This is a genomic window from Pedobacter gandavensis (assembly GCF_014172405.1).
Classification (GTDB): Bacteria; Bacteroidota; Bacteroidia; order Sphingobacteriales; family Sphingobacteriaceae; genus Pedobacter; species Pedobacter gandavensis.
On record NZ_WNXC01000008.1, the window covers coordinates 173,015 to 230,685 of the forward strand.

Annotated in this window: 47 protein-coding genes (2 of these 47 running past the window's edge); 32 read left to right on the plus strand and 15 right to left on the minus strand. The window is 40.6% G+C overall.

The features are described 5' to 3' along the window. From GM920_RS19470 to GM920_RS19510, 9 genes are all read right to left on the minus strand, one after another. Positions 1-359, minus strand: the beginning of a protein-coding gene (locus tag GM920_RS19470) for a phytase (protein WP_182960599.1). The gene continues 706 nt to the left of window position 1, outside the view; only the first 359 of its 1,065 coding nucleotides appear in the window; it begins with the start codon at positions 357-359; the stop codon falls past the left edge of the window. 40 nt (positions 360-399) lie between these two features. Then, positions 400-1,653: a right-handed parallel beta-helix repeat-containing protein gene (locus tag GM920_RS19475; RefSeq protein ID WP_182960600.1), complete on the minus strand. Its 1,254-nt coding sequence runs from the start codon at positions 1,651-1,653 to the stop codon at positions 400-402. Positions 1,654-1,701: 48 nt separating this feature from the next. Beyond that, positions 1,702-4,476 (minus strand): TonB-dependent receptor, encoded by a 2,775-nt coding sequence (locus GM920_RS19480; protein WP_182960601.1) that lies wholly within the window; start codon positions 4,474-4,476, stop codon positions 1,702-1,704. Between the two features lie 268 nt (positions 4,477-4,744). After that, positions 4,745-6,355, minus strand: coding sequence for a tetratricopeptide repeat protein (locus GM920_RS19485; protein ID WP_182960603.1), 1,611 nt, complete (start codon positions 6,353-6,355; stop codon positions 4,745-4,747). A 182-nt stretch (positions 6,356-6,537) separates the two neighbouring features. Continuing rightward, complete coding sequence (locus GM920_RS19490) at positions 6,538-8,658, minus strand: S9 family peptidase (protein ID WP_182960605.1); 2,121 nt, start codon at positions 8,656-8,658, stop codon at positions 6,538-6,540. A 103-nt stretch (positions 8,659-8,761) separates the two neighbouring features. Beyond that, positions 8,762-9,826, minus strand: a complete 1,065-nt coding sequence (locus tag GM920_RS19495; RefSeq protein WP_182960607.1) for a branched-chain amino acid aminotransferase — start codon at positions 9,824-9,826, stop codon at positions 8,762-8,764. A gap of 114 nt (positions 9,827-9,940) precedes the next feature. Beyond that, positions 9,941-10,909, minus strand: a complete 969-nt coding sequence (locus GM920_RS19500) for a tryptophan 2,3-dioxygenase family protein (protein ID WP_182960609.1) — start codon at positions 10,907-10,909, stop codon at positions 9,941-9,943. A gap of 64 nt (positions 10,910-10,973) precedes the next feature. Continuing rightward, positions 10,974-12,272 (minus strand): HAD-IB family phosphatase, encoded by a 1,299-nt coding sequence (locus tag GM920_RS19505; RefSeq protein WP_182960611.1) that lies wholly within the window; start codon positions 12,270-12,272, stop codon positions 10,974-10,976. A gap of 4 nt (positions 12,273-12,276) precedes the next feature. Continuing rightward, positions 12,277-13,293, minus strand: a complete 1,017-nt coding sequence (locus tag GM920_RS19510) for an NAD-dependent epimerase/dehydratase family protein (RefSeq protein ID WP_317171573.1) — start codon at positions 13,291-13,293, stop codon at positions 12,277-12,279. Between the two features lie 35 nt (positions 13,294-13,328). Between GM920_RS19510 and GM920_RS19515 the strand changes: the two genes are divergently transcribed. From GM920_RS19515 to GM920_RS19535, 5 genes are all read left to right on the plus strand, one after another. Continuing rightward, positions 13,329-14,510: a formimidoylglutamase gene (locus tag GM920_RS19515; RefSeq protein WP_182960613.1), complete on the plus strand. Its 1,182-nt coding sequence runs from the start codon at positions 13,329-13,331 to the stop codon at positions 14,508-14,510. 169 nt (positions 14,511-14,679) lie between these two features. Beyond that, positions 14,680-15,828: a TlpA disulfide reductase family protein gene (locus GM920_RS19520; protein ID WP_182960615.1), complete on the plus strand. Its 1,149-nt coding sequence runs from the start codon at positions 14,680-14,682 to the stop codon at positions 15,826-15,828. Positions 15,829-16,166: 338 nt separating this feature from the next. Beyond that, a complete protein-coding gene (locus GM920_RS19525; RefSeq protein WP_182960617.1) occupies positions 16,167-16,664 on the plus strand; it encodes a DUF6266 family protein in 498 nt (165 codons plus the stop codon). A 13-nt stretch (positions 16,665-16,677) separates the two neighbouring features. Further along, a complete protein-coding gene (locus GM920_RS19530; RefSeq protein WP_182960619.1) occupies positions 16,678-17,022 on the plus strand; it encodes a hypothetical protein in 345 nt (114 codons plus the stop codon). Positions 17,023-17,111: 89 nt separating this feature from the next. Continuing rightward, positions 17,112-18,122 (plus strand): hypothetical protein, encoded by a 1,011-nt coding sequence (locus tag GM920_RS19535; protein ID WP_182960621.1) that lies wholly within the window; start codon positions 17,112-17,114, stop codon positions 18,120-18,122. 118 nt (positions 18,123-18,240) lie between these two features. Here the strand turns inward: GM920_RS19535 and purD are convergent, their stop codons facing one another. Next, complete coding sequence (gene purD / locus GM920_RS19540) at positions 18,241-19,512, minus strand: phosphoribosylamine--glycine ligase (RefSeq protein ID WP_182960623.1); 1,272 nt, start codon at positions 19,510-19,512, stop codon at positions 18,241-18,243. Positions 19,513-20,008: 496 nt separating this feature from the next. Between purD and secA the strand changes: the two genes are divergently transcribed. The 9 genes from secA (at position 20,009) to GM920_RS19585 (ending at position 31,770) form a co-directional block, all read left to right on the plus strand. Then, on the plus strand, positions 20,009-23,320 hold the full coding sequence (gene secA / locus GM920_RS19545) for a preprotein translocase subunit SecA (RefSeq protein WP_182960624.1): 3,312 nt from the start codon (positions 20,009-20,011) through the stop codon (positions 23,318-23,320). 70 nt (positions 23,321-23,390) lie between these two features. Then, positions 23,391-23,849, plus strand: a complete 459-nt coding sequence (locus tag GM920_RS19550) for an SPOR domain-containing protein (RefSeq protein WP_235964586.1) — start codon at positions 23,391-23,393, stop codon at positions 23,847-23,849. Continuing rightward, positions 23,833-25,020: a M20 metallopeptidase family protein gene (locus GM920_RS19555; protein ID WP_182960628.1), complete on the plus strand. Its 1,188-nt coding sequence runs from the start codon at positions 23,833-23,835 to the stop codon at positions 25,018-25,020. The genes GM920_RS19550 and GM920_RS19555 overlap by 17 nt, the downstream gene beginning before the upstream one ends. 7 nt (positions 25,021-25,027) lie before the next feature. Further along, the gene (locus tag GM920_RS19560) at positions 25,028-25,975 is read left to right on the plus strand and encodes a hypothetical protein (RefSeq protein WP_182960630.1); all 948 of its coding nucleotides are present in this window, start codon (positions 25,028-25,030) and stop codon (positions 25,973-25,975) included. A gap of 71 nt (positions 25,976-26,046) precedes the next feature. Continuing rightward, positions 26,047-27,597 carry a serine hydrolase gene (locus GM920_RS19565; protein ID WP_182960632.1) on the plus strand — a complete coding sequence of 517 codons (1,551 nt, stop codon included), beginning with the start codon at positions 26,047-26,049 and terminating at the stop codon, positions 27,595-27,597. A gap of 5 nt (positions 27,598-27,602) precedes the next feature. Then, positions 27,603-28,268 carry an SGNH/GDSL hydrolase family protein gene (locus tag GM920_RS19570; protein ID WP_182960634.1) on the plus strand — a complete coding sequence of 222 codons (666 nt, stop codon included), beginning with the start codon at positions 27,603-27,605 and terminating at the stop codon, positions 28,266-28,268. A gap of 54 nt (positions 28,269-28,322) precedes the next feature. Continuing rightward, entirely contained in the window at positions 28,323-30,323 is a 2,001-nt protein-coding gene (gene dnaG / locus GM920_RS19575; protein ID WP_182960636.1) for a DNA primase, read from the plus strand. Further along, positions 30,324-30,686 carry a YraN family protein gene (locus GM920_RS19580; RefSeq protein ID WP_182960638.1) on the plus strand — a complete coding sequence of 121 codons (363 nt, stop codon included), beginning with the start codon at positions 30,324-30,326 and terminating at the stop codon, positions 30,684-30,686. A gap of 7 nt (positions 30,687-30,693) precedes the next feature. After that, positions 30,694-31,770, plus strand: coding sequence for a glutaminyl-peptide cyclotransferase (locus tag GM920_RS19585; RefSeq protein ID WP_235964587.1), 1,077 nt, complete (start codon positions 30,694-30,696; stop codon positions 31,768-31,770). 57 nt (positions 31,771-31,827) lie between these two features. Here GM920_RS19585 and GM920_RS19590 read toward each other — a convergent pair whose 3' ends face one another. From GM920_RS19590 to pgi, 3 genes are all read right to left on the minus strand, one after another. Beyond that, positions 31,828-32,364: a DUF4251 domain-containing protein gene (locus GM920_RS19590; protein WP_182960642.1), complete on the minus strand. Its 537-nt coding sequence runs from the start codon at positions 32,362-32,364 to the stop codon at positions 31,828-31,830. Between the two features lie 136 nt (positions 32,365-32,500). Continuing rightward, positions 32,501-33,028: a DUF4251 domain-containing protein gene (locus GM920_RS19595; protein WP_182960644.1), complete on the minus strand. Its 528-nt coding sequence runs from the start codon at positions 33,026-33,028 to the stop codon at positions 32,501-32,503. Between the two features lie 73 nt (positions 33,029-33,101). Continuing rightward, positions 33,102-34,748, minus strand: coding sequence for a glucose-6-phosphate isomerase (gene pgi, locus GM920_RS19600; RefSeq protein WP_182960646.1), 1,647 nt, complete (start codon positions 34,746-34,748; stop codon positions 33,102-33,104). Between the two features lie 120 nt (positions 34,749-34,868). Here pgi and GM920_RS19605 point away from each other — a divergent pair, with 120 nt between their 5' ends. The 4 genes from GM920_RS19605 to GM920_RS19620 all read left to right on the plus strand — a co-directional run bounded on the left by GM920_RS19605 (position 34,869) and on the right by GM920_RS19620 (position 38,838). Next, positions 34,869-36,173, plus strand: coding sequence for an amidohydrolase (locus GM920_RS19605; RefSeq protein ID WP_182960648.1), 1,305 nt, complete (start codon positions 34,869-34,871; stop codon positions 36,171-36,173). 83 nt (positions 36,174-36,256) lie between these two features. Next, the gene (locus GM920_RS19610) at positions 36,257-36,757 is read left to right on the plus strand and encodes a hypothetical protein (protein ID WP_182960650.1); all 501 of its coding nucleotides are present in this window, start codon (positions 36,257-36,259) and stop codon (positions 36,755-36,757) included. 83 nt (positions 36,758-36,840) lie between these two features. Continuing rightward, positions 36,841-37,918 (plus strand): peptide chain release factor 2 gene (gene prfB, locus GM920_RS19615; RefSeq protein WP_182960652.1). Its coding sequence is split into 2 segments (ribosomal slippage): positions 36,841-36,900 and positions 36,902-37,918, totalling 1,077 coding nucleotides; the frame shifts between segments, so codons are not numbered across the junction. A 2-nt stretch (positions 37,919-37,920) separates the two neighbouring features. Continuing rightward, a complete protein-coding gene (locus GM920_RS19620; RefSeq protein WP_182960654.1) occupies positions 37,921-38,838 on the plus strand; it encodes an alpha/beta hydrolase in 918 nt (305 codons plus the stop codon). Here GM920_RS19620 and GM920_RS19625 read toward each other — a convergent pair. Further along, the gene (locus tag GM920_RS19625) at positions 38,835-39,704 is read right to left on the minus strand and encodes a transglutaminase-like domain-containing protein (RefSeq protein WP_182960656.1); all 870 of its coding nucleotides are present in this window, start codon (positions 39,702-39,704) and stop codon (positions 38,835-38,837) included. The genes GM920_RS19620 and GM920_RS19625 overlap by 4 nt on opposite strands. Positions 39,705-39,748: 44 nt before the next feature. Here GM920_RS19625 and GM920_RS19630 point away from each other — a divergent pair, with 44 nt between their 5' ends. Next, positions 39,749-40,531, plus strand: a complete 783-nt coding sequence (locus GM920_RS19630) for an O-methyltransferase (RefSeq protein ID WP_182960658.1) — start codon at positions 39,749-39,751, stop codon at positions 40,529-40,531. On the opposite strand, the gene GM920_RS19635 is transcribed toward GM920_RS19630, so the two are convergent. Continuing rightward, positions 40,528-41,661, minus strand: a complete 1,134-nt coding sequence (locus GM920_RS19635) for a BamA/TamA family outer membrane protein (protein WP_182960660.1) — start codon at positions 41,659-41,661, stop codon at positions 40,528-40,530. The genes GM920_RS19630 and GM920_RS19635 overlap by 4 nt on opposite strands. 161 nt (positions 41,662-41,822) lie before the next feature. Here GM920_RS19635 and GM920_RS19640 point away from each other — a divergent pair, with 161 nt between their 5' ends. From GM920_RS19640 to GM920_RS19700, 13 genes are all read left to right on the plus strand, one after another. Further along, positions 41,823-42,803: a deoxyhypusine synthase family protein gene (locus tag GM920_RS19640; RefSeq protein WP_182960662.1), complete on the plus strand. Its 981-nt coding sequence runs from the start codon at positions 41,823-41,825 to the stop codon at positions 42,801-42,803. Positions 42,804-43,055: 252 nt separating this feature from the next. Beyond that, positions 43,056-44,351: a cytochrome c3 family protein gene (locus GM920_RS19645; protein WP_235964588.1), complete on the plus strand. Its 1,296-nt coding sequence runs from the start codon at positions 43,056-43,058 to the stop codon at positions 44,349-44,351. Positions 44,352-44,395: 44 nt separating this feature from the next. Next, positions 44,396-47,467: a TAT-variant-translocated molybdopterin oxidoreductase gene (locus tag GM920_RS19650; protein ID WP_182960664.1), complete on the plus strand. Its 3,072-nt coding sequence runs from the start codon at positions 44,396-44,398 to the stop codon at positions 47,465-47,467. A gap of 23 nt (positions 47,468-47,490) precedes the next feature. Next, positions 47,491-48,963 carry an NrfD/PsrC family molybdoenzyme membrane anchor subunit gene (nrfD, locus tag GM920_RS19655; RefSeq protein WP_182960666.1) on the plus strand — a complete coding sequence of 491 codons (1,473 nt, stop codon included), beginning with the start codon at positions 47,491-47,493 and terminating at the stop codon, positions 48,961-48,963. Positions 48,964-48,965: 2 nt separating this feature from the next. Continuing rightward, the gene (locus GM920_RS19660) at positions 48,966-49,502 is read left to right on the plus strand and encodes a DUF3341 domain-containing protein (protein WP_182960668.1); all 537 of its coding nucleotides are present in this window, start codon (positions 48,966-48,968) and stop codon (positions 49,500-49,502) included. Further along, complete coding sequence (locus GM920_RS19665; RefSeq protein WP_235964589.1) at positions 49,495-50,082, plus strand: c-type cytochrome; 588 nt, start codon at positions 49,495-49,497, stop codon at positions 50,080-50,082. Before GM920_RS19660 ends, GM920_RS19665 begins: the two co-directional genes overlap by 8 nt. A 14-nt stretch (positions 50,083-50,096) precedes the next feature. Next, complete coding sequence (locus tag GM920_RS19670) at positions 50,097-51,311, plus strand: quinol:cytochrome C oxidoreductase (protein WP_182960672.1); 1,215 nt, start codon at positions 50,097-50,099, stop codon at positions 51,309-51,311. Between the two features lie 68 nt (positions 51,312-51,379). Beyond that, positions 51,380-52,618 (plus strand): cytochrome c oxidase subunit II, encoded by a 1,239-nt coding sequence (locus GM920_RS19675; protein ID WP_182960674.1) that lies wholly within the window; start codon positions 51,380-51,382, stop codon positions 52,616-52,618. A gap of 20 nt (positions 52,619-52,638) precedes the next feature. Next, positions 52,639-54,519, plus strand: a complete 1,881-nt coding sequence (locus tag GM920_RS19680) for a cytochrome c oxidase subunit I (protein WP_182960676.1) — start codon at positions 52,639-52,641, stop codon at positions 54,517-54,519. A gap of 92 nt (positions 54,520-54,611) precedes the next feature. Further along, positions 54,612-55,670 (plus strand): COX15/CtaA family protein, encoded by a 1,059-nt coding sequence (locus GM920_RS19685; RefSeq protein WP_182960678.1) that lies wholly within the window; start codon positions 54,612-54,614, stop codon positions 55,668-55,670. Positions 55,671-55,684: 14 nt separating this feature from the next. Then, on the plus strand, positions 55,685-56,560 hold the full coding sequence (gene cyoE, locus GM920_RS19690; RefSeq protein WP_182960680.1) for a heme o synthase: 876 nt from the start codon (positions 55,685-55,687) through the stop codon (positions 56,558-56,560). A 10-nt stretch (positions 56,561-56,570) separates the two neighbouring features. Next, positions 56,571-57,161: a cytochrome c oxidase subunit 3 gene (locus tag GM920_RS19695; protein WP_182960682.1), complete on the plus strand. Its 591-nt coding sequence runs from the start codon at positions 56,571-56,573 to the stop codon at positions 57,159-57,161. 30 nt (positions 57,162-57,191) lie between these two features. Further along, positions 57,192-57,671, plus strand: the 5' portion of a protein-coding gene (locus tag GM920_RS19700; RefSeq protein ID WP_182960684.1) for a cytochrome c oxidase subunit 3. It continues 228 nt past the right edge of the window; only the first 480 of its 708 coding nucleotides appear in the window; its start codon is at positions 57,192-57,194; the stop codon falls past the right edge of the window.

Below are 57,671 nucleotides of genomic sequence, written 5' to 3' on the forward strand. Positions count from 1 at the left end.
TGTGTCATTCTCTCTGTAGTCACCGCGATGTCTACTTTTTTGCCCCCCAGATTTAATCCATACGCAATATCGACATTGTTCGGTCTTTTCAGTCCTTTTACGACCTTGTCTTTGATCACTTTTCCTTGTAAATCGTATACATACAGGCCACCATTTTCGTCTTTATCGGTACCAATTACCAAAGATTGTGAGGGGTCGGTTGGGTTTACCCAAATGGCCGGATCATCAGAGTCATATTGTACCGGATCAGAAGTGTACAGTGGTTTTATTGCTGTAGGATCTTTCTTCACCGAAGAACAGGAAACATGGAGGGTTAGGAGTAAGGCGGAAATAGAAAGGATGAAATTCGGTTTATTCATTATTTTAAGGTCAATTCGTATTTATAAATAGAGGGTTTGATTAATTGCTGGCATATGCACCAATGTAGCTGGCAGGAGCTGGTGAGCTGTATAGGTTTCCATTAAGGATTAATCCTGCGGCATGGTGACGGAAAAAATCGGTCTTCCCTTTGCCAATTGCTGGGGAGCCTGCAGTCAAATGGAAATTCCATGCAGTATTGAAAACCGGGTTGTCAACCGGGTTGCTAACTGGATAATTCAAAAACTTTGGATCGTTTGATCCAGCTGTTTTTCCAATGATATCATTAACACCAGCAATGACGTCGGCTGAAGGTTGAAACTGATTTGTGGTGGTCTGACTCTCGCCATAATACAGGTTGTTTCCAATTAAAGACCGCGCATCTTCCGGGTTCTTCGTATCTCGTTTGATACCAAAACGCGTATTCGCAAAAAGGTTGTTAAACAGGTTTACCCTTACCGTCGCTTCTACCCAGATAGAACCGCCTTTAGCAGTTGGTCTACGCCAGCCAGTATTGATGAAAGTGTTGTTGTAGGCTACAACAAAGGTCTGAGGGTTTCTGTCGCCACTGTTGGAAAGTTTCAATGCATTGGTATTGGTGCTGTACACAAGGTTATAAGCGACGTCTGCCAAGCATCCTGATTTCAGGTTGATGGCCTCTCCGCCAGTTAATCCCGTAGTATAGAATAGATTGTTGGAGAAAATGATCTTTCCACCTTCAATATAAGTACAGTCTTCCTGTAGATTTCTGAAAGTACTATTCGTGATTACCAGCTTTCCGTTAACATTAGAAAACCAGATGGCCGGTAAATTTTCGCCACTTTTCGCTTTATAAAGGCTCATCTTTACGGAAGTAGAAGCTGCGGTAGTCGTAGACCCTGCATATTCAATAATCGTGTGGTTCAACAGGAGCTCTGCGCAACTTGGCGCGGCTAATATCCCGCCCCATAACCTGCCAAATTTGTTCTTTTCTGTCCTGGAATCTTCAGGAATTGTAAACCGGATTGGAAATTCTGCAGTACCTTCCGCATATAGGTTTCCTTTCACAATGATTTCTGGCTTTGCCAGGGTATCCATAACGACAGTCACGCCTTCTTCAATGGTCAGAGACTGCCCCTCAGGAATAATAATATCTCCTTTGATCACTTGGGTACTTCCTCTTTTCCAGATGCCGGAAACTTCGCCTATGGCAGAGCCGTTTCCTGTATCCGGATCTACATCACTATTTGCTTTTTTGCAGCTGCTGAATCCGACTAATAATACGGTCAGGCCCATCAATATTTTTGTTGCTTTCATCTTGGTCTGTCTTTTTATGAAATGGTCAAATGAGGATATGAAATGAGGTTATAATTTATAGCGTACACCCAATAAATAGGTCTGCTTGTATTGGTCGTTTCGGATCAACGTTTTACCGTCATATTCCGTTCCGGTGCTTCCATTGGCTTCCGTATTGGTGCCTTTGATGAATAATTTCATTGGCGTATTCAATAGGTTTCCAGCCTTTACGAATACACTCAGGTTGTTTTTAAACTTTTTTTCCGCAGAAGCATCCATCTGGATAAAACCTTGCTGCCATAGATCGTTGTCTAAGAATTGGGAGATGGTGTTGATTCTTGGGCCAGTATAGGAAGCTGCCAATTGTCCATCCCAACCGCTTTTACTGTCCTTGTAGAGTAAGGAAAGATTGGCAATATGAGCCGACTGCCCAAATAGAGGCCTGCTTTGGTTCACTAAAATTGGTTGTAAGTCGCCTTGCTCATCACGCATTCTGGAGGTTTTAGGCGTCGTAATTTTAGAATGGGTATAAGTGTAGTTGGCTTTAAACCCAAATTTGTGGATAAACTTGATGTAGTCGATCTCTAATCCATAGTTTTTGGCATTACCAAAGTTTCCTGGCATGTAGTAGGTATCCTGCGGACGAATAGGATCCGGCTGGAAACTATATTCTATTGGATTTTCGATGTTTTTATAGAATGCACCTACCAATAGCTGGTCTGTACCATTAGGAAACAATTCGTAACGAAGGTCAAAGTTATCGGCCATAGCACGTTTCAGATCTGGATTTCCTCTCTCTTTATAGTCGTCCTGAACCACACCGATTCCTGGAACCAATTCATAAAAACCCGGTCGGTTTAAAGAGCGGAAATAAGAAGCACGAAGCGCTTGATGACTAGTCAGCTTATATTTTAAGTTCATGCTCGGCAGCAGGTCAGTATAGACTTGTTTACCATTCGGGCGAGGTTGAGCACCCGGAAATAACATCATATAGCTTTGGTCCGTATGTTCCATACGCAAACCAGCAATTACCTGTAAGTCCTGCACCGTAAAGTTGAACATTCCATAAGCTGCTGCCAGTTTTTCTGCGGCATCATAGGTTAGGGCATTATCAACCGATCCTGTTGGGTTTTTTACGATCCATGCAATTTCTGTATAGTTGTTGAAATCTTTGCCAAAAAGAGCAGTTGGATTTGCGTTGGTTAAGGTGTATTGGTTGAAAAAACTGCTGCGTTGTTTATCGCGGTACATCCCTCCAACAGTAAATAATACATCGATTCCTCCGATAGGTTGCGTATAATCGATGTCCAGGTAACCGGCTTTATCTTCTTCCGTGCTGCGTTCCCAACGGCGGGTAAGTGCATCGCCAATAGCAGGAACAAAAGTGCGGCGGTCTACAAAGTTTTCACGAACGCCCAATACATTGATGGTACTCTGGTCGGGAACCTCATTTTTTGCTGCAGAATATACTGCCGACCAGCGTACTTTTAGCCTTTCAGGGATCAGCTGATGGTCACCCTGTAAAGTCGTATTGTAGATTTGCTGTTCCGTAAAACGGGAGCGGGTCGAATAGTTCAGCTTCGCATTTCCCTTTTCCGGGACATACTCACTGCTAAAATCTGTTAATTTAGCATCACGAAGTTGGTAACTATTTAAGTCAACATAAGCATTGTATAAACTCAATTTATGGTTTGGATTAAAGGTATAGTCCAATTTTGCATGAGCACCATAGCGTTTCTGCTGTTCAGAGTATTGTCTTTCCTCTTTACTCATGATGGTACCAACCTTATTTGCGGCAGCTACCACACTAGAATTGTAAAAAGTACTATTGCTACCTCTGTAGGTGTTTTGGTAACTTCCTGCTAGTAAAACACCAAGCTTATTGTTCATAAAACGCTGCCCAATAGATAAACCACCAACTACATTTGGCGCCGGATGTTTGGTTTTATAATCCAGGGTTCCTGTTGGGAAATCCAGTGGCGTTGCCTGGTAATTTTTTCCATGTTGTTCATAAGGAGATTTACTGTTGATTCCGCTATGGTCAAAAGAAGTAAAGCCACGGTCTATAAACATCTGGCTATAGCCCGTCGCCAGATTGGCATTGATTTTTAATTTATCTGGAGCATCTTTCATTACCATATTGATCACACCACCTATAGCATCTCCCTCCATATTTGGCGTCAGGGTTTTAGAAACTTCTAGTCTTTCCAGTAATTCGGAAGGGAAAATATCTAAGGGTACATATCGGTATTTGTTATCCGGGCTAGGGATTTTGATGCCATTTACCAGGGTATAGTTGTAGCGTTTATCCATACCACGAAGGATTGCATATTGGCCATCACCACTATTGCTTCTTTCTACAGATACACCGGATACGCGTTGTATTACATTGGCTACGGTCAGATCCGGAGAAATTTCCATAGCTCTGCCGGACACCACATTGACAAGCTGTATAGATTTTTGCTCAATCCTTCTGGCTGATTTTTCTGAAGCGCCATCTCCCTTGACTGAGATCGAAACCTCACTTAAGGCATTGGCGCTGGTTTCTGCGAGGAATATTTTCAATATCGGATTGTCTTCTTTTAAGATGACCACCTGCTGAACTAAGGTCTTGTACATGAGGTAGGATACCTTTAAGGAATAAGTACCTGCAGCGGGATGTTTGATCTCAAATGATCCGTCAAGACCGGTTAAAACAACAAGTTTTGTTTTTTCCAGTTGCACAGCCGCGCCAACCATTGCTTCACCTGTTTTCTGGTCGTAAACATAACCTTTCAGGCTGGTAGCATGTGCGACAGTAATGCTAAATAATAGGCAAAAAAGAACGGATAATAGTGTCTTCATTTTCTGATTAATTTGTTGTTGTTTTATTTTTTTTACTGTTGTGATTTCCTTTCTCCAAAAGTGAATACTGAGCGGCGAGCCTGGAAATTCTGACCGTAAACAAAATGTATACAGCGTTACCGAACAGGGAAACAAAACGCATACAGCGTGAACATGGATAGGTTAACTTGTTGATAGCTAGGTTGTTTTGTGTAACGAAAAACGCCATTACCATTTGATTAGCGTAATGTTAACAAATTGTTAATGAAGGGCTTATTTCTAAAATCCACTATAAAGTCTGAATAAAGGTGCTCAGGTTTTCTCCTTGAGGAAGGTTCAATTTCTTCCTCAAGCGGTACCTGGCCACGCGTAAACTGTCTTGGGAAATGCCAAAAAGAATGGCCATGTCTTTTGAACTCAGGTTCATTTTTATCAATGCCACCAGGCGAATGTCATTCGCGGTGAGGTCGTCACAATGTGCTTTCAGGTGGTCAAAAAAAGTTTGGTGAATCTGTTCAAACATCCGACTGAAATCTTTCCAGTGCTGGTCCTGATTGATGTTCTGATTGATGCGTTGCATCAGCTGTTGCAGGGCTTTTTTTTGGTCTCTTTTGTCATCTTTTAATAAGGTTTCAATGGTGCTACGCAGCTCTTCCAGGAACTGATTGCTTTGAATGGTGTGAAGCGTGGTGCTGGTGAGTTCCTTGCTTTTTAACTCCAGGGCATCTTTAATGGCCTCGTTTTGTGTCTCAAATAACCGTTGATTTTGTTCATTGAGCTGTTGCTCATTTCTGAGTTTCAGGCGCTGTCTGCTGATGACACTGGCGGCGAGGCAAAGGAGTAAGATGATGATGAGGATGGTCGCGATCAGTAAGATTCTATCCGCTGATTTCTCCTGTTCAAATTGCGCAATGGCATCGTCTTTCTGCTGAATTTCAAACAACGTTTGTACGAGCGCGAGTTGTTTGTTGTTGTCTTCCGTAAATATTTTAAGAAAGATATCCCGGCCCAATTCGCTATAGTGATAAGCACTGTCATACTGCTTCATCAGGTCAAAAGTTTTGGAAAGGTCACGGTAGGCACTGCTGAGCTGATATTGGTCATTCATGTCCTTGGCCATGCTTTCCGCCTTCCGGGTGTACTTTAAAGCCTCAGGATATCGGCCAGTTTTACGGTATACATCTCCAATGTTGTTGATGATCTCTATCTGTCCATGGTAGTTTTTTTCCTTCGCATTTCCATCCAGAGCGAGTGTATAGTATTTTAATGCGGAATCTAAATGGGGCTTATCCTCATAAATGCTCCCAATGTTTTCATAGATCTTTGCAATGCCCGTTTGATTCTTTTCTTTATGGTACGCAGCTAAGGCCAGCTGTTGGTATTTCATGGCACTGAGATAGTCGCGTGTTTTTTCATAAGTCTGTCCGATCAGGCCATAGGAAGCCGCTACTCCCTTGGTGTTTCCGGATTGCTGATATAGCTTTAATGCTTCTTGAAATTTTTCGAGCGCTATGCGGTATTGTCGCGCATAGTAATAAGTTTCGCCAATTTTATTGAGGTTGCCCGCAAGTTGGAGTCCCGCGTTTTCCTGGCGGAATACCTGATCTGCTTTGTAATAATAATTGATGGCTTGGGCATAGGCAGCCTGAGCATAAAATAGGCCGCCGATTTGTTGGTAACATAAGCCCACAGTCAGGAAATCTTCCTTTTTTAAGGCCTCCCTTAAGGTCTGTTTAAGCTGCAAGAAAGCGGTATTTGGTGCTTTATGAATTAGGGTGTCGACCAACAGGAAATTCGGTTTCTGACCCTTTATGGCAAAGGCAGGTTGGGCGTAAAGTAATACAAAAGATAAGGCGATGCCCATCAGGTTGCGGAATGCTAAGGTAGTATGTTGTTTCACACCCTAAAATTACCGGGCCTGATGTTAAGCTACTGTTAAATCAATTGAAATGAACCAGCAGAAATACGCTTGATTTTACCTTGTTTTGGGAAGCGCTGGTGTAGCATAAAAAAGCCCCTGAACGTTTTAAAGTTCAGGGGCTTTTTTTATAGATTTCCGCTTAAAAAGCGCAGCTGTAAAGCTTAGTTTAACAAATCTGCAGGAACTGGTTTCTCCAATAAATGATCATAGTAGAAACGAATTCTTTCTGCTTTATCATGAGGTGTTTTTACACCACCCCAACCATGACGACCACCAGGATAAATCATCAATTCAAAATGTTTATTTGCATTCTGTAATTTGTCTATCAGCTGAATCGTGTTTTGCATATGTACGTTATCATCCATGTCGCCATGCATGATGCGCAATAATCCTTTGTAGTTGTTCACATAGGTCAACACAGAACCGTTTTTATAACCTTCAGGGTTTTCCTTTGGTGTATCCATGAAACGTTCTGTATAGTGACTGTCGTACAATTCCCAGCTCGTTACCGGAGCGCCTGCAATTCCGAAATCGAAATCATTGGCACCCATTGTTAAGGCCATACAAGTCATGTAGCCACCATAACTATGACCCGTGATCAATAGTTTTTTGTTGTCTACATAAGATTTAGCTTTTAACCATCTTGCTGCGGTTGTGTAATCTTTCATCTCCCATTTGCCCAGGTTACGGTGCATTAAAGCGACACCCTCTTTACCGAATTGTCCGGAAGCACGGTGATCTACTGCAATCTGTATGATGCCTTCATTAGCCCAGTACTGAGGAGCAGTGCCTTTCCAGGTATTGGTTACTGTACCTGCATTTGGACCACCATAAATACTCATAATAACCGGATATCTTTTGTTAGGATCAAAATCTGTTGGGTAAGTAATTACTGCTGGCAATTGGTAGCCATCATCCGTAGGAATGGTGATCATTTCTGTTTTACCAAAGTTATACTGTGCGAAATCTGCTGATTTACTGTTGCCCAATTCTTTCACAACTTTACCATTATTGTCTAATAAAGTTCTTTTCGGTGGTGTACTTACATTAGAGTAAGTGGTAATGAAATAACGGCCATTTGGCGAAAGTTGTACCTGGTGGGTATAATCACCAAACGTTAATCTTTTTAAGTTTTTACCGTTGTAATCTACGCGGTAAAAGTCAGAACGTGTAGAAGCCTCTTTGCGGGCATTGAAATAAACCACTTTGTTTTTCTCATCTACATGAACCAAACTGGTTACTTGCCATTTACCAGAGGTGATCGGATTGATCAATTTTCCGTCTAAAGTATATAGGTAAAAATGTGCCCAACCAGTTTTATCACTTTTCAGGATATAGTGTTTTTTGTCTTGTAAATATTCAATACGACCATCATAATCCAGGTCTACCCATGAGCTTTGTTTCTCATCATAGATCTCTTTTTTGGTTCCGGTATTTGGATTCACTGAATAGAATTTCAGGTTATCCTGACCACGGTTCATCCACTGCACCATCAGGCTGCTGCCATCATAGCTCCAGTATGGCGTACCAAAATACTGATCGTCTTTTTCATTGAAATCTGCCCAGGTAATCGCACCACCTGTAACAGGAACGAAACCTACTTTCACTTCCGGATTCGGATCACCAGCTTTAGGGTATCTTGTTTTCTCCACATAACCATGTTGACCTGTTGAACCATTAATTGGGAACATTGGGACTTTCATATCATCGAAGTGCATAAACGCAATGTGCTTGCTGTCTGGCGACCACCAGAATGCTTTGTATTCGGTAGCGCGACCTAAGATTTCTTCAAAATATACCCATGAAGACCAACCGTTATAAATCACATCTGTACCATCTGTTGTATATCTGGTTTCTTTTCCAGTTTCCACATCTACTGAGTATAGGTCATTATCGCGGGTAAAAGCGATATATTTTCCATCCGGAGATAGGGTAGGGTTCTTTTCTTCTGCTTTAGTATTGGTCAGTTGTTTTGCGGCTTCTTTACCATATTGAATAAAAACATCGTTGTTTCTAATGTTCACAGTCACATTGCTTTTCGGCGCTGGGGTATATGGTGTTTTGTTACCGGTTTTTATATCTACTGCGTATAACTTACGATCGGTAGCGTCCATTTCAATATAGTGGTTGTCATCAGACCAGCCATTCACCATATTCATTGGCTTGCTGAGCGACAATTCTCTGCCCATGGTTTGTTGTTGGCTCAATCTTTTCAATTGTGCCTGTACCGTATAGCTGAAGCAAAACGATGCCGCTAAACTGAGAAGTACTGTTTTTTTCATTTTGTATAATTGTGTGTTAATGTTGATACTAAACCTAATAAAAAAAAGGCGCCCTGGTTCAAAGGCGCCTCACAAAAATTATTTATAGCAACGCGCTATAAACTTACAAGATAAAATTCCATCCGAATTCATCCGGAGCAAGTCCGTAACGGATGTCATTTAATGTTTTTGCGATGCCAGCAGAAACGGTACGTGTAGCAGGGTCTGTTAATGTATATAACTTACCTTCGTAGCCGATTTCGCCGATTGGTGTAACTGTAGCGGCGGTACCAGCTGCAAAAGCATCTGTTAAACGACCGTTTTCAATTCCTTCAATCACTTCTTTGACGCTGACACGTCTTTCTTCAACTTCAATACCTGCGTGTTTTGCCAGTTTGATAATGGTATCGCGGGTTACGCCATCCAATACGGTGCTTCTTACCGAAGGAGTGACCAACTTACCATCGATCACAAAGATCAGATTCGCTGTTCCTGCTTCTTCAATAAACTCATGTGATACCGCATCAGTCCAGATCAATTGATCAAAACCAGCTTTTGTCGCTTCCGCAAAAGGGAACAACGAACGCGCATAGTTACCAGCAGTTTTGGCAAAGCCTACACCACCTTCATCTGCACGTGTATATTCTGTTTCAATTTTTACTTTTAAAGCTTTGCTGTAGTAAGGACCCGTCGGTGTCGTTAATAAACAGAAAGTATATTTATCTGAAGCTTTAACACCCAGGTAAGGATCTGTAGCGAACATTACCGGACGGATGTATAAAGAGTAACCATCTTGATTAGGTACCCAGTTTTTGTCAATGTCAATCAAGGCTGCAATACCTTGCATGAAAATATCTTCAGGAATCGATGGCATGGCCATACGTGTTGCTGATTTGTTAAAACGCTCAAAATTTTTGTCCGCTCTGAAAACACTAACCGTATCATTTGGCTGACGGTAAGCTTTCATACCTTCAAAAATCGCCTGTCCATAGTGAAGGGCAGAGATTGCCGGGCTCATTGGAATTGGACCATAAGGAAGAACTTGTAAGTTTTTCCAGGTGCCATCTTCATATTCGGCAATAAACATGTGATCGGAAAACACCTTTCCGAAGGGAAGTTTTGAAAAATCTGTTACAGTTAGTCTGCTTTGTTCAGTTTTCGTGATGGTTATATCCAGTGTCTCGTTCATTTCAATTCGTATTTCTGTAGGCAAATCTAATAAAAAATGCCACGCTTATTAGTTTTATTTGTATTTAAAAAGGGGCTTTATTGGTGTTTAACATACACTAAGTCCTTTCGGTCATTAGTGTGTTCCATGCAGGTCTTTTAGGACATTGACCACCCAGCCTTTACCCCATTCTTCCATTTGCTCCTCCGTCCAGAGGAAAGGGTAGAAGATTCTCTTTTGAAAACGCGGAGGCAGATATTTCTGCCAGTTCGTGCCACCCGTTGCTGCAATGTCTACCGGATCTCTTTCCAGATAGCGTACCGCGGACTTATAATGGGAGAGCGGCCATTCTACATTTACAAAAAGATCCAGCTTTTGCAGCTCTTCAGCTAAGGCGCTAACGTCTGCACCCTGAGCTTTCAATTGATGGTAAAGCGCAGAGAAATTACTTTCTTTCCGGTCTTTTACCAATTGTAAAAATTGTGAGGCATATTTATGGATGAACTGCTTTAACGTTAGCGTTTGCTTGCCGGTAGCCAGCTCTGTAGCGCCGGCTTTCCAGTAGATATGCTCAAATTGTTCTTCAATCGAAGCGTCTTTCAATGCCGTTCTTTTATCCTTCTCTACCAGGCGGATAAAATCTGTCGCGCAGATTTCTATCATCCGGTATTGGCCGGACTGAAAACCACTTGCCGGTAACAGTGACATCCGGAACTTAAGAAACTGTTCCTTTTCCATGCCATTTACCATCACCTCGAAAGAAGAAACCAAGGCGGTAAAATAAGCATTGATCCTTTTCACACGATCGGTAAAGAAAGTAGCGGTCAAGGTTTCTTTAGCCGCTGCAATTTGGTTGAATTCATGTAGACAAAGTTTAAAGTATAACTCTGTAATTTGGTGGTACATGATGAAAATTTCTTCGTCGGGGAAGGAAGTCTTTGGATGCTGTAAACTGAGCAGGGTATCCAAATGAATGTAATCCCAATACGTTAAGAAATCGGCATACAGCAAGCCATCCAGATAAGCCGACATGTCCTGGCCCATCGCTGCATATTTTTCCTGCAGCTTGTCCAGTTTGTCTTTAATTTGTGGGGTCAGTTCCATGATTTAATCGCTATTACAAATGCATTGATGCCTCAAATGAGGTACCAATGCTACCTCTAGAAATCTAGTACAATACCCTGAATTTAATGGTATGTTCGATTTTCTTCAGAGATTTAAAAAGTTGTTTGTCGTATTCAGAATTGATGTCGGTAATTGCATATCCGATCTCCGGATTGGTCATCAAAAACTGCCCGACAATATTAATGTCGTGTTTCGCAAATACGGTGTTGATCTTCGCCATAATCCCCGGAACATTCTGATGAATATGGATCAGACGGTGTGATTTCTCAATTCTTGGCAATTGTAGGTTAGGGAAGTTATTGCTCAAATGAGTAGTTCCCGTATTCATAAAGTCGATCATTCGCTTAGGAATGAAAGTCAGGTTTCTTGGATTAGATTTTAAATCGTCAAATACCACTACACCTTGTTTGGTACAGGCATTTAAATCGATCTTATTTTTCGACTGGCCTAAGTAACCAATAGTTTTCAATTTTACTGCTCTGGTCAATTGATCCAGCGTCAGTTTCTCGCCATCCGCCAATAGTAACATGTGCACATCGGCCACATATTTCTCTTCAAATGAAGTTTTGTGACGGATAGAAAAGCCATCCTTTTTCAGCAAAGCAATACTCTCCGGATTTACTTCTCCAATCACCAGGCATAAAATCCTGTTTTTAGGATAAGAAATTGCTCTTGGTAGGTTGTTAACGTATAAGAACTCGTCGAAACTCGGCGTCACATGGTCCGCCTTTTTAACAATGCTCTCTCTGGAAATGTTTTCCGTAAAGGCATAGAATTTTTTAATCAGGCCACTTTCTCTCAGCTGGAAATCAGAATAACCATCGCCGATGCCATAAAGGTTGCCTTCCAGATTGAGTTGCTGCATTAACTTCACTTTACCACCTTCCTCACTTAAAGGATTGGAATGGTCGTAATCTATAATTTTGCCATCGCCGGTGGTGACAAATGTATTGGCGTAAATGTTTTCCTTTTTGATGTGATATTGGCTCACCACAGGCGTGATAAACTCTTTAAAACCACCAGAAACAATCAATACCTCATCTGCATGCTTCTTGAAAAAGTCTGCATTGCGAGAGAAAGAGGCAGATACCTTTTTCTTTAAACGGGTAATCAGTTGCTTCAAATGGTCTTCTGTAGCTTCCAATAATTTTACCCTTTGCGCTAAGCTCTCGCCGAAGGAAAGTTTTCCCTCCATAGCAAGGTTGGTGTAGTCCTCAATCTTTTTGAAGATGGCTTCCTTTTCCGGATGCTTTTTTAGGGAGATACGGGCCAGCTCATCCAATGCCTCTACCTGTGTAAAGGTGCTGTCGAAATCAATGATGTAAATGTTCTTCTGGTTCATAATTTTAATGAAGTGAAACCTCTTTCAAGGCAAGGCAAGTTTCTGCCACGCTTTGATCCAAAGGCTTAAAGGTTATTCCAATCGTATCAATTATCTTTTTATTGCTGTATAAACTTTCATTCAGGCTGCTTCTTGCAGCATCACTGGTTAAGGCGGCAGGCTTTCCGGTAAATAAGGAAGCTAGCTTTGCGGCCCTCCAGGCAATGCCCAGCATCCATGGTTTTGCCTCTTTTGAGGGTGCTTTAACGCCAAAACCTTTAGCGATCTCGCCAAAAAAGCGCTGGTAATTATAATTTTCTGCAGAGATCGTAAAACGTTCTTCGCTGATCGGGCTATTCATTAATGCGATCATACTTTTGGCTACATCTTCTACATCCACCAGGCCTGTTGCGCCCTTGGTATAATAGGAAAGACCTTCCTTGACAAGTTTGAAAATTGCGCCACTGCCCTCAAATCCGGCACCGCCACCAATAATCACGGAGGGGTTAACGATCACCGCATCCAATCCTTCAGCAATGCCACGCCATACTTCCATTTCTCCTTCATATTTGGAAATGGCATAAGTATGTGCTTTCGAATCGTATTCCCAGAAGTCTTTTTCAGTGATGAGCAGGCCTGGTTTTGCATTCCCCAAGGCTGCCACAGAGCTCACATGCAAAAGGCGGGCTTGATTTTCTACACAAAGGTTGACCACATTACTGGTACCCTCAATGTTTACTTTTAGTAATTTCGCTTTGTCTTTAGGATCAAAAGAAACCATAGCGGCACAATGATACACCTGTGTGATGCCTTCAAAAGCATTTTCCAGGGTAGAAAAGTCGTTCAGGTCTGCAACCACCCAGCTGATCAGGGTATTGTCTTTCAGGATTTTCGGAATCACCGAATGCTCGCGCTTTAAAGCCCGTAATGTAATCCCTTGTCCCGTAAGTTGATGTATTAATTCTGCCCCTAAAAATCCAGTAGCACCGGTAACCAATATCATTTCATTATTTTTAGGATGTTCATTAAAATATGATCTCAAAAATAGATATTTGACAGATACATTTATAATACAATATGTCATTATCAGATTTTTTCTCGCCAGTCAACCCCGATAAATTTGCACCGAAACAAGGATTCTATGCCAGTCAGTTAGGTTTAAGGGCCGGTTTCTACACAGATAAATTTCCGGAACTGGGAGAAAATACATACGATATTGCCATTTTCGGTGTTCAGGATGACCGTGCTGCAGTAAATAATGAGGGCTGTGGACTAGGACCGGATTATTTCAGGGCACAGTTTTATGCTTTGCATGAGGGTGCTTTTGACAGCAAAATAATTGATTTGGGGAACATTAAACCTGGAGCTTCTATTTCTGATACCTATGTAGCGGTAAAGATGGCGGTTGGAGAATTGATCAAACTGAACATCATTCCGGTCATTATTGGCGGCGGACAAGATCTGACTTATGCGCAATACCTGGCTTATGAAAGCCTGGAGCAAAAGGTAGATCTGGTGGTGGTGGACAGTAAATTTGACCTGGATGAAGAAGATCAGGAAGGATTAGCTGCAAAATCAGATACTTACCTCAACAAAATATTATTACACCAACCGAATTACCTTTTCAACTTCAGTAATGTAGGTTACCAGACTTATTTCGTGAATCAGGACAGCCTGAAAGTCATGAGTAAGCTATATTTTGATGCCCATCGATTAGGAGAGTTTAGCAATGACATTACCTTAACGGAGCCGATTATTCGCAATGCGAATATGATCAGCTTTGATATTGGTGCCATCAGATCTTCGGATGCTGTTGCCAATGCCAATGCTGGACCGAATGGTTTTTATGGTGAACAGGCTTGTCGGATTACCCGGTATGCGGGAATGAGTGATAAGCTGACTTCCATTGGTTTTTATGAGTTTAATCCCGCCTTTGATCAAAACGGACAAACGGCTTTATTACTCGCACAAATGGTCTGGTACTTTGTAGAAGGCTTTTATAACCGTAAAAAGGATTTTCCATTAACGCCGAAATCGCAATACCTGATCTATCGTGCCAGCTTAAACGATGGTTCTGGAGATATGCTTTTCGTGAAAAGTAAAAAATCCGACAGGTGGTGGATGCAGGTACCTTATCCAACAGGGATCACTAAAAATGAACGCTACCATTTGGTGCCTTGCCGTTATGACGATTATACGATGGCCGTAAATGGGGAAATGCCTGACTTATGGTGGAGAACCTATCAAAAGCTATTGTAATTTTACATAAATTCTCGCGTTATTGTCTTTAGGCTTCCTTATATTTGAAATACAGAAGTCTTATACTTGAATTATAGATCGCTTTTAATGGAAATGTACAAGCTAATAATTGGCTTATTCCCTTTTTAATTTGGGCACGAAAATTTAAACTAACGAAAATCAATATTAAATGAAAAGAACATTAATCGCTGCAATTTGCTTATTGCCAATTGCAGGTATGTCGCAAGGCAAATTTACTGTGCAAGGTAAAGTAGGTAATTTAAACGCACCTGCTAAGGCTTATATCGCTTATAGAGTAGGAGCAGAGCAAAAAACGGATTCCACTGCAATTGTAGGCGGTAAATTTACTTTTCAAGGCCCTATAGCGGGTATCTCTCAGGCACAAATCAGAATTAAGCACAATGATAATGTGGTTGATCCTGCAAAACGTACCGCTCCGGATGTTTTGGCTTTTTACTTAGAGCCAAAAGAAATTCAAATCATCTCTACGAAAGATTCGATCATTCATGCAACTGTTAAAGGTTCTAAAATAAATGAGGAGAATGCAAAATATAAAGCACTGACTAAATCTGTTAGCGATAAAGGCGCAGCTTTAATGGCAGAATACCGTGCTAAATCAGAAACAGAACGTAAAGATGAGGCTTACATGAAAACAGTGTATGCTCGTGATGAAGCGATTCAAAAAGAACTGGATGCGATCAATGCTTCTTTCATCGCCGCAAACCCAGATTCTTACGTAGCCTTGGTTGCTTTCCGTAGCGGTTTATCAGATATCGATCCGGCAGTAGTAGAACCTCAATTCAACAAATTCTCTACCGCAGTTAAAAACACGGATTTAGGTAAAAACATTGCTGGTATGATTGCTTCTGCGAAAAATACTCAAGTAGGACAAATGGCGATGGACTTCACTCAAAATGATGTGAATGATAAGCCGGTAAAATTATCTGATTTCAAAGGTAAATATGTATTGCTTGATTTCTGGGCTTCATGGTGCGGACCTTGTCGTCAGGAAAACCCGAACGTAGTTGCTGCTTTTAATAAATTTAAAGACAAAAACTTTACTGTTCTTGGTGTTTCTTTAGATCGCCCAGGTCAGAAACAAGCTTGGTTAACTGCAATTGAAAAAGATAATTTAACTTGGACTCATGTTTCTGATTTAAATTTCTGGAACAATGCAGTAGCAAAAACTTATGGCATCCAATCTATCCCTGCAAATTACCTGATTGATCCAACAGGAAAAATCATTGCTAAAAACATCAGAGGAGAGGAGTTGCAAACTAAATTGGCAGAAATTTTAGGTGGAAATAAATCTAAATAGTATTCGCTAATCGCGGAACCACTTATTTGAATATATAGAAATGGCTACCTCTTGGGTAGCCATTTCTGTTTAATCGGTGTTTTGGTAATACTGCTTTGCATCTGGTTTAATTTATTTCGGTTTTAAGCGGGTTTTGCAAGTGCTTTGCTGGGGCCTTTGCCGGCCTTTTGACCTAGAAAGGCCTGTTCTGAGGCAGTCTAAGCTTTTTAACCTTCGGGTTCTTCCATAAGAATTCAGCTTTTTTTCCGATTTAGCCTGTCTGTGGTTTTTATTTAAAACTGTCTGTGGCAATACCATTTTTATTATGTGCAACTTGCTTTGAACAAACAATTAAAATTATGTCAGTTTCAAGAAATGGGATGCATGGCTGGCCAAGCGGCAAGCTCGGGAATGTGGTGTCTTACATGCTAAGAGGTCAGTTGGTGCATAGAACCGTCGGAAAGCAAGGGAAACCTAGTCTGAAACAGAAAGCGAACCATCAGTCTATGGCGGTTGTCACGCGGTTTCTGGGTCATTTTAAAGATTATCTAGGCAATGGATTCGAGCTGGAAGCCCGTGGAACGATCAGGAACCAACACAATCTGGCTGTTTCCTGCAATAAGAAAAATGCATTGAAAGGGGAGTATCCAGACATCAGCATCGATTATGCTAAAGTACAGCTCAGTAAAGGAAGTTTACAGCAGCCGAGGAATATCCGTCTGGAGAAAGTGGAAGGCGGTTTACAGATTAGCTGGGACCCTTTATACGAATCTGGATCGGGTTCGCAATATGATGACTGTTTGCAGTTGGCCGTTTATTTTCCAAAAAGCAGAACAAAGAAGATCGAGTTTTTCTAAAAGGGAGATGGGAATGGCTTTTTTACCTTTAAATGAAGAGCAACTCGAAGCTTCGATGGAAGTTTACCTATTCTTAAGTGCTGCAAACCATGATGCTGTTTCTGATACCATATATCTGGGCAATGTGAATGGAACGTTCGAAAATCCAAAACTCAGCGCAGAAGGAAAAAAAGCAAAAAAAGCAGTGATGGGGGATTTGTCTGAAAAGGCTAGATATGAAAAGCTGAGCATCCAATATAAAGTGCAAATGGAATTAAAATCCGAAGAAAGGATCAAGCCCAAAGCCTTTAAAAGTTTAGAAAGGGAGTTTTTGGTTTTAGAAAATAGACGACGAGGTAGAGAAACCAAAGGCGGCTGAGTGTTGCTTTATTTTAATTGCCGGGTAGCATAATTATATTAATTTTGGTTGTCGTTTTATTTTAACGATTTGAACCATAAAAACAACCTATGCGCATTCGCTTACTACTAACAATTGCTGTACTATTTACAGCCATTACGAATATTTATGCCCAAGAATTGGAAGGGAATTTAAACTTCCATGGATTTGCCGATAACAGAGAGTATGCGCGGTCAAAGCGTTTCTCAGAGACTATTTTTGGGATGAGAATTTCTCCTGAAGTAGGTTTGCTTATGGATAGTACCCATAGAATCAGAATTGGTTTTAATGCACTTCACGAATTTGGTTCTCCAAAATTCACTAATAACATTGCGCCGGTAGCTTACTATCAGTATATGAAAAAGGGCTGGGATTTTTATTTGGGTGCTTTCCCGAGACAGGGATTGATCTCTGATTTTCCGCGTGCGATATTAAATGATACCCTGAATTATTACCGTCCTAATGTGGAAGGGATGTTGGTGAAATATGAAAATGAAAATTGGAGAGAAGTGATCTTCATCGACTGGACCAGTAGACAAACGGGAACGGCAAGAGAGAATTTTATCTTTGGTTTTTCTGGTACTTATAAAAAGGATTTATTCTTTGTTTCACATTATGCGATGATGTTACATAACGCAGGACCAGCGATTCCGATTCCAGACGACCATGTAGAAGACAATGGAGCTGCAAATGTAAAGGTAGGTCTTGACTTGTCTAAAAAGACTTTTCTGGATTCTTTAACGCTGAGTGCAGGTGGATTGGTGTCCTTTGAGCGGATCCGTAGTGTGGGTGGCTGGAAGACGCCTGTAGGCATGCTGTTGGAGCTGAATATGGAATACCATAAGTTCGGTATCGTCAATTCCTTTTACAAAGGAGAAGGGCATCACCTGATTATGGGAGATAAATTCTATACTGCTAAAACTTACAACAGAACAGACCTGACCTGGCGTCCGATTGTCTATAAAAACCTGGAGGCTAAACTGGCTTTATCCTTCCATTTTGTGGATGGCGTAGTGGATAGTCAGCAAGCCTTTGGACTAAGGTATAACCTTTCTGGGAGTCGATCCTTAAAAAGAAAATAGTTTAAACCTATTCTATCTTTTTTTAATGAAACTGCTTATTGTGATGTTTTTAATCAATAAGCATAAAAAAGGGCTTTATTCTTAGAATAAAGCCCTTTTTTATTTCAATGGATTGAATTTACATCAAGTCAAAACCAATGTCTTCTCTGAAATATTTACCATCAAAGTAGATGCGCGCAGCATCACCTGTAGCACATTGTAATGCTTCAAACTGGCTGTCTTGTAAACTCGTAACGGCAAGTACTCTTCCTCCATTTGTTTTCACGATACCACCTTCCAATGCTGTTCCTGCATGGAACACAAGAGAATTGCGCAAGTTTTCAATGCCGGTGATGGTTTTTCCTTTTTCGTAATCACCAGGGTAGCCACCCGCAACGATCATTACGGTTGCTGCATTTTTAGGGCTGATGGTTAATTTATAATCTTTTAATTTCTTTTTAGCAGTTGCCATGAACAGTTCTACCAGGTCGTTTTCGATACGTGGGATGACACTTTCCGTTTCCGGATCGCCCATTCTGCAATTGTATTCTATAATTAATGGCTCATCACCTACTTTGAATAAACCAAAGAAGATAAAGCCGGTATAATCAATTTTGTCTTTCTTCAAACCTTGAATGGTAGGGATGATGATTTTTTGCTCTACTTTACTTAAGAAAGCTGCATCTGCGAAAGGTACCGGAGATACCGAACCCATTCCGCCAGTGTTCAGGCCAGTATCTGCTTGTCCGATGCGTTTATAATCTTTCGCTTCTGGAAGGATCACATAGTTTTCGCCATCAGTCAATACAAAAACGGAAAGCTCTATTCCGGTAAGGAATTCTTCTACAACGACAGTGCTACCAGCATTACCGAATTTACCACCCAGCATCAGTTTTAATTCTGCCTGTGCTTCTTCGATACTGTCCAGGATTAATACACCTTTTCCTGCCGCTAATCCGTCTGCTTTTAATACAATTGGAAGCGCATGTGAGGCCAGGTATTCCAATCCTTCTGCCAGGCTCTCATTGCTGAAAGATTTTGATCCTGGTGTAGGGATGCCATGGCGTGCCATGAACTGCTTAGAAAAATCTTTACTACCTTCCAGAATTGCGCCTTCTTTTTTAGGACCAATAACCGGGATGTGCGACAATTGTGCGTCTTTCGCGAAGAAATCATGAATGCCATTTACCAGAGGCTCTTCCGGGCCAACAACTAAAAGATCAATAGCTTCTTTTAATGCCAAAGCCTTTACCGCTTCAAAATCATTAGGATTCAGGCTGATATTTTTTCCATAAGCACCGGTACCACCGTTGCCTGGTGCAATAAACAGTTGAGAACATTGAGAAGATTGGCTCATTTTCCAGGCTAATGCACTTTCTCTGCCGCCAGAACCTAATAGTAAGATATTCATCTATGTATGATTTGTTGTTTGAATTGTTAGGTGGATCGGGTAGCTACCCGGTTCTTATCGGCAAATATACCGCTTTAGCTAAATTATCACAGTTTAAGTTGAATATTAAAATATATGAGCAGGATAGGAAGGCCAAATAAGCCCGCTTGTGGGGCCTCTACAAAAAAGGTGTGCCTTTTGATTTTTTTACTCAAAAAAGAGGGGGGCTGCAATAGCAGCAAAGCAAGAATAATGTAAGTTCGACTGAAACATGGAGCGATCTTCAAATGTTACTCAGCTAGAGTATTCTGATCCAGTATTTTAGCTTTTCTGATGTTCAGGTACCCAGGTTTGTTAAAGATTTTTAAATAAAATCGCGATGCTAAAGCAAAGTACAGGATATTTTGTAATTTTAGCGCCCGATGACTGCCATTCTGACTTATAGTTTGTAATGGCTTGGTTGTTGTAAATTGTACCTTTTTCAATTAGTAATAAACAATAAACACAAACATAAAAGATGTTAGGATTTTTAACCAAAGTATTTGGAAGCAAATCGGAAAGAGATATTAAGGCTTTACAGCCTATAGTTATCAGGATTAACGAAGAGTATTCGAAGCTTTCTGTACTGAGCAATGATGAGTTGCGTAACAAAACGGTTTATTTTAAAGATGTTATTGCACAGGCTTTAGCAGATATTGACGGAAAGATCACTGGCTTAAAAGCGGATGGTGAAAGTCAGGATTTGTCATTGGCTGCAAAAACGGCCTTATATGATCAGATCGATGAGCTGATTAAAGAACGTGATAAAGAATTAGAAGTAGTATTGTTAAATATTCTTCCACAGGCATTTGCTGTGGTTAAAGAAACTTCGAGACGTTTCTCAGAAAATGAGCGTTTAGAGGTGACTGCAAGTCAGCATGACAGAGATTACGCAGTGCGCAGAAGCAATGTTGTGATTGAAGGTGATAAAGCTTTCTGGGCCAATACATGGGATGCTGCCGGTACACAGGTGAAGTGGAACATGGTACATTACGATGTACAGTTGATCGGTGGTATGGTATTGCACAGTGGTAAAATCTCTGAGATGGCTACGGGTGAGGGTAAGACTTTGGTAAGTACATTGCCAGCTTATCTGAATGCACTTGCTGGAAAAGGGGTTCACATCGTAACTGTGAATGATTACCTGGCACGACGTGACTCGGAGTGGAATGGTCCTTTATTCGAATTCCATGGTATTAAAGTGGATTGTATTGATAAGCATGAGCCAAACTCTCAGGAGCGTCGTGATGCTTACCTTGCAGACATTACTTATGGTACAAATAATGAATTTGGTTTTGATTACCTGCGTGACAATATGTCGCAGACGCCAGATCAGTTGGTGCAACGTAAATTGCATTTCGCGATGGTGGATGAGGTCGATTCAGTTTTAATTGATGATGCCCGTACTCCATTGATCATTTCTGGTCCGGTTCCTTTTGGAGATCAACATGAGTTCCATGAGTTAAAACCAAGGATCGAAAGATTGGTAGCTGCGCAAAGAGAATATGTAACCAAAGCTTTAAATGAAGCTAAGAAATTAATTAATGATGGTAAAGCCGGAACCGAAGAAGGTGAAGGTGGTTTAGCACTTTTACGTGCACACCGTGGTTTACCTAAAAATAAAGCATTGATCAAGTTTTTAAGTGAGGGTAGTGTAAAACAAACCTTATTGAAAACTGAAAATCATTACATGGCTGATCAGTCGAAGAACATGCCGAAAGTAGATTCGGAATTGTACTTCTATATTGATGAGAAAAACAACCAGGTAGAGCTAACAGAAAAAGGTATTGAGTTGATCACCAAATCTGGTGAAGATGCGCATTTCTTCGTGTTACCAGATGTAGGTACAGAGATCGCTGAGATCGAAAAATCTAATTTGAGCAATGAAGAGAAGATTGCACAGAAGGATGCCTTGATGCGCGATTACTCCATCAAAGCAGAAAGAATTCACTCGGTAAACCAATTGTTGAAAGCGTATACTTTATTCGAGATGGATGTGGAATACATCATCGATGAAGGAAAGATCAAAATTGTAGATGAGCAAACTGGTCGTATTATGGATGGCCGTCGTTATTCTGATGGTTTACACCAGGCGATTGAAGCAAAAGAAAATGTGAAAGTTGAAGATGCTTCACAGACTTATGCTACAGTTACGCTTCAGAACTTCTTCCGTATGTACCATAAACTTTGTGGTATGACGGGTACAGCAACTACAGAAGCTGGTGAGTTTTGGTCGATCTATAAACTGGATGTAGTGGAAATCCCTACAAACAGAGTGATCTCAAGAATTGACCACCAGGATTACGTTTACCGTACAGTTCGTGAAAAATACAATGCAGTAGCAGAAGAGATCGTGAAATTAACTCAGGCAGGCCGTCCGGTATTGGTAGGTACAACCTCAGTTGAGATTTCTGAGTTATTGAGCAGAATGTTAAAACTTCGTGGTATTAAACACAATGTGTTGAACGCGAAGATGCACCAGAGAGAGGCAGATATCGTAGCTGAAGCAGGTCAGGCTGGACAGGTAACGATTGCAACCAACATGGCAGGTCGTGGTACGGATATTAAACTAGGTGCTGGTGTTAAAGAAGCAGGTGGTTTGGCAATCGTAGGTACAGAGCGTCATGAGTCTCGTCGTGTAGACAGACAGTTGCGCGGTCGTGCCGGTCGTCAGGGTGATCCGGGTTCTTCTCAGTTCTTCGTGTCTCTGGAAGATAACTTAATGAGGTTATTTGGTTCGGAAAGAATCTCTAACATCATGGTGAAAATGGGTATCGAAGATGGAGAAGTGATTCAACATTCGATGATCACCAAATCTATTGAGCGTGCACAGAAGAAAGTAGAAGAAAATAACTTTGGTATCCGTAAGCGTTTATTGGAGTACGATGATGTGATGAACTCACAACGTACCGTGATTTATGCGAAACGTAAAAATGCATTGTTCGGTGAGCGTTTAGACGTGGACATGAACAACATGACTTTTGACGTGGCGGAAGATATCGTTACCGAATATAAAGAAGAAGGAAATTACGAAGGTTTCAAACTGGAAGTGATCAAAAACTTCTCCGCAGATACTTCAATCGATGAAGCAGAATTCAGTGCAAGAAACGTACATCATTTAACGGATAAATTGTTTGATGAGGTGACAGCTTTCTATGCTAGAAAATCTGAAGGTATCATCAATCAGGCAATGCCGGTATTGAACCAGGTATTTGAAGAGCGAGGAGAACACATTGAGCAAATCGTTGTTCCATTTACTGATGGTATCCGTAGCATTCAGGTGCCGGTTGGCTTGAAAAAAGCAATCGATAACCATGGACGCGAAGTGACTAAATCATTCGAGAAAACAATTGTACTGGCCTTGATCGATGAATCATGGAAAGAGCATTTGCGTGAAATGGATGAGTTGAAGCAATCGGTTCAAAATGCCGTTTATGAGCAAAAAGATCCTTTAATCATTTACAAAATGGAAGCGTTTAACTTGTTCAAAAACATGTTGAATGCCGTAAATAAAGAAGTGGTGAGTTTCCTATATAAAGGTGGTATCCCAATTGAAACAGATCCTAATGACGTAAGAGAAGCTCAGGCACCAAGACCTGCTCCGAGCAAATTGAAAACGACAAAAGCGGATTTTGAAATTTCAGTTGGCAATGAGCCAATGACGATGGAAGATACCCGTGAAGCTGCTCCACAGCAGCCAATCCGTAAAGAAGTTACGGTAGGTAGAAATGATATGTGCCCTTGTGGAAGCGGTAAGAAATTCAAAAACTGCCACGGCGCAGGATTGTAATTTGTAATACACATTTAGAATGCCGATTTTTGTAACAAAAAATTCGGCATTCTTTTTTTTAAGCCCTTTCATGAAGATATTATTTACCAGTATATTTTGTTGTTTCTCTATCGTCCTTTTTGCACAGCATAAAGGAGAAGTGATTGTGGTTAAAGATCCCATGATTGATAGCCTGATTGCGAAAAGGATCGCTTTATATACGAAATCGTCCGGTATTTCAGCAGCCAGTCCGCTGAAACCAGGAGCGGCAATTGTAAGCCAGATGGGTTACCGCGTGCAAGTATTCTATGGCTCCGACAGGCGCCAGGTATTTGCAGAACAAGCGCGGTTTAAATCGACTTACTCAAATTTGAATACCTATATTACCTATAAAGAACCCAATTATTATTTGCGTGTTGGTGATTTTAGAACGCGTCTGGAAGCCCAGCGTTTGCTCAATGAACTGAAACCAATGTTTCCAACCCTATTTATTTTTAGGGAGAAAATAAATGCACCTAACCTAGATTATAGCAATGACAATGAAAGATAAGATCCAAACCCTTGCGCTTGATATTTTTGATCAGGTGCGCGGCTACCGTCAGCATATTCATGCCAATCCTGAACTTTCTTTTAAGGAGTTTGAAACTTCAGCTTATATTAAAAGCCACCTGGAAGAATGGGGTATCCCTTATACCGAGATGGCCAATACAGGTGTAGTTGGGTTGATTACTGGTGGGATCCCTTCAGATAAGATCATCGCTTTGCGTGCAGATATGGATGCTTTGCCAATTATAGAGGCAAATGAGAAGCCTTATGTTTCAAAAAATCCTGGTGTGATGCATGCCTGTGGTCATGATGTACACAGTTCTTCTTTATTGGGAACAGCCTATATCCTGAACAGCATGAAGGAGGAATTTGCCGGAACGATCAAATTGATCTTTCAGCCCGGAGAGGAAGTGTTGCCTGGCGGTGCCAGCATCATGATAAAAGAAGGGGTGTTGGATAATCCTAAGCCACAGGCGATCCTTGGACAGCATGTAATGCCATTGATTGATGCAGGTAAGGTTGGCTTCCGCTCAGGTATTTATATGGCCTCTACGGACGAGCTTTACGTGACTGTACATGGTAAAGGTGGTCATGGTGCACAACCGCATCAGAACATTGATCCGGTATTGATTGCCGCACATATCGTGGTGGCACTGCAGCAGATTGTTAGCAGAAACGCAGATCCACGTCTGCCCTCAGTACTTTCTTTTGGAAAGGTACAGGCAAATGGGGCAACGAATATCATTCCGAATGAGGTGAAAATGGAAGGTACTTTCAGGACACTGAATGAGGATTGGCGCAAGGATGCAAAAAAACTAATGAAAAAAATGGCGGAAGGCATTGCCGAAAGTATGGGTGGTAGCTGTGATTTTAACATCATGGATGGTTATCCTTACCTGATCAATGAGCCGGTATTGAGTGATCGTGCACGTGCTTTTGCAGAAGATTATTTAGGGAAAGAGAATGTACTGGAACTGGATATCTGGATGGCTGCGGAAGATTTTGCTTATTATTCTCAGGTAACTGATGCTTGTTTTTACAGGTTAGGAACTGGAAATAAGGCAAAAGATACCTGTTATTCCGTGCATACGCCGAACTTTGATATTGATGAGGATGCGTTGAAATTGTCGACAGGCTTAATGGCTTATATTGCGTTAAAGCAATTGGGTAATTAAAGGCCGGATGAAAAAAATACTTTTATTGGCGGTTTGTGGACTTTGGTTTATGAACGGATTCAGTCAGGAGATTCCACGCTTTAACCCGGATACAATCAAAACGATCCAGCTGGATTCGGCGGTTAATATCAGGTCGCAGAAGTTTGGTGTGGAAACGTTTATCAATGCCATCATCACTGATAATAGCTTTTATCAGGCATTCCGGAATATGAAAAAGTATGGCTTTATCGCTGAAAACCGGATTTATACCTACGATAAAAAGAATAAAGTAAACGGTAAAATTTACCGAAAAATCAGGCATAACCCTACAGGGGCTGTTAAGATGGAATATCTTGTGAAACAGGATACCGGGAAGGTATATAAGAAAAATGGTAAATACCAGCTGTATACCATAGAGATGTTCGATTATATCTTTATGAATGCGTATCAGTCGGAATTTGTAACCGAAGAGCCGATGACCACCGCTAAATCCGGGGAAAGTAATGAGAGTTATAAGGATAAACTGAAGACCCTCATTTTTGCCCCAGGGAAGCCAATCAAAGGCTTGCCATTTATCGGTAGTAAAACTCAAATCTTTACGGCCAATATGCGGCAGTATTATGACTATAGCTATGCCAGTGGAACTTATCTGGATTCTATTCCAGTATACCGTTTCAAGGTTACCGTAAAGCCAGATCTGAGCAGTGGTACTAAGGATGGTCTGATGATTAAGGAGCTGACCACGATTTTTGACCAGCGTAGTTTTGAGATCCTTGGCCGTTATGTGGACATGAAATACAGCAATATGTTGTTTGATTTTAATGTCCAGATGAACATCGAGATGAGTTATTTTAGCGGGGAGAAATTGCCTACAAAAATCACTTATCAGGGGAATTGGGATTACCCTTTTAAAAAGGAAGAAAGGGCGAGCTTCTTGATTGTCCATAAGGACTATAATATTGGAAAATCGAAATAGCCAAGCGGCTGTTTATAAGGTTTATTTATTCCGAATTTTAAAATATATTTGATAGGCAAAATTGTTCTGTTATGAAAAAAATTAGACTCGGCGTTATTGTTTCTGTACTTTTTGGGGTCACACTGTCTTTAAATGCGCAGGTGCTGACCAATAAACAGGTAGATAGCCTGGTAGAAAAGACCTTGACTACTTTTAATGTACCCGGTATTGCAGTGGCCATTGTAAAAGATGGAAAAGTGATTCATGCCAAGGGATACGGACTTCGTTCTTTAAGCACAAAGGAGCCAGTCAATGAAAACACTTTTTTTGGAATCGCTTCCAACAGCAAGGCCTTTACGGCTGCCGGATTGGGAATATTGGTGGATGAAGGGAAGCTGAAATGGGACGATAAGGTGGTAGACTTGATTCCCGGATTTAAGTTGTACAACCCTTATGTAACGCAAGAGTTTACGGTAAGAGACTTATTGACTCATCGTAGTGGCTTGGGCTTAGGTGCGGGAGATCTGATGATATTTCCGGATTCTAACCGGGTAACTAAAGCGGAGCTGATTCATAATATGCGTTACCTGAAGCCAGTTTCTGGATTCAGGACGAAATTTGATTACGATAACCTGCTGTATATTGTGGCTGGAGAGGTACTGGCAAAAGTATCGGGAATGAGCTGGGAAGATTTTATCGAAACCAGAATCATGCGCCCCATAGGAATGAGCCAGAGTTCTGCTGATTATCCTCGACTGAAAGATAAAAAGAATTCGATAGATGCGCATACTTCGATTGATGGAAAGTTAACTGTGATCAGTAAAGCTTTTCCGGAGATTTCTAATGCTGCAGGTGGGATCTGGTCTAACGTGACAGAGCTGAGTAAATGGGCGATCATGCAGATGAACAATGGGAAATATGGCGAGGGACTAAATAAAGAATTGTTTACTGCAGAAGTTCATCGGGAAATGTGGAGTCCACAAACGATTATCGCTGGCAGTGCTTTTAACAGTTATGGACTTGGATGGTTTCTGAGTTCAGCCAAAGGGAAATTGCAGGTTTCACATACCGGTGGTTTAAGTGGAATTGTAACGCAAGTGACTTTAATTCCAGAAATGAAACTGGGAATTATTGTGCTGACCAATCAGGAGAGTGGCGCGGCTTTTTCTTCCATTACGAACACCATATTGGATGGTTATTTTGATAACAAAGGGAGAGATAGAATTGCTACTTATAAAAGCAATGTCATGGCCAGTGAAGCAGAAGATAAAAAGGTAACGGATCAAATATGGGCTGCGATTACTGCTGAACAGCGAAAAAATACTCAAAAAGTTAACCTGAGCATTTATGAAGGATCTTTTACCGACCCCTGGTTTGGTGAGGTGATTATTAAAATGCAAAATGGAAAACCTTGGTTTCAGTCTGTGAATTCCCCAAAGCTTAGTGGTGAAATGCTGCCTTACAAAGGGAATACTTTTGTGGTGAAATGGACAGATAGAAGTATGCATGCCGATGCCTTTGCAATTTTCTCTTTAGATAAAGAAGGGAAAGCTGCCGGGATGAAAATGGAAGCGGTATCCCCTTTAACGGATTTCAGTTATGACTTTCAAGACCTTGATTTTAGTCGAACCATTAAAAAATAATTGTGATGAAAAATATTCAAAAATTAAGCCTGTTGCTCGCACCATTGGTGCTGTTTGTTTTATTTACTGCGATGAATGTTAAGCCTAAAAAGATTATAATTTTTGGAGATTCCATCACTGAGATGGGAGTGAAACCAGGTGGTTATGTGGACTTGATCCGTAAATCACTGGATCCATTGAAGTATGAGGTGATCGGATCAGGGATTGGTGGTAATAAGGTTTATGATCTTTATTTACGGATGGAGGAAGATGTGCTGGCTAAAAAGCCTGACCTGGTGGTGATCTATATCGGCGTGAATGATGTATGGCATAAACAGTCTATGCATACCGGGACGGATTATGATAAGTTTATTGGCTTTTATCAGGCATTGATCCGCAAGATTCAGGCTACAGGTGCTCAAGTGGTTTTATGTACACCTGCAGTAATCGGAGAAAAGAAAAATGCTGCGAATGAGATGGATGCTGACCTGGATAAATATTCAGGAGCAATCCGGGAATTGGCAACGAAGAATAAATTGCCATTATGTGACCTAAGGACTTTGTTCAAAACCTATGAGGAGAAAAACAATACCGCAGATGTAGCCAAAGGGATTTTAACGACGGATGGTGTACATTTGAACGATAAAGGCAATCAAGCCCTGGCAGAAGTATTGATCCCACTGTTAAAATAAATACAATGGAATTATAAAGGAGATAAGTGCAAGCGATATATAAAATATTAAAGAATGATTAATCAGGATACCATCAGCAAAATCATGGAAACCGTCCGCATTGAGGAAGTGGTTGGTGATTTTGTGTCTTTAAAAAAACGTGGTACCAGTTTGATAGGGAATTGCCCTTTTCACAATGAGAAAACACCTTCTTTCCACGTTTCTGTGGCTAAAGGAATTTACAAGTGTTTTGGTTGTGGTAAAGGTGGTGATTCGGTCCATTTTATCATGGACCATGAGAAGTATTCTTATCCGGAAGCCTTAAAGTTTCTGGCTCAGAAATACCATATTGAGGTGGAGGAGACGGTACAGTCTCCACAAAATATTGAGGCCCAGAATGCGCGGGAAAGCTTATACATTGTTTCGGAGTTTGCGGCGGGATTTTTCGCTAATGAACTGTGGACAGGGGATCAGGGCAGAGCCATTGGTCTGAGCTATTTTAAAGAGCGCGGATTCAGGGAAGATATTGTCAAGAAATTCCAATTGGGCTATTCCCCGGATGTTTGGGATGCCTTGATTCAGAACGCCATTTCAGCTGGACATAAAGAAGAGTACCTGGAGAAAACAGGCTTAGCAATCAGAAATGATAAAGGCAAGCTGTATGATCGTTTTAGGGGTAGGGTGATGTTTCCGATCCATAATTTTACAGGTAGGATCATTGGTTTTGGTGGTAGAACGCTGAAAACAGATAAGAATGTCCCTAAATATGTCAATTCTCCGGAAAGTGACATCTACCATAAGTCGAATGTACTTTATGGTTTATTCCATGCTAAAAAAGCAATTCGAGATACCGATAACTGTTATCTGGTAGAAGGTTATGCGGATGTGCTTGCTGCGCATCAGGCAGGGATAGAAAATGTGGTGGCCTCCTCAGGTACCTCATTAACGACAGAACAGATTCGTTTGATCGGTCGTTTCACGGAAAATGTAACCATTCTTTACGATGGGGATGCTGCGGGGATTAAAGCCTCATTACGTGGATTAGATATGATCCTGGAGGAAGGATTGAATGTAAAAGTCGTTTCCTTTCCAGATGGCCATGATCCCGATTCTTACATGCATCATGTAGGCTCTGGGGAGTTTAAGAAATACATTGAGAACAACCGTAAAGATTTTATTCTTTACAAGGCGAATATACTGCTTAAAGAAGCAGGTACAGATCCAATTAAAAGGGCTGGAATCATCCGGGATATTGTAGAGAGTATTGCAAAGATTCCCGATGATATTAAGGCTTCGATTTTCATTAAGGAATGCAGTAGCTTGTTGCAGGTAGAAGAACGGATTCTGCTTTCTGAACTGAATAAGATCAGGATGGCAAAATTCAGGAAATCTGGCTCCGGTAATGCGTCTGCAGGAAATTCTGGTGTTGGCTCCTCTGGTTTTCAACAGCAAAATCAATATCAGCCTTATCCTGATGGACCACCAGACAATCTTTTTGAGGTTCCAGGTGCGGGAGCAGAGGCCGCTGAAGCGGCAGCAGCGGAAGAAAGTGATCTGCTGCAGGAGCAGGAGGTTGTCCGTCTTTTGTTGGCTTATGGCCATGAGCTGGTGAGTTGGGATCAGATCGATAACATGTATATTGGTTCCTTCATCATGCAGAATCTGGCAGATGTGAGCTTTACCGATCCGACTTGTAAAAGTATTATTGATACTTATAATGAAGAAATAGAAAATGGCCATTTGCCTGTAGCCAGCCAGTTTATCAACAATGAGAATCGGAAAATTGTGGAGTTGGCGATTACGCTTTCTACTTCTCCCTATTCTCTGAGTGAAAACTGGTACAACAAACATAATATCTATGTTAGAGATGAAAGTGTCAATTTAAAGGCGACCATTCTTGGTGGGATTTTCCACCTTAAAAAGGGAAAGGTAGCGCGGATGTTAGCCGACATTTCTAAAGAAATTAAAACCGAACAGGATTCTGTAAATCTGGAAATTCTGATGCAGCGTTTTATGTTTATGAAAACCGTAGAAAGAGAGATTTCAAAGTTCCTGGGAACGGTGATTTTAAAATAGATGGCGCAACATAATGAGCTTGGTAAACGTGGGGAGGAGATCGCCAGAGCCTATCTGGAAAATGCAGGATATCGCATTTTAAATGTGAATTGGAGATACGCCAGGGCAGAAGTTGACGTTATAGCTGATCAGGGAGGAACCCTGGTTTTTGTGGAAGTGAAAACACGGACAACCACCGATTATGGGGAGCCGGAAGATTTTGTAGACCGCAAAAAGGAAAAGCAATTGGAATTTGCTTCCTCGGCTTATATAGAATGGAAACAACATCAGGGGGAAATCCGTTTTGATATTATTGCCATTACTTTTGAGCAAATAAATAGTTATAAAATTAATCATATTGAAGATGCATTCTGGCCAAGTTAAAAAAATCATGAGTTTATCTAAATTAGTCCTTTCGGCTTGCTTATTACTAAGTGTTTCGTTTGTGATTTCTTGTAAAAATAATACCACAGTAGGTTCTGGTGTAAGTTTCAAAGCTCCGGAACAAGGGCAAAGTTTTCCTCTGGGAACGGATGTAAAAGTGGCATTGGAAGTACCTTCGGGGAGTAACATTACTTCCGCTGTTTATACATTGGACGGGAAGCCTGTTGCGACAAAAAACAATGCTGATCCGGTTGCTATACCGACAAAAGGCTTGAGCTTGGGTTATAAGCTGATTACAGCCATTATAGAGGAAGATGGGAAGAAAGATACGTTAACGATCAACTTTGAGTTGAAGTCGGCTGTAGTGCCTTCGCAATACGGTTATCAGGTGATTAAGACCTTTCCTCATGATACAGCTGCGTATACACAAGGCTTGGAATTCCATAACGGTCGCTTTTTAGAAAGTACCGGTCAGGAACAACATTCTTCTTTGAGGTGGGTGGATGTACCTACAGGTAAGGTATTACAACAAACGAAACTGGATGATCAATATTTCGGCGAGGGATCTAGTCTGGTGGGTGATAAAGTGGTGATGCTAACCTGGCAAAACAGATTGGGTTTAGTTTTCGACGCGAAGACTTTAACTCAGCAGTCTACTTTTCCGTACCAGTCGAGCATGGAAGGCTGGGGTTTATGTTTTGATGGCCAAAGGTTGTATAAATCTGATGGCACCAATAAGATCTGGTTCCTGAATAAAGACAATTATAAAGAAGAGGGTTTTATTGAAGTTTATAACAATTATGGTCCGGTACCTCAGCTGAATGAGCTGGAGTATATTGACGGTAAGATTTATGCCAATGTCTATACAAAAAATGTAGTGGTGGTGATTGATCCGGCTACGGGTGTGGTAGAGAAAGAGATTGATTTTACTGGTTTGTTGCCGGCTGGATATTATAAAGATGAGGTAGATCAGGCGAATAATGTACTGAATGGCATTGCCTATGATAAAGCGGGTAAACGATTGTTTGTAACCGGAAAGAAATGGCCTCATATGTTCCAGGTGAATCTGGTTGCGAAGCCTTAATCTCCACGTTGGTTCCTAAAAAAAGCCGTTATATTCTGGATATAACGGCTTTTTTCGTTAATGCTTCTTCTTATTTTCTGCAATGACTACAGGTTCAGAAATGACCCCATTATAGGAGATCGATTGTCTATTGGTATTGTTTACATGTAAAGTGGCATAACCATCAGGAGATATCCTTAAAGTCATGCTGCGTACATCTTTCGCATCTTTAGGTTTGATGTCGATTACCCATCTGCCTTTTTTATTAGGACTGGCGTTGTAATCGAAATTTTTCGACTTAAATTTTATTCCATCATCATTGCCCATTGTGGTATAAGCTTTACCATAATAAGGAAGGAAAGCCTCTACGCTGTCTTTGTTAATGATGAGCTGGTATTGAGATCCATTCAGTTGGATCAAGCTAGACTTCCCGTTAGGCAGTATGCTCAATACTCTGTTTAAATCAGGATTGGGCATGGGGATGGCTGCCGTTGCATTAAAGATAAGGTGCTTGGCGGCCACCAATTTACTAGTCGTTTCCTTATCTGTTTGGGCCATGGCTTGGACCGCAGAAAAAACAATAAGAAGTGCTAACAGTTTTTTAAATGTTCTCATGATCATACCTTTTGTTTGTTATTTGGTGATAACAAGATAGCTATAAAAGGTTTAATTTTATAGCTATCTTTTCTGGTATTTCATAAAAAAAACCGTTACATCCTGGATATAACGGCTTTTTTTATGAATCTTATTATTATTCTTCTTTGACAACAGGCTCAGAGATGACACCATTAAAGGTGATGGACTGTCTGTTGGTGCTATTTACATTTAAGCTGGCATAACCACTAGGAGATAGGCTTAAAGTCAGGCTACGTACGTCTTTCGTGTCTTTAGGTTTAATTTCGATTATCCATCCGCCTTTTTTCTTTGTGGTGGTTTTATAATCGAACTTTTTAGATTTAAACTTTATTCCTGCATCATCAGAGTTCATGGTAGCGGTATAAGCTCTTCCGTAGTAAGGTAGGAAGGCTTCTACACTGTCTTTATCAATTTTAAGCTGATATTGAGATCCATTCAGTTGAATCACGCCACCTGTGCCACCTGGCATTCTGCTCAAAACTTTGTTTAAATCAGCATTGGCCATGGGAATAGCAGCCGTCGCGTTAAAGACAAGATGCTTGTCAGCCACCAATCTGGTTGTGGTTGCTTTATCAGTTTGTGCCATGACTTGCACTGTAGAAAAAACAATAAGAAGTGCTAACAATTTTTTTAATGTTCTCATGATCATATCCTTTATTTGATTAGAACAATATAGCCCTTAAAAGGTTTAATTTTAAGGGCTATATTTTTTTCTTTTATCTCCAGTTTTTATACTGGTTGATCAGGCCATTTGTGGAAGCGTCATGCGATTGAACCTCCTGCTCTCCTTCTAGTTCCGGAAGAATGCTCTTGGCCAGTTGCTTGCCCAATTCCACCCCCCATTGGTCGAAGCTGAAGATGTTCCAGATGATACCCTGAACGAAGATTTTATGTTCATAAATTGCGATCAGTGTACCTAAGCTGAAAGGGGTAACTTTTTTCAAGAGAATAGAGTTTGTCGGCCTGTTTCCTTCAAAGACTTTGAATGGTGCGAGTTTCTCTATTTCTTCGCTGGTTTTACCTTCTTTTTCCAGTTCTGCAATTACCTGCGCTTTAGTTTTGCCATTCATTAGTGCTTCTGTTTGAGCGAAGAAGTTCGACAATAAAATTGGGTGGTGTTCGCCGAGTGGATTTAAGCTTTGTGCAGGGGCTATAAAATCGCAAGGGATTAAACGTGTGCCTTGGTGAATCAGTTGATAGAAAGCGTGTTGTCCATTTGTTCCTGGTTCTCCCCAGATGATAGGTCCGGTTTCATAAGTTACGTCATTGCCATTACGGTCTACATGTTTACCATTACTTTCCATATCTCCTTGTTGGAAATAGGCAGCAAATCGGTGCATATATTGGTCATATGGTAAGATGGCTTGTGTTTCTGCATCAAAAAAGTTGATGTACCAGATACCGATCAAAGCCAGGATTACCGGTACATTGTTTTCAAATTCTGTATTTTCAAAATGAGTATCAGCAGTATGTGCACCTGCAAGTAGTTGCTTGAAATTGTCGAAACCAATGCTTAATGCGATCGGCAGGCCGATGGCACTCCATAATGAATATCTTCCACCTACCCAGTCCCAGAATTCGAACATGTTGTTGGTGTCAATACCAAAAGCAGATACATCCTTGGCATTGGTAGAAAGTGCTGCAAAATGCTTGGCTACATCGCCTTGTTCAGCACCGCTATTTAAGAACCAATCCTTTGCACTATTGGCATTGGTCATGGTTTCCTGTGTGGTAAAAGTTTTGGAAGCGATCAGGAATAAGGTAGTTTCCGGATCTACATTTTTTAAGGTTTCTGCAATGTGCGTTCCATCGATATTGGAAACGAAATGCATATTTAAGTGGTTTTTATAAGCTTTTAGTGCTTCTGTAACCATAACAGGGCCTAAATCAGAACCACCAATACCAATGTTTACTACATCTGTGATGGCTTTACCAGTATAACCTTTCCATGATCCGGAAATGATGTCCTGACTAAATTTATCCATTTTCTCCAATACTTTATTCACTTCTTCCATGACATCTTTGCCATCTACAAGAATCGGGTTGTTGCCCTGGTTACGTAAAGCGATGTGGAGTACCTGACGGCCTTCAGTCTGGTTGATTTTCTCGCCATTAAACATGGCCTTAATGGCCTCGTCTAATTTACACTCTCTGGCCAGTTGCATCAACAAGGCCATGGTAGTATCGTCAATTCTGTTCTTTGAATAGTCGACAAGGATATCTTCAAATAGTAGCGAGAATTTTTCAAAACGGGAAGCATCTTCCGTAAATAGATCCTTTAAGCTTTTTTCATTGATACCGATAAAATGATCGGTCAAGTATTTATAAGCTGCAGTTTCTGTAAAGTTTATCGTTGGTAGCATGATATAGTGTTTTTGTAAATGTAGGGGTTTATTTTATTTGCTGAAATGACCTTTTTAATATTTCTATCCGAAATGAATATCGGCTCATTATCTTATATTTAGCGTATAACAAACAGGTTTATGAAAAGATTTTACTTTATACTTTTGGTTTTATGTGGGTTTAATGCGGTTGCGCAACAGCGAAATATGAGGTCTGAGGTTTCAAAAAAGGCATTAAGCATTCGGCAGCAGGTGATAGACTGGCGTCGGGATTTACATGAACATCCGGAATTGGGTAATCAGGAAACACGAACCGCTGGCATTGTTGCCAAACATTTAAAGTCATTGGGCATCGAAGTGCAGACGGGTGTGGCCAAAACAGGTGTGGTTGGAATCCTTAAAGGAGGAAGGCCTGGGCCGGTTGTGGCATTACGTGCAGATATGGATGGTTTACCAGTCACAGAGCGGGTAGATTTACCTTTTGCTTCAAAAGTAAAAACAGTATACAATGGGCAGGAAGTTGGGGTGATGCATGCTTGTGGTCATGATAGCCATGTGGCAATTTTGATGGGCGTGGCAGAAGTTCTGGCTGCTATGAAAAAAGACTTGCCTGGGACGGTAAAGTTTATTTTTCAGCCGGCTGAAGAGGGGGTACCTGAAGGAGAAGAGGGAGGTGCGGCATTGATGGTGAAAGAAGGGGTATTGGAAAACCCGAAAGTGGAGGTGATTTTTGGCTTGCACATCAATTCGCAGACCCCAGTTGGAGAGATTACTTATCGTCCTGGAGGAATCATGGCTGCCGTTAATGATTTGAAGATTACGGTGACTGGTAAGCAGGCGCATGGTGCTTATCCATGGAGTAGCATTGATCCGATTGTGATTTCTGCACAAATTGTGAATAACCTGCAAACGATTGTGAGTAGGAATCTGAATGTGACTGAAAATCCAGGGGTGGTGACGATTGGTGCCATTAATGGAGGTATTCGTTCCAACATTATTCCGGAGAAAGTGGAAATGTTGGGCACCATCAGGAATTTTAGTAAGGAAGATGAAGCAATGTTTATAGAGCGGGTGAAAACCATTGCCACAAAAACGGCTGAAGCGGGTGGTGCTCGGGCAGAGGTAAAGATTCCGTATAGCAACCATTATCCGGTTACCTTTAACGATGTGGTATTAACGGAAAAGATGTTGCCCAGTTTGCAGGCTACTGCGGGAGCGGCTCATGTGCGCTTGAAACCTCCGGTAACAGGAGCTGAAGACTTTTCTTTTTATCAGGAAAAGGTACCTGGCTTGTTTATTTTTCTCGGCGGGATGCCAAAAGGACAAGATCCATTGAAGGCACCTTCACACCATACGCCGGATTTCTTTATTGACGAGAGTGGGTTTGGCTTAGGAGTGGAAGCGCTTAGTAACCTGGCACTTGATTATATGAATTTGAAAAAATAACGACCGAAATTTGAATTAGGGATCATTTTAATTGATTATATTTAAGATACTAATATTAGTACATCACCTAGAAAAACAATTTTATGTTAGAAAATTTGAATGAACTGGTTAAACAAAGTGCTCAGGATGCAATTGTGAACAATTCCGAGATTCCTAATGAGCAAAATGAAGCAGCAATTCAAGCGGCTTCCGGTTCCATTTTTGACTCGTTGAAACAACAATTGTCGTCCGGAAATATTGGTAATCTGGTGGATGCCTTTAAGGGTGGAGATGTAGCGAATTCTTCAGTAGTGAAGGATGCTTCCTCTGGTTTTATTGACAAGCTATCTGGAATGGGTATTAATCTGGATTCGGCGAAAGCCATTGCGGCTTCTATCATTCCCGGAGTGATGGGCAAGTTGGTGAGCAAGACCAATGATCCGAACGACAGCTCTTTTAATCTTCAGGATATGTTAACGAAGATTTCTGGTCCTGACGGGAAGTTTCAGTTGTCTGACCTGACGAACTTGTTTAGTGGCAATACTGAAGGTGGAAAAGAAGGAGAAGGCGGTATTGTTGACAAGTTAAAAGGGCTTTTTAGTTAGTAAAAAGAAGGGGTTTGAAGGGGTTCTGTGCTTGTTTTTGAAAACAGGGACAGAACCTCTTTGTATTTTATATATTTGTGATTATGACAAAAGAACAAATACAGGATTTAAGGGACAGAGTAGCGTCGCTGAGGAGGCATCTTTGACGTCGAAACCCGACTTGAAGAAATTTATATAGAGCAGGAGCTTACCCTGCAAACCGACTTTTGGGATGACCCCAAAAAGGCGGAAAAACATTTGGCAGGAATCAATTCCAAGAAAGTGTGGACTGATGCCTGGCAGGCCGTAAGCAAAGAGCTGGAAGATACAGAAGTGATGTTTGAGTTTCTACAGTCTGGTGATGCCAGCGCAGAAGAAATGCAGGAACAGTACGACCGTTGTTTGAAAATGGTGGAAGAACTGGAACTGAAAAACATGCTGAGTAGTAAGGAAGATCAGCTTCATGCAGTCATGCAGATTACAGCGGGTGCTGGAGGTACGGAGAGTTGCGATTGGGCCGCAATGTTGATGCGTATGTACATCATGTGGGGCGAGAAGAACGGTTATAAGGTGACAGAACAGGATTCTCAGGAAGGAGAGGTAACGGGTATAAAATCGGTTACACTTCAATTTGCCGGAGATTTCTCTTATGGTTATCTGAAAGGAGAAAATGGAGTTCACCGTTTGGTGCGCATTTCACCATTTGATTCCAATGCACGCAGGCATACTTCTTTTGCTTCTGTATATGTTTATCCTCTAGTGGATGATACGATTGAGATTGAGGTAAAGGATTCAGAAATTGAATTTGAGACTTTCCGTTCTGGTGGTGCTGGTGGACAAAATGTGAATAAAGTGGAAACAGCCGTGAGGTTGTATCATAAACCTTCCGGTATTGTGATTAAAAACCAGGAGTCGCGTTCTCAGCTACAGAATAAAGAAAATGCAATGCGCTTGTTGAAATCGCAATTGTATGAAGCGGAGATGCGTAAGCGCATGGAAGCGACTGCGCTAATCGAAGGCTCCAAAAAGAAAATTGAATGGGGATCGCAAATCAGGAATTATGTGTTGCATCCTTATAAATTGGTAAAAGATTTACGTACCAATTATGAGACCTCTAATGCGCAAGCAGTATTGGATGGGGATTTGAATGAATTTTTGAAAGCTTACTTAATGGAGTTTTAAATATGAGATACCTTATTGTACTATTGATGACCGGTCTTTTTGCTACAAATAGCGCGATGGCGCAGGAAAGTATATTAATTTATCCAGGAGCAATTCCTGGATCGAAGCCAACACCTGCGGATTTTAAAGAGCTTTCTGAAACCGGGAAAGACGGGATCATCAGGGTCAGTAAGGTATCTATACCTACGCTTAAAGTTTTTTTGCCGGCGAAGGATAAGGCAACCGGGGCAGCGGTGATTATTTGTCCAGGGGGTGGTTATGGCATTTTAGCAATTAACCATGAGGGGGATAATGTGGCAAAGCGTTTCAATGAGATTGGCGTTGCTGCTTTTGTCTTGAAATACCGTTTGCCGGATGATGCGATCATGGTGGATAAGTCTTTCGGGCCTTTACAGGATGCCGAGCAGGCGATTTACTTGTTGAGGAGGGATGCCGCGAAATACCATATTGATCCTGCAAAAATAGGGATCATGGGTTTCTCAGCTGGCGGCCACCTTGCTGCTACATTGACCGTCCATTATAAGGATGTTAAAATTGAGAATAAAGAGGGACTGAGTCTTCGTCCCGATTTTTCTATGTTGATTTACCCGGTAATCTCTCTTTTAGAGTCGCCCCATACCGGTTCCGCAAAAAATCTGACCGGGCCAAATGCAACGTATTCGCAAAAGGAGTACTTTTCAAACGAGCGCCATGTGGATGCGGAAACTCCGGTTACGTTTTTAGTTCATGCCAATGATGATAAATCTGTTCCTGTTGAAAATAGCCTGTCTTTTAACAAGGCGATGGTGAAGGCAGGGAACAAGGCCGAGCTACATGTTTATCAAGGCGGTGGACATGGTTTTGGGTTAAACAATAAAACAACCCAGGATCAGTGGTTTGACCGTTTGGTAAACTGGATGAAAGCGAATAAGATCATCTAGAGGTCGGTATCATTGAGAATGTCCTGCAATTCCTTCAATTCTTTTACTTTATCTGTTGAGCCAAGATTCTCATAAGAAGAGATGAGGTTTCTGATGATTCTTCGGATGATTTCTACATTGCTACAGGGTGCATAAAAGCCAGGTAAAGGATCGAGATTTAATTGACGAAGGAACTGGTCTACGTCATGTTTGCCAAAAATCGCTCCTTTATTAAAAGCATTGATGTAAAAGAGCACGCCAAACTCTTTGTCTTCCCTTTTGCTTTCATCAATATAACCCAGGATAAAGTGTTGTGGTAGATTGACGCCATATACCGGGATGTCCAGTTTTTGCGCAATGGTCGAATAGATGATGGCTAAAGAAATTTGATTTCCTTTCTTACTGTCCAGGACCTGATTGATGTAAGAGTTTTGAGGGTCATGGTGATTCTTCGTGTTTCCACTGAAACCATATACATTATAGAATACGTGATTGATGAGTTTGATTTTTTCAATGGAACTCATTTCATATTGTAGCCCCAGCCAAACCTCTCTTTTGATTTCTTCCATCTGGAGCTGGATCTTTTCTTCGTTGAGGTCCGGGTATTGATACCTATTGATTACCAATGCACCTTGAAGCAGGTCGAAAGCACCACTATGGTACCAAAGATTCAGGTCTTCTTTAACACTGTTGAATTGGATCTTATGAACCACATTCTCGATTCTCTCCTGCAAGACCGCATCCAAGGATTGTTCCCATGCATTTTCCAGAAAATGAACCACCTCTTCTCCATACTCCAACAGGCGTTTTTCAATATGTTGGAAGATCTCCGGATCGGGATCGTCTAACAATTTGACTAAAGCACTTATTTCTTTACTATTTTCCATTAAACATGCAACTTAGAATCATGTGATTGCTTATTTTTGTAGCTATGGTTTTCAATTTTATCAGCGACTATCTAAAGCACCGATTGACTTCAAAAAGCAGACATGGTACTCATTCTCCTTTCGTTTATAAGCTCACAGATGAGGTAATTTACGATTTTAACGCTAAAAGTGATTACAAAAGCATTGAAGCGCAAAGAAAAAAACTTTTAAATGACGATTCTTTAATTACGGTTACGGATCTGGGTGCAGGTTCTCATTTGAATAAAAACCGGACTAAAAAGGTTCGACAGATCGCAAAAAATGCGTTGAAGAGCCCTAGGTTGGCACAGTTAATTTATCGCCTTGCGAAAGAAAATCAGCCAGATCACATTTTAGAATTGGGTACTTGTCTGGGATTGACTACTTCTTATCTTTCTAAGGCTTGTCCGGAAGCAGATATCGTGACCATTGAAGGATGTCCGGAAACGGCAAAAGCAGCTTATAAAAACTTTCAGGATCTGGAGCTCGATAATGTAGAGCTGAGGGTAGGGAACTTTGATGCCTTACTTCCTGACTTCATCGAACAGGCTGAACGATTGGATTTTGTTTATGTAGATGGAAATCATAGAAAGGATGCGACCCTCAATTACTTTAACTGGTGTTTGCCAAAAGTGCATGAGGGTTCGTTATTGATCTTTGATGATATTTATTGGAGCGAGGGAATGAAAGAAGCCTGGGAAGAGATCAAGAACCATCCGGATGTTACGGTAACCATCGATTTGTTTTGGATCGGTTTGGTCTATTTTAAAAAGGGACAAGCAAAAGAGCATTTTAAGATTAAGTTTTAAAATGCTTCGGCCAGGGTGAAATAGAAACCACTCTGGCGTTTCTCATGAATCCGCTTTTCTCCTATTGCATAATCCATGCGCACACTGAGTCCTTTCTCCGGATCGAAGAAATACCTTCCGCCAACTCCATAAGAAGGTTTGAAGTTTTTGACAGCAAAATCGCCATTGGCAAAAACTTGTCCGGTTCCGGCAAATACAACTGCACCGAATCGGTTGTTGTAGCGGTAACGGAGTTCCGCCTGGCCTGCCAATAAATTTTGATCCCGATAGCGTCCGGTATAATATCCCCTCATCATTTCATCATTACCTAGCTGTGGCAATAAATAGAAAGGTATCTTTTTCCCTTGTATCGTATGGAATAAAGCATTTACGCCCAATACGAATTTAGGACTGAGCGACCAGAAGTTTCTGACGTTCGCTTTGATGACGCTTCCGCTGAAGCTTTCGCCTGCCCATAGTTTAGGTGCATATTGGTAGGCAATACGGCCGAGGAATCCTTTGGTGGGGTAGTTGTTCGAATTTCTGGTGTCGTAGCTCTGTGACACCCCTACATAGGCTACATTGCCTCCTGACCGATGAAAGAGGTCAGGGTCGGTGTCGAATATTCCACCTGGTATTTCATTTTTAAAGTTATAGTTTTCAAATCCCAGGGAAAGTCCGGTATAAGCATGTGGGAACATTTTTTTCTCTGCTTCCAGCATGATCCTCGATTGTCGCTGTACGAGACGGTCTGAATTTGCAAATAAGGTTTCATTGCCAATTCCAAAAAAATCGAAGGGCATTCTTTTAAATCTGAATTCAGAAATAAAATGGTAATCGTTGCCTTTGGTCCAGATGTCACTCTTTAAAGAGAAGTTGTACTGTCCTTTGGTTGATACGGAAGCGACTCCTGAAAAATTGGAGCTGCGGTTGGTACTGTCTTTTCTATCCAGGTAAGTAGAGTATAGTGCGCCAAGTCCGAATTCTGCTCCGATTTCCTGGGAGTACCGGAAGATGGGAACGGGCATAAAGCTCGCTCTGCGGGAACTATCTGTTTTTTCTGATAAGTATCTTTTAATAAATTTCTTTTGTGCGGATGCGTTTGTGAGGGTAATAATCAGTATAGTGATGCAAAGCGAAATTCTCTTCATTGGCCTAAAATAGGGAAAGATTTGTATTAATTGGGTTACTGGCGATCCCTTAGCAAGATTAGCGCCAGTAATTGATCTCGTTTGATTTTTAAAGCGGGGTTAGGATTAGTCCTTTACGATTATTTGCCTATTTTTGCGCTAACAACAAAATTTAATCAAAAATGAGTACGAAAAGAGGACCTATCTCGCAATTCATGGAGACAAATTATCTCCATTTTAATGCGGCAGCTATGATGGATGCGGCTAAAGGATACGAAACACATTTGGATGAAGGTGGTAAGATGATGATTACGCTAGCAGGCGCAATGAGTACTGCTGAGCTTGGCATCTCCTTAGCTGAAATGATCCGTCAGGATAAAGTTTCGATTATTTCTTGTACTGGTGCGAATCTGGAAGAAGACATTATGAATCTGGTTGCGCATTCTCATTACAAACGAGTGCCTAACTACCGTGATTTAAGTCCACAGGATGAGTGGGATCTTTTAGAGAACCATTACAACAGGGTTACAGATACTTGTATTCCTGAAGAAGAGGCTTTCCGTAGATTGCAGAAACACATCAATAAGATCTGGAAAGATGCAGAAGATGCTGGAGAGCGTTTCTTCCCGCATGAGTTTATGTATAAGATGTTATTGAGTGGTGATCTTGAGCAATACTATGAGATTGATCCTAAGAACTCATGGATGCTTGCAGCAGCAGAAAAGAACTTGCCGATTGTAGTACCAGGATGGGAAGATTCTACGATGGGAAATATCTTTGCGTCTTATGTGATGAAAGGTGAAGTTAAAGCGACTACTGTAAAAGGTGGTATTGAATATATGGGATATTTAGCAGACTGGTACATCAAAAACAGTTCTGGTAAAGGCATCGGATTCTTCCAGATTGGTGGAGGTATTGCGGGTGATTTCCCAATTTGTGTGGTTCCAATGTTGTATCAAGACATGGAAATGGAGAATATTCCATTCTGGAGCTATTTCTGTCAGATTTCTGATTCGACTACTTCTTATGGATCTTATTCAGGTGCAGTGCCGAACGAAAAAATCACTTGGGGTAAATTAGATATCAACACGCCAAAGTTTATTGTAGAATCAGATGCAACAATTGTTGCACCACTGATCTTTGCATGGATATTAAAAATGTAAATTGAATTTACAAATATTGTCAATGTGAGGTTGGCTGAGGAGAATCAGCAGTTTTTCGAAAATTGCTGATTTTCTTCGTTTAAAGCCCCAAAAACAAACTATTTAGATTGATTATAAATTGTATTTACTGTCATTTATTTGTCATTGGTAAGTTAATAAATTTTACTTTTGTGGACGTTTTGGTGTAGAACCTAAGTTCGATTGCCAAAGGCGGTTTACAAGTTTTTTAAAAAATAGCATAAAATACTCATTATGAGGGATATCTCATTGATCATTAGAAGAGTTTGGAAGTCGGCATTCATGTTTACGGCTTTATCTGTTTTAATCGTTTCTGCAACACAAGCGCAAGATGTAGTGGAGGGAAGAAAAATATTTAAAGATAAATGTTCTTCTTGTCACCAATTAGACCGTAACAGTACAGGTCCGGCTTTAACTGCCAAAATGAACGAGCTAGACGAAGCCTTTACCATCAAATGGGTAAGGAACTGGAAAGCTTTAGTTGACGCGGGCGACAAGCAAGCGATTGAGGCAGCGAAGTTCTCTCCATCGGAGATGACCACGTTTCCTACGTTAACAGACGAACAAATTAAAAGCGTTATCGCTTACGCTAAAGCGGGCGAGCCTAAGAAAGAAGGCGATGCTGCTGCAGCAACTGCAACTGTAGATACAGGTGTATCTAATTTTTCTATCGCAGGTATCGTTGCTATTATCTTAATATCGATTGCGGTATTGGTGATTTTAGGACGTGCGATTAAAATGTTAGAGCGTTTAATCTTAAAGAAGCAAGGTGTTGAAATCAACGAAGAGAACGATGTTCCTTTAACTGTTGGTATTCGCAGATTGTTCAAAAACAAAAAATTTGTATTTTTCTTTATCTTATGCTTGGTAGCTGCTTTATCTACCTTTGGATGGATGTCGATGTGGAATACAGGTGTACATACTGGATATCAGCCGGTACAACCGATTAAGTTCTCTCACGAATTACACGCTGGAACGAATCAGATTGACTGTCAGTACTGTCACTCAGGTGCATTTAAATCTAAAAATGCTTCTATTCCATCTGTGAATGTTTGTATGAACTGTCACAAATCGGTACAGGCTACTGAGAAGTATAACGGTGAGATTTCTCCGGAGATTCAAAAGATCTACACTGCGATCGGTTACGATCCTGCAACTTTGACTTACGACAAGTCTAAAGAGAAACCAGTAGAATGGATTCGTGTACACAACCTTCCTGATTTTGCTTATTTCAACCACTCTCAACACGTAGTCGTAGGTGAGGAAGCGATCAGAAAACAAAAAGGTCTTCAGCCAAATGAGCCGGTATGTTTTGCATGTCACGGTCCGGTGAATACCATGGAAGAAGTATATCAGTTCTCTCCGCTAACGATGAAATGGTGTATCAATTGCCATAAAGACGCTGAGATTTCAGGTAAAGACAACGCTTTCTATACGAAAGTGATTGAAGCCCATGAGAAAATCAAAAAAGGCGAAAAAATCACTCCTGCATTATTGGGTGGTTTAGAGTGTGGTAAGTGCCACTATTAATAAGAGTTTAATAAGAACGTTCGATAAACAGTAATATAGCTTAAATGGAAAGCAATAAAAAATACTGGAAAGGCTTAGAGGAGTATAAAAACACTCCCGATTTTGTTGAAAACAACAAAAACGAATTTGCTGAGCCCCTTCCAATAGAAGATGTTTTAAATGAAGCAGGGTTAAGTACGGTAACCCCGCGCCGGGACTTTTTGAAAGCACTAGGTTTCGGCCTGGGAGCGGTAACGCTTGCAGCTTGTCAGACAGCTCCGGTTCATAAATCAATTCCTTATGTCATCAGACCTGAAGAGGTAGTTCCGGGTATCCCGAACTACTATGTATCAAGTTTCAATGGCCAAAGTGTATTGGTGAAGACCAGAGAGGGACGTCCAATTAAAATTGACGCAAACCCTAATTCAGGAGTATTCAGTACAGGTACAGATGCACAGGCGCAAGCTTCTGTTTTAGACCTTTATGATGTTTCTAAATTACATGGTCCTGTTTTAAAGGATGATGAAAAAGTAACTTGGGCTAAGATTGATGAGTTTGTAAAAGGCGAATTAAACAAAGCACAGGCATCAGGTAAGAAGATCCGTTTGGTTTCTTCTTCAGTAAACAGTCCTTCTACTAAAGCAGTAATCGCTGACTTTACTACTGCTTACCCGAATACAAAGCACGTTCAATACGATGCAGTATCTTATACCGGTATTATCAAAGCAAATGAAAATAGCTTCGGTAAAGCGGTAGTTCCACAATATAGATTTGACAAAGCTGACCTGATCGTAAGTTTCGGTGCAGACTTTTTGTCTACCTGGATTAGCGGTGAAGAATTCACTTCCCAGTATGTTGCGAACAGAAATCACAAGTCTTTAAAGGCTGGTAAAATGTCACGTCACTTCCAGTTCGAAGCTGGTATGAGTGTAACAGGTACTAACGCTGATACGCGTGTACCGGTTAAACTATCAGAAGAGGGACCTGCATTAATTACTTTATATAATACCATTACTGGAAATAACTTAGCTGGTGCTGCTTTACCAAATAACGTAACTGCTGATAAAGCGATTAAGTTGGTGGCTAAAGAATTGTTGCAAAACAAAGGAAAAGCATTAGTAGTTTCAGGTTCAAATGACGTGTCTACTCAGATTCTGGTAAATGCGATCAACGCTGCAATTGGTAGTTATGGTACAACGATCGACTTAGACAATCCTTGTAAGCGTTACGCAGGTAATGATGCTGAGTTTGCTGAGTTTATCAATGAAATGAACAGGGGAGAAGTTGCTGCGGTATTCTTCTTAAATGCAAACCCTGGTTATGATGTAGCAAATACTAAAGCTTTTGCTGATGCATTGGCTAAGGTAGCTTTAAAAGTTTCGTTCGCTGATCGTAAAGATGAGACTTCGAGCTTATGTGATGTAATTGCAGTTAACCATAACTATTTAGAGTCATGGGGTGATGCAAGTGCTTACGAAGGTAACTACTCCATCATTCAACCAACAATTAATCCGGTATTCAATACCCGTCAGGCAGAAGAGAGTTTATTGATCTGGTCTGATAATGCGGTTAAAGATTACTTCCAGTATGTACGTAATAACTGGGAGAAAAACATCCTTCCTTTATTCGGTAAAACCTGGAAAGAAGTGTTACAAACTGGTGTATTTATTGCAGCAGCTAAACCAGCAGGAGCTTATAACTTCAACTTGTCATTAGCAGCAGTAATTCCTACCATTTTAAATAATAGCAAATCATTAGCAAAAGACATCGAGTTACAGGTTTACGAAAGTGCATCAATGCGTGATGGTAGACATGGTAACAATGCTTTCTTATTAGAATTACCTGATCCGGTTTCTAAAGTAACCTGGGACAATTATATTGCTATTGCGCCTAAATTCGCTGAGAAATTAGGTTATAAAGAATTCGATATTGTATCTGTAAAAGCTGCAAACGGTTATACCATTGACTTACCTGTGTTGATTCAGCCAGGACAAGCTCAGGGAACTGCTTCTATCGCTTTAGGATTCGGTAGAACGATGACTGGTAAAGCTGGAAATAATGTAGGTAAAAATGCTTATCCTTTTGTAAGCTTCAGCAATGGTACTTCTCAATATGCTACTACTGTTCAATTGACAGGAACTGGCCGTAGAGAGGAATTGGCGCAAACACAAACGCACCATTCATTCGAAGGAAGAAACATCATTCGTGAAGCGACTTTCACTGAATATAAAAAGAATCCAGCTGCAGGTTCAGGTAATGACCATGCAAAACATAAAACTTATGATTTATGGGATGCTTACGAGAAACCAGGTAACAACTGGGTAATGGCAATCGATTTGAATGCTTGTACGGGTTGTGGTTCTTGTATTGTTGCTTGTAACGTAGAGAATAACATTCCTGTTGTAGGTAAAGAAGAGGTTCGTAAGCGTAGAGAAATGCACTGGATCCGTATCGACCGTTATTACAGCTTTAATGTTGAAGGAGATGCGCATGCAGAAGAAGCACATGGCAGTCATGGTACTGGTATCAATGCGGTAACTAAAGAGAAAGAAATTGCTCATTTAGATAACCTTGATAACGTATCTGTAGTTCACCAACCAATGCTTTGTCAACACTGTGACCATGCTCCATGTGAGACGGTTTGTCCGGTATTGGCAACAGTACACTCTTCAGACGGCTTAAACCACATGGCTTATAACCGTTGTGTAGGTACACGTTACTGTGCGAACAACTGTCCGTATAAAGTACGTCGTTTCAACTGGTTCAACTACTGGAATGATTCTCGTTTTGATAACTACTTGAACAATGAATTTACGCAGTTGGTACTTAACCCTGATGTAACTGCCCGTTCAAGAGGTGTTATGGAGAAATGTTCTATGTGTATCCAACGTATCCAAGCTGGTAAGTTAACTGCTAAGATGGAAAAACGTCCATTAAAAGACGGTGATATCAAAATGGCATGTCAGCAAGCGTGTTCGGCAAATGCGATCATCTTTGGCGATGCCAATGATCCTGAGTCGGAAGTATCTAAAGCATTACGTAGTGAGCGTATTTACTATGTATTGGAAGAGATCAACGTACAACCGGGTATAGGTTATATGACAAAAATTAGAAACACAGATACAGTACAAGCGTAAGCTGATATTAAAGAAAATAAATTATGTCAGGACATAAGGAATCAATATTAAGAGAGCCATTAATCACCGGCAATGATATCACGTATGCAAAGATTACGAATGATATTTTAATGCCAGTTGAGAACAAGCCTAACAGGGCATGGTGGATAGGATTTATACTCGCACTTTGTGGCGCCACACTTTGGTTAGTATCCGTTGGATATACCTTCTGGTTTGGTATCGGTGCATGGGGATTAAATAAAACAGTTGGATGGGCATGGGACATCACCGGATTCGTTTGGTGGGTAGGTATCGGTCACGCAGGAACACTGATCTCTGCGGTACTATTACTCTTCCGACAGAACTGGAGGAACTCCATTAACCGTTCTGCAGAGGCGATGACAATTTTCGCCGTAATCTGTGCAGCGACATATGTAGTGTCCCACATGGGTAGACCATGGTTGGCTTACTGGGTACTTCCATTACCGAATCAATTCGGGTCATTATGGGTAAACTTTAACTCTCCATTAGTTTGGGATATGTTTGCCATTTCTACTTACTTCTCGGTATCACTATTATTCTGGTATACAGGTTTATTGCCTGATATCGCGACTATTCGTGACCGTGCAATAGGAACAAGACGTAGAATCTATTCTATCCTTTCTTTTGGATGGTCTGGTAACGTAAAAACATGGCAACGTTTTGAGGCGGTATGTATCATCTTAGCCGGTATTTCAACGCCACTGGTACTTTCGGTACACACGATTGTATCTATGGACTTTGCAACCTCGGTAATTCCAGGATGGCATACCACGATCTTCCCTCCATATTTCGTAGCAGGGGCGATCTTCTCAGGATTTGCGATGGTATTAACATTACTATTAGTAGCACGTAAAGTATTAGGTCTTGAGAACTACATCACGATGTTCCACATTGAATCGATGAATAAGATTATCATTCTAACTGGATCTATTGTAGGTGTGGCTTATATCACAGAGTTTTTCATTGCCTGGTACTCGGGTTCAGAATACGAGCAATACGCTTTCATTAACCGTTCAACCGGACCATACTGGTGGGCTTACTGGATGATGATGACGTGTAACGTAATCTCTCCTCAGTTACTTTGGTTCAAAAAGATCCGTACAAGTATCGCAGCAACCTGGATTTTATCTATCGTTGTAAACATTGGTATGTGGTTCGAACGTTTTGTAATTATCGTGACTTCATTACACCGTGATTATATCCCTTCAAGTTGGGCGATGTTCTATCCAACATGGGTAGATGTGGGTGTATTTGTAGGCTCAATCGGAGTGTTCTTTACCTTGTTCCTTTTATTCTTAAGAGTATTACCTTCTATTGCAATTGCAGAGGTGAAGCTGTTACTGAAGAGTGCAAGTGAGCAATCTAAAATGGAACAAATTAAAGAAGGTCATTTGGACAAAGAACACGTGAAAGAATACGTAGAGTCTTTAGAGAAATTTGATAGTGTTAAACAAGAAGAATACGCAAAAATATAACAATGAGTAATATCAAATATATTTTAGGCAGTTTTGGTGATCCTGACGAAATGATGCATGGCATCGACCAGTTACAGGCAAATAACATTAAAGTACATGATGTTTATACACCAATGCCTATTCACGGCATCGAAGCTAAATTAGGGATCAAAAGATCTAGGTTGGATATTCTTGCATTCTTTTGCGGGGTAACCGGTACCATTTCTGCATTCGCATTAATCTACTTAACCTCGGTGGTAGATTGGAAACATAATATTGGTGGTAAACCTGCTTTAGCACTTCCGGATTTTATTCCGATTATGTTTGAAGTAACGGTTTTATTCTGTGCATTCAGTTTAGTGGGCGCTTACTATGCTTCAACGCATTTGTTCCCAGGAAGAGCACCTAGAGTAATGGACTTAAGAGCTACAGACGATAGATTTATTATCGCTGTGGATGCAAAAGAAAATACCGATCATAATAAAATTGATGGTTTATTAAAAGATGCAGGTGCTTTAGAGATTAAGCACAATGAAAGGAAGTATATTAGCTATGAATAAGAATAAAGTAGTTTTAGCCTCATTTTGTATTCTTGCCAGTGCTGTTGTCTTTTCAGCTTGTAAAGATCCGCAAAGTACCGGTTTAGAATATGCAAGGAACATGTATGATCCGATTGCTTATAATCCAGATCAGCCAAACAAAAACTTTAAGAATGGATCAACGGCGCAAACGCCGCCAGCTCATACTACCCCGGTAGGGTTCAATAAGTATGACGACTATCCTAACACTAAAGAGGGATATGAAGCTGCTGGTGCTAACCTGGTTAATCCGCTTCCTGAAACAGAACAAAATCTAATCGCAGGAAAGCATTATTTCACCGTATTCTGCTCGCCATGTCATGGTGAAAAAGGAGATGGACAAGGTCACTTGGTAAAAATCGATAAGATCAGTGGTATTCCAGCTTATCATGGTGATGCAGCTTCATCACGTGGTGGTTTGATGAAAGACCTTTCTGCAGGAAAAATTTATCATACGATTGAGTATGGTTTAAATAACATGGGTTCACATGCCTCTCAACTATCTCCTGATGAAAGATGGAAAGTAGTGATGTATGTTCAACAATTACAAAAAATACAATAGAAAAGCACAAATAAATGGGAACTCACAATTATAATTTAACTGAGCAGTTTGAGTTTACAGGTAAAGCAAAAACCTTAAGTCTGATCGCTATTGTCCTAGGGGTACTCGCTATAGGATATGGCTTTTCAGCGGAGGCGCTTCATGAGCGTACTTTTGCAAACTTGTTACTGATGGCTTATTACTTCGCATGTGTTTGCATGTCAGGTGCATTCTTTCTTGCTGTTCAATTTGTAGCACAGGCTGGTTGGTCTGCTTCTATATTACGTGTACCACAGGCGATGGCTAAAACCTTGCCGATTGCGGTTGTTATTTTAATCGCAGTAATGGCAGCTGGTTTGTACACACACAACTTATATCATCACTGGAATGCTCCGGGCTTAACTGATCCAAGCAGTCCTAATTATGATAAACTAATCGCTGGTAAGTCAGCTTTCCTTAACGTTCCATTCTTTATGGCACGTCAGGTGATCTTCTTAGGTGTTTATTCTTTCTTCGCAGTTTGGTTCGCTAAATTGTCAGTGAATGAAGATTTAAAAGGAGGTTTGGATTCTTACAGAAAAAGTTTCAAGTACTCTTGTATATTCTTAGTAATCTACGGTTTTACTACACCAATCTTTGCTTTTGATACCATCATGTCTCTTGAGGCACATTGGTTCTCTACCATGTTTGGTTGGTATAACTTCGCAGCAATGTGGGTTAGTAGTTTAGCAACGATGGCGATCATCATCATCTTGTTGAAAAAAGCAGGTTACATGAAATGGGTAAACAATAGTCACCTACACAATTTAGGTCAGTTTATCTTCGGTTTCTCTATTTTCTGGACTTATGTATGGTTCGCTCAATTTATGTTGATCTACTATGCAAACATGCCAGAAGAAACTGTTTACTTCTACAAAAGATTTGATCACTACCAATTCTGGTTCTACCTGAATCTAGTATTGAACTTCTTAGCGCCTGTTTTATTATTAATGGACAGAGACAATAAGAGACAAGAAAACATCATGTTAACGGTTTGTATCATCGTATTGTGTGGTCACTGGGTTGATTATTACCAAATGATTATGCCGGGAACTGTTGAAGAACACCATGGTTTTGGTTTTATTGAGATTGGAACTGCTGTAGGTTTTGTAGGATTGTTTACCTTTACCGTTTTAAGAGCACTTAGTAAGCAGCCTTTAATCGCAAAGAATCATCCGTTCTTACAAGAAAGTTTGAATCATCACTTGTAATAGGTGATCTTAATAGAGTATATAAATTAATAGTATAATAGAAGTACAGCGTTACTACTTTTAAGGAAATGAGTTTAAGAAAATTTATAAGTAACAAAACAATAGCGGCACTAGCAGTGATTCTTACTGTTTTTGCAAGCACAAGCGCATTTGCACAAGCTGCCGGCGCTGCCGCTGAGACCGTTGCCAAACCTGTTGATATGGGTCCGGTTTATAAAACGGTTATATTTTATACCATGGCATTTCTACTGGTTTGCTTATTTGTAGCGATCATTGGAAAAGCATTAAAGGTATATGAATTGACCCGTGAGGCTCAGGATCAACCGAAAGGTATCAATTGGAATACAGTAAACGGAGTTCTGTTTGCCTTGTTCCTGATCGTAGGTCTATACGGTGTTTATTGGGAATATACGGTTCATGGTAATATGATCCTTCCTGAAGCAGCTTCAGAACATGGTAAGAAAATTGATCAGATGTTTAACATCACCTTGATCATTACGACTATCGTATTTATCGCTACGCACATCATCCTATTTGTTTTTGCTTATATCTATAGAAGCACAGGAAAAAGGAAAGCATATTACTATCCACATAACAACGCTTTAGAGCGTATCTGGACAATCGTTCCTGCATTGGTTCTAACCGTATTGGTTTTGATGGGTTTCTTAACCTGGAGATCGATTTTCTACAAAATTGAAGATCCAAATAACAAACCATTGAACATTGAGATTACTTCATCTCAGTTTGCATGGGCGATCCGTTATCCTGGAGCTGATGGTATTGTTGGGGTGAAAAACTACAAGTTGATCAACTCTATTAATGCTTTAGGTATTGATTTTAAAGACAAAAACACCTTAGATGATCAGACTGCTGATGAGATGGTGATTCCTGTGAACAAACCAGTTCGTTTAATTTTGACCAGTAAGGATGTATTGCACAGTTTCTATATGCCTCACTTCAGAATTCAATTGAATACAGTACCAGGTATGACTTCTTACTTCGAGTTTACACCAACCATCACTACTGAAGAGATGAAAGTGAAAACTAACGATCCTAAATTTGCTTTCTTATTCTTATGTGCTAAAATTTGTGGTGAAGGTCACTACAAAATGCAGAAAGAAGTTAGAGTGGTTTCGCAAGCTGAGTATGAGGCATGGGTTAAAAAACAGGGAACTTATTTAACTGACGATTTGAGAAAAGAGTTTAACCTGCCAGTAGCAGCAGCACCAGCTGCAGTTGCACCCGCAGATAGTGTTAAAAAAGACACTGCTGCAGTTAAAACAAATCAATTAGCTTTAAAAAAATAATAATACTGGAATAGCACATTATGTCAACTATATCATTACACGATACACATAACCACGATAGCCATGATGATCATGGGCATCACAAAGAGACCTTCTTAACGAAGTATGTCTTTAGTCAGGATCACAAAATGATCGCTAAGCAGTTCCTGATAACAGGTATTATTATGGCTGTTATTGCGATGGGCTTATCTATCCTGTTTCGTTTGCAACTGGCATGGCCAGAGAAAAGCTTCCCTATCCTGGAAACATTTTTAGGAACTTGGGCAGAAGGCGGACGAATTAAACCGGATTTCTATCTGGCATTGGTAACAATACATGGTACCATCATGGTATTCTTTGTATTGACAGCCGGTCTGAGTGGTACATTTAGTAACTTATTGATTCCTCTTCAGATAGGGGCAAGGGATATGGCATCGCCATTCCTGAACATGTTATCTTACTGGTTCTTCTTTGGAGCATGTGTAATTATGATGAGTTCATTCTTTATCCAAACAGGTCCAGCTAGTGCGGGATGGACAATTTATCCTCCACTATCGGCTCTACCAACAGCGATTAAAGGTTCTGCATTAGGTATGACTTTATGGTTGATCAGTATGATCATGTTTGTTGCTTCATCTCTTATGGGTGGTATCAACTATGTGAGTACCGTATTGAACATGCGTACTAAAGGTATGGATCTTTGGAAAATGCCATTGACGATCTGGGCATTCTTCTTAACAGCGATCTTAGGTGTACTTTCCTTCCCGGTATTAGTAGCGGGTGTGGTACTTTTAATCTTTGACCGTAGTTTTGGTACTAGTTTTTACCTTTCTGATATTGTTATGGGTACTCAGGTATTACCTAATGAAGGTGGTTCCCCAATCCTTTGGCAACACTTATTCTGGTTCTTAGGTCACCCTGAGGTTTACATCGTAATCATGCCAGCTTTAGGTATCTCTTCAGAGGTAATTTCAGTAAACTCAAGAAAACCAATTTTCGGTTACCATGCGATGATTTATTCATTGATTGGTATCACGGTATTATCATTTATCGTTTGGGGTCACCACATGTTTGTGACGGGTATGAACCCGTTATTAGGTGGGGTATTTATGATCACCACATTGATTATTGCGGTTCCTTCTGCAGTAAAAACTTTCAACTACCTGGCTACTTTATGGAGAGGTAACATCAGATTCACTCCAGCAATGTTATTTGCGATTGGGTTAGTGTCATTCTTCATCTCTGGTGGTTTAACTGGTATTTTCTTAGGTAATGCTTCTTTGGACATTAACTTGCATGATACTTATTTCGTTGTTGCCCACTTCCACTTGGTAATGGGTTCTGCTGCGATCTTCGGTATGCTTGCTGGTGTGTACCACTGGTATCCTAAGATGTTCGGTAGAATGATGAGCAGCAAATTAGGTTACCTTCACTTCTGGTTAACTTTCATCTCAGCATACTTAGTATTCTTCCCACTTCACTTCTTAGGTTTAGATGGTGTACCTCGTCGTTACTATGCATTTACTGAGTTTGAGTTCATGCAGAAATGGTTAACCGTGAACGTATTCGTTACTTGGGCAGCTATTATCGGTGCATTGGCACAAGTAGCTTTCTTATGGAACTTCTTCTACTCGATCTTTAAAGGAAAGAAAGCACCTCAAAATCCTTGGGAGTCTAATACTTTAGAGTGGACTACACCAGTAGAACACCTTCATGGTAACTGGCCAGGAGAGATCCCAACAGTATACCGTTGGCCATATGATTATAGCAAGCCAGGTTCTGAAACGGATTTCATTCCTCAGACCGTTCCTTTCTCTCAGACGATGTCTTCTAACATGCCTCATGATTTTGAAGGTAATACAGAAGCTGAGCGTATCCAAAGAGAATGGGAAGCTAAAAACCCTGCAATAGCAGAAAAATAGATCATACATCGTATTCAAAATACACAATGGGGTATCTGCAGTAGGTAAATACTTACAACAGATGCCCCATTTTTTTTAATCCAACACCAACCATGGTTTCCAAAGCTGAAAAGAGATTTATCAGGCTTAACCTTCTCACCATTGTTATCACCTTACTGCTGATTCTGGCAGGTGGTATCGTACGAAGTACAGGTTCAGGCATGGGCTGCCCGGATTGGCCAAAATGTTTTGACCAGTATATTCCTCCAACCCATAGCTCACAATTACCTGCCAATTATAAGGACAAGTATGTTGCGGAACGTGTCGCGAAAAATGAACGTTTTGCAAAAACATTAGAAAGGATGGGAAAGGCACATCTAGCGGATAGTATCCGTCACGATGCATCCATTTTACAACCGGAAACTTTTAATGTTGCTAAAACATGGACTGAATATTTGAACCGTTTAATGGGGGCAATCACCGGTTTCTTCTTGGTAGGCTTATTGGTTTATTCCTTTTCTTATCGTAAAACAGCTACAAGGATTCTGGTATTGAGTATTTTGAACGTGATCATCGTTGGTTTTCAGGCTTGGTTAGGTTCGATTGTGGTTTCTACTAATTTGATGCCTTGGATTGTTACCGTACATATGTTACTGGCATTGGTGATTCTGGCCATATTGGTCTATACCTATAATTTTGCTAAACAGTTACATGAGCAACAAGTCGTGATCATGTCTAACATTACCTGGCTGAAAGTATTGGCTTTAGGTTCTGTAGCCTTGAGTACCATTCAGGTTGTATTGGGTACAGAGGTAAGGGAAGCGATAGATGCAATTTCAAAAAATATGATGTACAATGATCGTGGCAGCTGGGTCAGTAAAGTAGGGGACGTGTTCTCTTATCATAGAGACGTAGCGATTCTTGTTTTGATTCTTAATGTCGTGATTTATAAAATTGTAAAAGATAAGTTTAATGGTAAAGCCACAGCACTATTAGTTGGTAATGGAATTGCCATAGTTTTAATCATCCAGATTGTTACCGGCTTATTATTGTCTAACTTTGCGCTGCCGCCATATGCGCAGGCATTACACATTCTGTTTTCTACTGCATTATTCACCTTACAGTATTACCTGTATCTGCTAGTGTATAGAACAGATACTTACCATCAATAATAATTTTATATAAATTGAAACAGTTTTTAGCAGATTTTTCTAAGCTCATTAAATTCAGACTAACTTTTCTGGTTGTATTTTCCGCATCAGTTACTTTTTTAATTGGCTCTAAAGTGCCTGTCGACGGCATTAGTCAGGATATTAACTGGACAAACTGGTTGATCCTAATCGTAGGTGGATTTCTGGTTACTTCCGCTGCCAATTGCTTTAATGAAGTGATTGAAGTAGATCTGGATAAACTGATGACCCGTACTAAGGATCGTCCGATGCCTGCTGGTCATATGACTACAGGACAAGGATTGGTTTCTGGATTAGTGATGGGATTATTGGGTACCTGGTTATTGGGTAAGCTAAATATAGAAACTGGATTGCTATCCGTGTTTTCTATCTTCTTATATGCTTTTGCCTATACTCCTTTGAAAAGGAAGAGTCCGATTGCTGTATTTGTAGGTGCCATTCCAGGCGCTTTGCCGCCGCTGATTGGTTATGTTGCAGCCCATGGTAAAATTGATCAGATCGCAGTTATCTTATTCTTAATTCAGTTTGTTTGGCAGTTTCCACACTTTTGGGCTATTGCCTGGGTATTGGATGATGATTATAAAAAAGCAGGATTTAGATTGTTACCTACTACAAAGAGGGATAAGACGAGTGCTTTTATAACATTTTTAAGTACGCTGATTCTGATTCCGGTAAGCTTAATGCCTACGTTTTACGGTTTTGGTGGTTATTATATTGCAGGAGTATCTATCCTCGCCGGGCTTGTTTTTGCTGCGCTGGCGTTCAAAATGTGGATGAATTTGGACTTGGTAAGTGCGAGAAAGGTCATGTTTTGTTCTTTCTTCTACCTGCCCATTGTTCAGTTGGTTTTATTGTTTGATTTTATAGCTTAATAATTTAAATATGGTACATACGTTAAAAGAGCAGGATGTAAAATATGATGAGGTAGTCAACTCAAAGCCTAAGAAGTTTATTCTTTGGTTATTTGTAGTGTCTTCTACGATCATGTTTGGGGGCTTTACGAGTTTTTACATCGTATTTGCAGCATCAAAAGGTAAAGGTCATGGATTAGTACTTCCGGATGCCTTTATGTACAGCACATTGATTTTAATCGGGAGCAGCATCTGTCTGTTTCTTGCCGCTAAGGCTCTGAAAGCCGGAAACATTGGTTCTGAGAAAATTCTTCTTTGGGGAACTATGGCATTGGCGCTCGTTTTTGCCTATCTTCAGGTAGATGCTTGGAGCACTTTATATCAAACAGGCGCAACATTGGTGAACAATAATGCCGCGATATCTTTAATTTATATCGTTTCTGGATTTCACTTATTGCACATTTTTGGTGGACTTTGTTTCATATTGAATTGTATATTCGGTGCTTATGGTGGGATTTCAGTACCTAGGGCGAAATACAGAATGGAAATCGCCTCTATATTTTGGCATTTTATAGATATATTATGGATATATCTGTATGTTTTTTTACTTTTGAACAGTTAGATTTGTTAACAAACTATTACAATTTATAAAATGAATTCATTATCACAATTAGATCAGGTAAAAACTACTCCTTGGAGCGGAGGACGCTCGCCGTGGTCGGTAGAGTACGGTAAATTAATGATGTGGTTTTTCTTGCTATCTGATGCATTCACATTCTCGTCATTATTGGTTTATTATGGAGCGCAACGTTTCACTAAGTTAACCTGGCCAGATCCGGATTTGGTTTTCCAATCAATCCCTGGTATTAAAGATACTGGCGCGCCATTAGTGTTCGTAGGTATTATGACTTTTATCCTGATCATGAGTTCGGTTACTATGGTGTTAGCTGTAGAAGCTGGTCACAGACGTGCTAAGAAAGAAGTAATCTGGTGGATGGTTGCTACAATCATTGGTGGTTTCATGTTCTTAGGCTGTCAGGCTTTAGAGTGGACTCACTTATTCCATGAAGGATTTGGTTGGGGTAAGATTCCTCCGATGGAAACACTTCACCATTTGTTTGACGGAGAAGTT

Excerpts from the sequence above, each read along its gene's own strand:
- GM920_RS19670 (WP_182960672.1), top strand. The coding sequence starts at position 50,097 with ATGGGAACTCACAATTATAATTTAACTGAGCAGTTTGAGTTTACAGGT.
- GM920_RS19495 (WP_182960607.1), bottom strand. The coding sequence starts at position 9,826 with ATGAACGAGACACTGGATATAACCATCACGAAAACTGAACAAAGCAGA.
- GM920_RS19610 (WP_182960650.1), top strand. The coding sequence starts at position 36,257 with ATGTTAGAAAATTTGAATGAACTGGTTAAACAAAGTGCTCAGGATGCA.
- GM920_RS19585 (WP_235964587.1), top strand. The coding sequence starts at position 30,694 with ATGAGTTTATCTAAATTAGTCCTTTCGGCTTGCTTATTACTAAGTGTT.
- GM920_RS19650 (WP_182960664.1), top strand. The coding sequence starts at position 44,396 with ATGGAAAGCAATAAAAAATACTGGAAAGGCTTAGAGGAGTATAAAAAC.
- dnaG (WP_182960636.1), top strand. The coding sequence starts at position 28,323 with ATGATTAATCAGGATACCATCAGCAAAATCATGGAAACCGTCCGCATT.
- GM920_RS19535 (WP_182960621.1), top strand. The coding sequence starts at position 17,112 with ATGCGCATTCGCTTACTACTAACAATTGCTGTACTATTTACAGCCATT.
- GM920_RS19620 (WP_182960654.1), top strand. The coding sequence starts at position 37,921 with ATGAGATACCTTATTGTACTATTGATGACCGGTCTTTTTGCTACAAAT.
- GM920_RS19645 (WP_235964588.1), top strand. The coding sequence starts at position 43,056 with ATGAGGGATATCTCATTGATCATTAGAAGAGTTTGGAAGTCGGCATTC.
- GM920_RS19475 (WP_182960600.1), bottom strand. The coding sequence starts at position 1,653 with ATGAAAGCAACAAAAATATTGATGGGCCTGACCGTATTATTAGTCGGA.
- GM920_RS19640 (WP_182960662.1), top strand. The coding sequence starts at position 41,823 with ATGAGTACGAAAAGAGGACCTATCTCGCAATTCATGGAGACAAATTAT.
- GM920_RS19625 (WP_182960656.1), bottom strand. The coding sequence starts at position 39,704 with ATGGAAAATAGTAAAGAAATAAGTGCTTTAGTCAAATTGTTAGACGAT.
- purD (WP_182960623.1), bottom strand. The coding sequence starts at position 19,512 with ATGAATATCTTACTATTAGGTTCTGGCGGCAGAGAAAGTGCATTAGCC.
- nrfD (WP_182960666.1), top strand. The coding sequence starts at position 47,491 with ATGTCAGGACATAAGGAATCAATATTAAGAGAGCCATTAATCACCGGC.
- GM920_RS19695 (WP_182960682.1), top strand. The coding sequence starts at position 56,571 with ATGGTACATACGTTAAAAGAGCAGGATGTAAAATATGATGAGGTAGTC.
- GM920_RS19595 (WP_182960644.1), bottom strand. The coding sequence starts at position 33,028 with ATGAGAACATTAAAAAAATTGTTAGCACTTCTTATTGTTTTTTCTACA.
- GM920_RS19500 (WP_182960609.1), bottom strand. The coding sequence starts at position 10,909 with ATGGAACTGACCCCACAAATTAAAGACAAACTGGACAAGCTGCAGGAA.
- GM920_RS19685 (WP_182960678.1), top strand. The coding sequence starts at position 54,612 with ATGGTTTCCAAAGCTGAAAAGAGATTTATCAGGCTTAACCTTCTCACC.
- GM920_RS19505 (WP_182960611.1), bottom strand. The coding sequence starts at position 12,272 with ATGAACCAGAAGAACATTTACATCATTGATTTCGACAGCACCTTTACA.
- GM920_RS19605 (WP_182960648.1), top strand. The coding sequence starts at position 34,869 with ATGAAAAGATTTTACTTTATACTTTTGGTTTTATGTGGGTTTAATGCG.
- GM920_RS19665 (WP_235964589.1), top strand. The coding sequence starts at position 49,495 with ATGAATAAGAATAAAGTAGTTTTAGCCTCATTTTGTATTCTTGCCAGT.
- GM920_RS19490 (WP_182960605.1), bottom strand. The coding sequence starts at position 8,658 with ATGAAAAAAACAGTACTTCTCAGTTTAGCGGCATCGTTTTGCTTCAGC.
- pgi (WP_182960646.1), bottom strand. The coding sequence starts at position 34,748 with ATGCTACCAACGATAAACTTTACAGAAACTGCAGCTTATAAATACTTG.
- GM920_RS19630 (WP_182960658.1), top strand. The coding sequence starts at position 39,749 with ATGGTTTTCAATTTTATCAGCGACTATCTAAAGCACCGATTGACTTCA.
- GM920_RS19680 (WP_182960676.1), top strand. The coding sequence starts at position 52,639 with ATGTCAACTATATCATTACACGATACACATAACCACGATAGCCATGAT.
- GM920_RS19550 (WP_235964586.1), top strand. The coding sequence starts at position 23,391 with ATGAAGATATTATTTACCAGTATATTTTGTTGTTTCTCTATCGTCCTT.
- GM920_RS19555 (WP_182960628.1), top strand. The coding sequence starts at position 23,833 with ATGACAATGAAAGATAAGATCCAAACCCTTGCGCTTGATATTTTTGAT.
- GM920_RS19560 (WP_182960630.1), top strand. The coding sequence starts at position 25,028 with ATGAAAAAAATACTTTTATTGGCGGTTTGTGGACTTTGGTTTATGAAC.
- GM920_RS19525 (WP_182960617.1), top strand. The coding sequence starts at position 16,167 with ATGTCAGTTTCAAGAAATGGGATGCATGGCTGGCCAAGCGGCAAGCTC.
- GM920_RS19660 (WP_182960668.1), top strand. The coding sequence starts at position 48,966 with ATGAGTAATATCAAATATATTTTAGGCAGTTTTGGTGATCCTGACGAA.
- GM920_RS19675 (WP_182960674.1), top strand. The coding sequence starts at position 51,380 with ATGAGTTTAAGAAAATTTATAAGTAACAAAACAATAGCGGCACTAGCA.
- secA (WP_182960624.1), top strand. The coding sequence starts at position 20,009 with ATGTTAGGATTTTTAACCAAAGTATTTGGAAGCAAATCGGAAAGAGAT.
- GM920_RS19590 (WP_182960642.1), bottom strand. The coding sequence starts at position 32,364 with ATGAGAACATTTAAAAAACTGTTAGCACTTCTTATTGTTTTTTCTGCG.
- GM920_RS19570 (WP_182960634.1), top strand. The coding sequence starts at position 27,603 with ATGAAAAATATTCAAAAATTAAGCCTGTTGCTCGCACCATTGGTGCTG.
- GM920_RS19515 (WP_182960613.1), top strand. The coding sequence starts at position 13,329 with ATGTCATTATCAGATTTTTTCTCGCCAGTCAACCCCGATAAATTTGCA.
- GM920_RS19530 (WP_182960619.1), top strand. The coding sequence starts at position 16,678 with ATGGCTTTTTTACCTTTAAATGAAGAGCAACTCGAAGCTTCGATGGAA.
- GM920_RS19520 (WP_182960615.1), top strand. The coding sequence starts at position 14,680 with ATGAAAAGAACATTAATCGCTGCAATTTGCTTATTGCCAATTGCAGGT.
- GM920_RS19565 (WP_182960632.1), top strand. The coding sequence starts at position 26,047 with ATGAAAAAAATTAGACTCGGCGTTATTGTTTCTGTACTTTTTGGGGTC.
- GM920_RS19480 (WP_182960601.1), bottom strand. The coding sequence starts at position 4,476 with ATGAAGACACTATTATCCGTTCTTTTTTGCCTATTATTTAGCATTACT.
- GM920_RS19580 (WP_182960638.1), top strand. The coding sequence starts at position 30,324 with ATGGCGCAACATAATGAGCTTGGTAAACGTGGGGAGGAGATCGCCAGA.
- GM920_RS19635 (WP_182960660.1), bottom strand. The coding sequence starts at position 41,661 with ATGAAGAGAATTTCGCTTTGCATCACTATACTGATTATTACCCTCACA.